The organism is Embleya sp. NPDC059213 (genome assembly GCF_042754445.1).
Classification (GTDB): domain Bacteria; phylum Actinomycetota; class Actinomycetes; order Streptomycetales; family Streptomycetaceae; genus Embleya.
In genome coordinates, this window is record NZ_JBHZAV010000082.1 from 1 (window position 1) to 41,907 (window position 41,907).

Below are 41,907 nucleotides of genomic sequence, written 5' to 3' on the forward strand. Positions count from 1 at the left end.
TCCGCGCCGACCACCACACCACGATGCTCGAAAACACTCCGGGTCGACACCAACGACCAACCCACATCCGCAGCCGTCAACCCCGGCCGAGCCGACACAAACGAGGCCAACCGCCCCGCCTGCGCCCGCAACGCCTCCACCGACCGCCCCGACAACACCCACGGCACCACACCCACGACGGACCCCGCCGCCGCGTCACCCGACACCACCCCCGACACCGACCCGCCATCCGGCGACGCCTGCTCGACGATCACATGCGCGTTCGTCCCCGAAATCCCGAACGACGACACCCCCGCCCGCCGCGGCAAACCACCCACCGTCGACCACGACCGAGCCTCCGCCAACAACCGCACCCCACCCGACGACCAATCCACCTCCGACGTCGGCTCGTCCACGTACAACGTCCGCGGCAACACACCGGCACGCATCGCCAGGACCATCTTGATCACGCTTGCCATGCCGGCGGCAGCCTGGGCGTGGCCGATATTGGATTTAACGGACCCCAGCCACAATGGCCGATCGGCCGGCCGCCCCTGCCCGTAGGTCGCCAACAGCGCCTCGGCCTCGATCGGATCGCCCAGCGTCGTCCCGGTCCCGTGCGCCTCCACCACGTCCACATCCGACGGGGCAAGCCGCGCGTTCGCCAACGCCGCCCGGATCACCCGCTGTTGCGACGGACCGTGCGGTGCCGTCAACCCGTTCGACGCGCCGTCCTGATTCAGCGCCGAACCCCGCACCACGGCCAGCACCTCGTGGCCGTTTCGCCGAGCGTCCGACAACCGCTCCAGCACCAACACACCGACGCCCTCGCCGAAACCCATGCCGTCGGCCGAGGCCGAGAACGCCTTGGAGCGCCCGTCCGGCGCCACGCCCCGCTGCCGGGAGAAGGCGACCGGCAGTTGCGGCGTCGACATCACCGTGACGGCGCCGGCCAGGGCCAGTTCGCACTCCCCCGCCCGCAACGCCCGCGCGGCCAGATGAATCGCCACCAACGACGACGAACACGCGGTGTTGACGCTGATCGCGGGCCCTTCCAGGCCCAGTGCGTAGGACACCCGGCCGGACAGCACGCTGCCGGAGGCACCGGTGGCGAGGTAACTCTGCGACCGTTCGTCGGCCCGCAGCAGCAGGGTGTTGTAGTCCTGCCAGTTGGTGCCCGCGAACACGCCGGTCCGGCTGCCCTGTAGCGACCGAGGGTCGATCCGGGCCCGCTCGATCGCCTCCCACGAACACTCCAGCAACAACCGCTGCTGCGGATCCATCGCCAACGCCTCACGCGGCGAGATCCCGAAGAAGCCCGCGTCGAACTCCCCCGCGTCGTAGAGGAATCCGCCCTCGCGGACATACGACTTGCCGGGGGCGTCCGGGTCCGCGTCGAACAGGTTCGGCAGGTCCCAGCCTCGATCGGTGGGAAATTCCGACACCGCGTCCACGCCCGCGTCGAGCAGTTCCCAGAACTCCTCCGGCGAGCGCACGCCGCCGGGCAGCCGGCAGCCCATGCCCACGATCGCGATCGGCTCGCGATCGCCGTCCTCCAATTCACGCACCCGCTGCCGTGTCTCGTCCAACTCGGCACTGACACGTTTGAGGAAGTATCGAAGCTTGTCTTCGTGTGCCATGGGAAACCCACCTTCGGTGTCTGCATGACCGGGGAAAGCTCAGGAGATGCCGAAGCGTTCGCCGATGAGGGCGAACATCTCCTCATCGCCCGCCGATGCGAAACGGTCGGCGACCGTGTCCCCGGCATCGCCGCGATTCGCCCGCCTCAGCCGCTCCAGCAGGGCTTCCACACGTTGCTCGATCTGCTTCGTGGCAGCACCGGCGGCCAGCAGCGGCGCCAATGCCGCATCGGCCTGCTCGATGACGGCGAGTACTCCGGCGTCCGGGCCGGCATCGGATCCGAACAGCACGCCGTACAGATGACGGGCCAGCGCGGCCGGCGTGGGGTGGTCGAAGGCAACCGCGGCGGGCAGGTACCGGCCCGTGACCTCGTTGAGCCGATTGCGCAACCGAACGGCCGCCAACGAACCGAGGCCGACATCCTTGAACGCCACCTCGGCCTGGATCGCGTCCGCCGAGCCCTGTTCCAGCACCTCGGCGGCCGTGCCGCACACCAGGTCGACCAGGGCGTCCATCCGCTCGGTGGCCGAGCGCGTCGCGATCTCGTCCGCCCAGGATCGTTCGGCGTCGTCGGTGAAGTCCACGAATTTCGGGAGATCGACGTGCCGGGCGCGCGTTCCGGCGAAGGCCGGCGACCAGTCGACGTCGACGCCTCGGACAAACGCCTCGGCCACCGAGGTCAGCACCCGGCGGGTACCGCCCTGCTCCCGTCGCAGCGTGCCCAGTACGGCCACGTCCCGGATGCCCAGTTCGGCCGCGGTGTCCTCGATGGACATCGCGAGCAGCGGATGCGGGCTCACCTCGACGAACGCCCGGTGCCCGGCTTCGAGCAGGGAACGAATGGCTTGATGGAACCGCACCGGGCTGCGGGTGTTGAGGTACCAGTAGTCGGTGTCCAGTGTCGCGGTGTCCCGCTGTTCGCCGTCCACGGTGGAGTGGAACGGGATGGCGGAGGTCACCGGCGAGACCGGACGCAGCGCCTGGAGCAGGTCTTCGCGCAGCACGTCGACCTGGGAACAGTGGCCGACGGTGTCCACACCGGGAATGCGCTTGGCGTACACGTCCTGGGCGGTGAGCTCGGCGACCAGTTCGTCCAACACGTCCTGCGGACCGGACAACGCCACCGAACGCGGCCCGTTGACCGCGGCCAGTTCCACCGTGTCCGGCCACGACGCCAGTCGGCGCCCGATCTCCTCGGCGGAGGTGCCGACCGAGATCACCGTGCCCTTGCCGACCAGGCGTAGCCAGGCCCGGCTGCGGCGGGCCAACAACCGCGCGGCGTCGCGCAGGCTCAGCCCGCCGGCGACCTGCGCGGCGGCGATCTCGCCGTAGCAGTGCCCCACCACGGCGGCCGGCTGCACACCGTAGGAGCGCCAGACCTCGGCGAGCGAGACCATCGTCGCCCACAGCGTGGGTTGCAGCACGTCGACGCGGCGAAGCGGTGGTGCGCCGGGCGCCTCGCGCAGCACGTCGAGCAGCGACCAGTCGACGAACTCGGCGAGCGCGTCCGCGCAGGCGGCGACGCTGTCGCGGAACACCGGTGAGGTGTCCAGCAGTTCGGCGGCCATTCCGCTCCACTGGGAGCCCTGTCCGGGGAAGACGAACACCGGGCGCTGGGCCGTCGTGGCCGTGCCACGCACCAGGTTGGGCGCGCTGCCACCGGCGGCGAGGGCCGCCAGTCCGCGCTGCAACTCGGCCCGGTCGCCGCCCAGGACGACTGCGCGCCGACCGGCGGACGGTGTGCCGAGCAGGGTGTGGCCGACGTCGGCGGGTGAGCCGGCGCCGGTGTCCGGGTGGGCGGCCAGAGCGATCGCCTTCGCCCGTAGGGCCTGTGAGCTCTGGGCGGTCACCACCCAGGGCAGTTCGGCCCGGGTGCTCGCGCCCGTCGGGTCTTCCAGCACGACGTGCACGGTGGTCCCGTCGGCGCCGGACTCGGTCACGCCTGTGGCCTGCGTCGGCCCGGTCCGCTCGGCGAGCACTGCGGCGAGCACGCCGGCGATACCCGTCGTCGGCTGGGCGGCGACGTCGTCGGACGTCCGGCCCGCGGTCGCCCGCGCCGTGCCGATCACCTGCTCCCGGTGGTCGGGCGAACCGCCGTGGCCGACGGCCGAGCCGCGCACGATGGCGAGCACCGGGCCGCTGCCGGGCGGTACCGCGCTCTCCCGTGCGATCAGCAACGCGCTTACATCGTCGTCGAGTTGGGCGCCGACCAGGGCGAATGTGCAGTCCCCCGCCCGCAGTGCCTGGGCGGCGAGGTGCAGCGCGAGCAGCGCGGGTGAACCGGCGCTCAGCGATATCGATGGTCCGGTCAGACCGAGATGGTTCGCGACCTGTCCTGCGGCCCCTGCTCCGTCGGCCATGCCCGTGACCACACCGGTCCGGCTTTCCCGCAGCGCCGCCGGGTCGATTCCCGCCTGTTCGACGGCTGCCCGGGCGGCTTCCCGGAGGTGCCCCGCCGCATCTTCCGCATCATTCGCGGGAGCGCGGGCACCGTCGGTAGATCGGCTTCCGATGCCCAGAATGACAATCGGTTCGGAATTGTTCCACGCGCGGAATATCGGTAACTCACTATTTCCAGGGAAGGCTAACGAGCCTTCCGAGGCTAAATCGTCCGCGACCCGCGTCTCGAACCCGGCCGCCGTCAACTCGACCCACAAATACGACACTGAAGGCACATCCCCCGTGATCCCCTTCTTCAGATCGAGCCGGGATTAAAAGTTGACATCCCCATGCACGACCGAGCAAGTTTCCGACCGATTCAGGCTTGACCCGCAGCGGCCTCGGTCAAACAGGGCCGGCAGTGTGACGTGGGTCATATGCTCACCGCCGGAGCGATCAATGCCCCCACCAGCAAGGGGAGTCCGGCATCGTGTCCGGCGCGTGAAGAACACGGAAACCTAAAATTAACGTAAGCATTGACAGCGACAAGATCTTGTGGGAGTCGCGCGTACGAGCCGTCGTTAAACTCCACCATTGGCTTCCCCGGGCCCCGGTGATACGGTCGCCGGGAGGTGCCACCGGATATCGATATCGGGTCGGGAAAACCGTTCGCGGATGTTCCCTCGACCGTCGAGCAGAATCCGGTGATTCGATATCCCGCGAAGGTTGATTCGGCGCCCGTGATCATGACCCGGGCACGCGTTGCAGGGGGGACCTTGAGTGAATGGCGCGGGGCCGCTGGCCGGCATCACCGTGGTTACGGCGGGCCATGCCGGCGCGGCCGCACTGCTGGGCAGGCTGCTCGCCGATCTCGGGGCCCGAACCATGCCGGTCGGCGAACTCCCGGCGCCGGTGGGCGGGTTCGAGCGGTGGCTGCGTGTCGGTGCCGGGCCCGACGCGGGCTGGGTCGATACGGGCCGGCTGCTGGATCGGGCCGACATCCTGGTCTGCGACCGACCCGGTGGTGAACAACTCACCGCACTCGGCCTGGGCCCGCACGAGCTGCTCGCGGCCTATCCGGAGCTGATCACGGTACGGCTCAGCGAGTTCGGGCTCACCGGGCCGTTGCGCGACACCCCGGCCACCGAACTGACCCTGCAGGCGCTGGCCGGTGTGACCGCGGCGACCGGTTCGAGCCAGGACCCGCCGATCACCACCACCGTGGGACTCGCCGCCCGCACCGCCGCGTTGTCCGGGCTGATCGCCGTCACGGCGGGCCTGATCGGTCGGGCCCGCGGCGCCGGGGGCGACTACCTGGACATCGCCGAGTTCGACAGCCTGCTCACCCACGTCGGCACCCTCCTGCCGAGCGTCGCGCTCACCGGCCGACCGCCGCAGCGCGCCGGCAACCGACACGGGATGGTCGCCCCGTGGAACTGCTACCCGTGCCGCGACGCACCCATCGTCATCTGCACCATGACCGAGGCGATGTGGCAACGGCTCGCGACGGCGATCGACCGCACGGAACTGATCGCCGACCCACGCTTCGCCGACACCACCGCCCGGGTCCGGCACGCCGACGAACTCGACCGCGTCATCGCCGCCTGGACCGGTCGGCACGATGCGGACGACGTGGTGGCCCGGCTGCGTTCCCAGGGCATTCCGGCCGCCCCGGTGGCCACACCCGAGGACGTCCGCAACGGCCCGGCCGCTCGGCGCCGAGGCTTGGTGACCGGACCGGATCGCGCACCGCAGAGCCCGCTGCGCTCACTGGTGCCCACCGCGCGCACCACCGGCTCGTTACCCCGGCAGGGCCGCCTGTGGGAACCGATTCCGCGCGGCAGCCCTCCCCTGCACGGGATCCGGTTATTGGAGTGCGGCTCGTACACGGCCGGGCCGCACGCGACCAGGCTGCTGGCGCAACTGGGCGCCGACGTACTGAAAGTCGAACCGCCGCACGGTGAGGGCTCCCGGCGCCTGGCCCGGCGCGTCGGCTCGGTCGGCTACCTGTACTTCGTCAACAACGCGGGGAAGCGCTCCTGTCGGCTCGACCTGAACGACCCCGCGGACCGGACGAGATTCGACGAACTGCTCGGCACCGCCGACATCGTGCTCACCAACCTGGCGGCCGACACCCTCGCCGCCGCCGGCATCGCCCCCGAACAGGTGCTGGACCGGTACGACATCGTGCACTGCGCGGTGACCGGCCACGGCCTGGCCGCCGCCGATCGCAGCATGGACACGGTGATCCAGGCCGAGTCCGGGACCATGCACCTGGTCGGCGGCGGCACCGGCACCCCGCTGCGTACACCGGTGTCCAGTGCCGACGTGCTGGGGGCGTTCCTGGCCGCCGCGGCCGCCACGGTGTCGACCTACGTCCGGCTGCGCACCGGCGCCGGCGTCGGCGCCGACGTGGCGTTGTTCGACGCGGCGGTGTGGGCGACCCAGGACAGTTGGTTCGTCGACGGCCCCATACCCACCCCACGACTGGTCGAGGCCCGGGACGGGTCGGTGCTCGTCGATACCGCGCAACCGCTGCCCGAGGTCGAGGGCCCGGTGACCGCGATCCTGGCGGCCGCGACCGCCGCGGGCCTGCCCGCCGCCCCGCTGCACGACCTGACGCAGGTGGTGCGGCATCCCCAGGTCCTGGCCCGGCGGATGATCCTCGCGCAGTCGTACGCGGACACCCCGGTGCTGATCACCGGCAACCACCTGCGCTCGCTGTCGCGGGGCGCACCGGCACCGGACCTCGCGCCGGTGGACCGGAACGACCCCGCCTGGCTCACACCCACCACGACGAAAGGGCAACGATGAAGGTCTACCAGGCGCTGGCGGACGCGCTGGCCCGGCACGGCGTGGACACCGTCTTCGGTCTCATGGGCAACGCGAACCTGCTCTACCTGCCCGCGTTCGCCGACGCGGGAGGGCGGTTCGTGGCGGTGACCCACGAGGCGGGTGCGGTCGCCATGGCCGACGGCCACGCGCGGATGTCCGGCGGCATCGGCGTGGCCTCGGTGACGCACGGTCCGGCGTTCACCAACACGCTCACCTCGCTGGTCGAGGCCGCCCGCAGCCGCAGTCGGGTCCTGTTGATCACCGGCGATCCGCCGCCGGTGCCCAGCCACTTCCACCACTTCGACATCGCGACGGTCACCGCCGCGGCGGGCGCGGGCTACGAGCGGGTCTACGAACCGGCGTCGCTGGTCCGGGATCTCAACCGCGCACTCCAGCGGATCGTCGCCGAGCGGCGGCCGGTCGTACTGAACATCCCGATCGCCTTCATGCAGGCCGAGGCGAGTGAACAGGCGCCGGTGGTGCCCCCGGTGCCCCCGCCGACCGCGGCCGCACCGCAGCCGGACACGCTCGATCGGGCGCTGGGGCTGCTCACCTCGGCGAAACGGCCACTGGTGCTCGCCGGGCATGGCGCGGCCACCTCCGGAGCCCGCGAGAGCCTGATCGCCCTCGCCGACCGCATCGGTGCGGCGCTGGCCACCACCGTGCTGGCCAAGGAGATGTTCGCCGGCCATCCGCGCGACATCGGCATCTTCGGCAGCCTGTCGCACGGCGTCGCGAGCGAGGTCATCGCCGACTGCGACTGCGTGATCGCCTTCGGCGCCGGCCTGAACATGTGGACCGCGCTCAACGGCGACCTGCTGCGCGGCAAGCGCATCGTGCACGTGGACATCGACCCGGCCAGGTTCGGCTCGTACACACCCGTCGACGAGGCGGTGGCCGGGGACGCCCGCCTGACCGCGGCGGCGATGGACTCGCTGCTCCGGGAGGCGGATCACGCCGGGAATCGGCGCTGGGCCGAGAAGATCGAGCAGGCGATGGCCCGCCACATCCCGCAGGCCGACTTCGTGGACCGTTCCGGGACGGACACCGTGGACATCCGGTCGGCGATGATCCGGCTGGACCGGATCCTTCCCGCGCGACGCACGGTGGTCAGTGACATCGGCCGGTTCAATGTGGGCGTCTGGCCCTACCTGCGCGTCGCCGACCCGCTGCACTTCACCACCATGGGCGGGTTCGGCTCGATCGGACTCGGCCTGGCCGGCGCGATCGGCGCGGCACTCGCGGGCAACGACCGGCCGGTGATCGCCACCGTCGGCGACGGCGGCTTCATGATGCACCTGTCCGAATTCACCACCGCGGTGCGCGAGAAGTTGCCGATCGTCGTGCTGGTGCTCAACGACGGGGCCTACGGCGCCGAGCACTACAAGCTGAGGAACCACGGCTACGACCCCGCCCACTCGGCCTACGCCTGGCCGGACCTGGCCGCCCTGGCCACGACCATGGGCGCGCGGGCGCTGACCGTCCGCAAGATCGAGGAACTCGACGCGGTCGGCGAGTTCGTGCCGACCCTCGACGGCCCGCTCCTGGTGGACGTCCGGCTCGACCCGGACGTCAACATCGTCCGGTACTGAGGAGGGGACATGGCCGGCACCGGCACCCTGATCGCCGACGACGGACTCGCGCTCGCGTTGCACCGGTGGACGACGCCCGACTCCGTCGCGGCGCTGTTCTACATCCACGGCATCCAGAGCCACGCGGGGTGGTTGTACGAGACCGGACCCGAGTTGACCGCACGCGGCATCGACGTCTACGCGCTCGATCGCCGGGGTTCCGGTCGCAGCCCGGGAGAACGCGGGCATCTCCCCTCGGCCGAACAGGTCTTGGACGACTACACGCGGGCCGTCGACGCGGTGGCCGACGAGGTGGGTGATCGGCCGCTGGTCGCCCTGGGTCAGAGCCTGGGCGGCAGCGTGCTGGCGGCGCTGTGGTGCAGCCGGGCGTTGCCGGTGCGCAAGCTGATCCTGTGCGCGCCCGCGCTGGGACAACAGCGCTCACGCCACGATCCGGCGGCGCTGGCGGAGCGCCGCGACCGGTCCGGATCCGCGCCGCAGGAGGTCGGGCTGGCCGACCACGCCTACACGGACCTGCCCGAGTACCTGGCCTTCCTGGCCGCCGATCCGCTGATGTTGCGGCGGATCACCGCCGCCACGCAGGCGACGCTCGTGCACCTGGAGGATCGCTACGTCCACGGATCCCCCCACGGCGAGATACCGGTCGAGGTGGCGATGCCCGCCGAGGATCCGATCATCGATCTGAGCGCCGCGCGGGCGCAGTTGCGGCGGCTGGCGCCCGCGGCCGAGGAGCGGGTCTTCGATACCGGTGTGCACTACCTGGAGTTCAGCCGGGCCAGGACCGCGTATTGGGACTGGCTGGCCGACCGGGTCCGGGAGGGTTGGTGATCAGCCGGGTACGCCTGCATGTCGCCACCGTGCCGATGGCCACCACGTTCGACCACGCGGGTGCCTCGCGCCGCCGATCGGAGTCCGTGCTGGTCGAGTTGCACCTGGGCGACGTGTGCGGCTGGGGGGAGGGAGCCCCGCGCGACTATGTCACCGGCGAGACGACGGCCGGCGCGATCGAGGCCCTGCGGCGTTGTGACCCGGCGGCGCTCGCCGAACGCATCGACTGGCGTTCGTTCGACGCCACCATCGCCTCGATCGCCGCCCTCGACCTGCCGAGCCTCGTCGCGGGTCCGTCGGCCGCCGCCGCGGTGGAGATCGCGCTGCTCGACGCGGCGTGCAGACACTTCGAACGGCCACTGGCCGAGGTGTTGGACGTCGCGGCCGCCTGGGACGGGGCGAACCTGCCCGCCGGGCTGCGCCGCAGCGGTCCGGCGGCGGTCAGCCTGGTCATCCCGCTCTCTCGTGACGTCGCCTCGACGTTGGACGACCTGACGCCGCAGGCCAGGGCGTCGCTGCGGCATGTCAAGATCAAGGTGGCGGACCCGGGAGCCGCCGTGCAGCGCCTGTCCCGGGCCCGCGACCGGCTGGGCGCGGACACCGGGATCTCGTTGGACGTCAACGGCGGTTGGTCACCGGAGCAGGCCGAGCGGATCGCGCCGGAACTCACCGACGTGGCCTGGGTCGAGGAACCCCTGCGGGCCCGGTCGTGGCCGAAGTTGGCCCGGCTTCGACGGCGCACCGGCCTGCCGATCATGCTCGACGAGTCGTGCACCGACCTGGCGGACCTGCGCACCGCCGCCGAAGCCGACGCGGCCACCCACATCAACGTGCGGCTGTCCAAGTGCGGCGGGTTGTTCGCCTCGGCCCGCCTGGCGTTGCGGGCCCGACAGCTCGGCTTGGGCTGTCAGTTGGGCGTGCATGTCGCGGAGGTCGGCCCGTTGTGGGCGGCGAGCCGGGTGCTGGCCACCGGTTGGGGGCTGTGGCAGACGGTGGAGGCGGGTCGAGGCGACGAGTGGTTCCCCGAGCCGCTGACCGAGCCCGCGTTCACGGTCGACCGGACCGCGCATCGCGTGGCGGCGTTGGCCGGGCCCGGCACCGGCATCGAGCCCACCGAGAACCTGCTGCGGCACACCCGGTGTCCGGCGACGTGGCAACCCGACAGCGGCTGGCGGAGGACATGATGGTGGCGGCACAACGGCGAGTGGCGCTGGTCGCGGGAGCAGGCAACGGCATCTGCGCCGAGGTCGCGCGTGGCCTGGCCGCCCGGGACATGCGACTGGTGCTGTTGGACCGGGACGCGGAGGCCGTGCACCGCGTCGCGGCGGAGCTCGGTGGGCGATTGGCCTGCGATCCGCTGGTGGTCGACGTGACCGACGCGCGGGCGCTGGAATCCGCGGTGGCCGCGCTCCCGAAGGATTGCCGGCCCGGTGTCCTGGTCAACGGCGTCGGCGGTGACACCCGACCGCGACCGCTCACCGAGTTGACCGAAGCCGATCTCGAATACGCCGTCGCGCACAACCTGACCGGCGTGTTCACCCTGACCAGGCTGTGCGCCCCGGCGATGATCGCCGCCGGTTGGGGGCGCATCGTCAACCTCGCGTCGGTGGCGGGCCGCACCTACACGCGGTTCAGCAACGCCGCGTACGTCGCGGCCAAGGCGGGCGTCATCGGGTTCACCAAGCAGTGCGCCTTCGAGCTGGCCCCGCACGGCATCACGGTGAACGCCGTCGCGCACGGGGTCATCGGCACCGATCGTATTCGCCGGGCCTGGCAGGACAAGCCCGCGCAGTGGACCGCCGACCGGGTCAGCCATATCCCGGCCGGTCGATTCGGCACCGTGGCCGAGGCCGCGAGCATGGTCTGCCATCTGTGCGGTGAACACTCCGGCTACACCACCGGCACGGTCATCGACGTCAACGGCGGACTGCACATCTGATGATCATCGAACGGAGTGGCCAACCGATGAGCCTGGAACTGAACGACCGCGTAGTGCTGATCACCGGGGCGGGCAGCGGGATCGGCCGGGCGGCGGCCCGGCTGTTCGCCCGGCTCGGCGCGCGGGTCGTACTGGTCGGACGCAATGCGGACGCGCTGCACGAGACCGCCGACGGCCTGCCCGCCGCCGATCACCTGGTGGCCGAGTGTGACGTCGCCGACGAGAGCGGCATGGATGCGTGTGTGGCCGAGACGATCGCCCGATTCGGCCGACTGGACGGGGCGTTCAACAACGCGGGCACCTTCGGCGCGTTCGGCCCGCTGCACCTGGACACCGTCGACAACTTCGACAGCGTGGTGGCGACCAACCTGCGCGGGGTGTGGGCCTGCATGCGCAGCCAGATCGGGGCCATGCTGCCCAACGGTGGCGGCGCGATCGTCAACTGCGCGTCGGTGGCCGCGCACATCGGCCATGGACAGAGTCCGATCTACTCGGCGACCAAGCACGCGGTGATCGGGCTGAGCAAGTCCGCGGCGCTGCAGTACGCGGGGGACGGCATCCGGATCAACGTGGTCAGCCCCGGCTCCACCGACACGCCGTTGTTGCGCGATCTCTACCCCGAGGCCGACGCCCTCGCCCAGCGTGCCCGCCGGGCCCCGCTGGGCCGGCTCGGCTCCTGCGACGACGCGGCCAACGCGGCGGCCTGGCTGCTCAGTCCGTTGTCCGGCTACGTCACCGGGCAGACCGTCGTGGTCGACGGCGGTGTCACCGCGGGCGCGGCCGTGGTCCGTGACGAACACGCGAATCGCGGATGACCGCGCCCGAAGGGCCGGGTTCCGACATGGCCGACTACGTGATCGTGATCACCACCGTGGACGAGGAGGCGACCGCCGCCCGGTTGTCGCGGTCCGCCGTCGAGGCCGGTCTGGCCGCTTCCGGCCAGGTGACCGGCCCCGTGGCCACCACGTACCGCCACCTCGGGGCGGTCTGCGACGGGGTCGAGTGGCAGGTGATGTTCCGTACCACCGCGCGGAGAGCGACCGAATTGGCCGCCCACCTCATCGAGGAACACCCGTACGCCGGGCCCGAAGTGATCGCGCTGCCCATCGAGTTCGGGCCGCGACCGTACCTGGACTGGATCGCCCGGGCGACCCGGCCCGCCGGTTAGCGGCGTCTCACGCCCGGGCGGTCGGCCGGAGTGCGGAGGCGAAGTCGCGCAGTTGCCGGCTCGACGCGGGCAATCCGACGCCGTCCAGGAAGCGGGCCTGTTCCCGCGCGGCGAAGTCATAGATGTCGACCAGGTGTTCGTCGATCAGCGCCCGCGCCCGGTCCGTCGACTCGATGCCTTGTTCGCGCCAATCGACGCACGCTGCGACCAGTTCGGCTCCGGGGTGTCGGGCCGCCGTGTAGTACCGGGCTGCGGCCCGGTTTCCGGAGAGCACTCCCCGCTCCAGTGTGTACAGGATCCGGACCGGGAACATCACCGCCTTGGTGACCGCGCGTCGACCCGAGTCGACCAGTCGTTCCCCGTCGAGCAGCGTCTCGATGTAGGCGCGCCGGTGGAACTTGGCGACGAAGAACGTGGCTCCGCAGGCGACCAGATCGAGCGTGGACGGCGGTGTGCACACCGATCGACGGTCCGTGCCGAAGAGCAGTCGACCCGATTCGATCAGGTCGGCCCGGTCGATCGCCGGGAACCGGCCCGATTCCTGATTCCGCTCCAGACACTCCCAGGTGTCCCAGAACAGCGAGAGTCGGTCGGCCAGGGCTTCGAGTTCGGTTCCCGAGCACCGGTCCCGGACGTCCTCCTTGACCTGCGCCATGACCGAGGTCGCATCGTGCGCGTCGTCCCGCAGGACGAAGGCGACGTCCACGTCGCTGACCGCCGCCACGAATCCCCCGTGCGCCAGGCTGCCGATCGCGAAGCCCGACTCCACGGCGGAGCCCAGGCGTTGCCGGGCAGCGTTCACGGCCAGTATCGCGACTCTTTCGCCGAGGTCGGCTTCGGCACGTTCAAGCATCCTGGCTCTCCCTGGTCTGTGCACCCGACGGGACGACTCCACAACCACCGGCGGCCGATAGCGCGCTGCCCGGCACCATGATCAGCACAAGATCGTTCCGGCCGCGGCGGCAGGTGGGCGGTATTGACCGCCTCCGACGGCCGGGCTAGCTTGTTTGGGATCAAATGATGAGCCGCGGCGCGTGTCGCCTCCGCCCCGCCGCCTTCATCGGCCCGTCATCGCTCCGGCACCGCCCCGGCACCACTCCGGCACGAAACAGAAGGAGAGGATCATGGATCTGCGCCACTGGCTCGAGGCCGCCGTGACATCGAACGAGCACTGGTCCGAAGGATTCGGCCCCTACCCGGGCCATCCCGCATTGGCCGTGGACGACGCGCGGTTCGCCGCCGCCTTCGCGACGTTCACCGAACGCCTGGCGGACAACTACCCCTTCTTTCACCCGCGTTACGCCGGACAGATGCTCAAGCCACCCCATCCGGCGGCGATCGTGGGCTACCTGACCGCAATGCTGATCAACCCCAACAACCACGCCCTGGACGGGGGGCCCGCCACCGCCGAGATGGAACGTGAGGTCGTCGCGCAGCTCGCCGGCATGTTCGGCTACGACACCCACCTCGGGCACCTCACCACCAGCGGCACCATCGCCAACCTCGAAGCCCTCTTCGTGGCCCGCGAACTGCACCCCGGAAAGGGCATCGCCTACAGCACCGAGGCCCACTACACGCACGGACGCATGTGTGGCGTCCTGGGCGTGGACGGCCACCCCGTCGCGGTCGACGATCGCGGGCGCATGGACGTCGACGCGCTGGAGCGGTTGTTGCGGACGGGGCGGGTCGGCACCGTGGTCCTCACCGCGGGCACCACCGCGCTCGGCGCCGTCGAACCGATCGACCGGGTGCAGGCGTTGCGCGAGCGATACGACGTGCGGATCCACGTCGACGCCGCCTATGGCGGGTTCTTCACCCTGCTGGCGGGCGCCGACGGCCCCGAGGGACTGCCCGCGGCCCCGTGGCACGCCATCGCCCGGTGCGACTCGATCGTGATAGATCCGCACAAGCACGGCCTACAGCCCTACGGATGCGGCGCCGTCATGTTTCGCGACCCCTCGGTCGGCCGTTTCTACCTGCACGACTCGCCCTACACCTACTTCACCTCCGAGGAACTGCACCTGGGCGAGATCAGCCTGGAGTGTTCGCGCGCCGGCGCCGCAGCCGCCGGCCTGTGGCTCACCTTCCAGGTATTGCCGCCCACCCGCGAAGGACTCGGGCAGGCCCTGGCGGCCGGCCGCCGCGCGGCACTGCGGTGGGCCGACCTGATCGAGCAGTCGGACTGCCTGGAGCTCTACCAGCCCCCGGAGTTGGACATCGTCGGCTACTTCCCGGTCACCTCCCCCAACACCCTCTCCCGGATCGACACGGCCGCCGCCCGCATCCTGCACGAGGGCATGACCGACACCGAGGACCCGGTCTTCCTGAGCACCCTGCGCATCGACGCCGAGCGGCTGATCGCCCGCCACCCCAAGATCACCGCCGACGCCGACGGTGCGCGCATCCTGCGCAGCGTGCTGATGAAGCCCGAATCCGAGGACTACGTGCACCACCTCCACCACCGCCTGGAACGCCTCGCCCGTTCGTGAGCACCCCCACCCACCCGAACCGGCTCCCGGTATCGACGTGCCCGGCATCGCACTCGGCATCCCACTCGACATCGAAGTGGTTATGCGCATAACGTTATCCGCATAACCTTTCCATCGAGGAGAGCCCGTGGACTTCGAGTACGCCGACACCCTCAACCAGGCCATCCGCCTGCTCAGCCTGCGCCATCGAGCCAGGGCCTCGGCCCTGCTGGCCCCCCTGGGCCTGCACCCCGGTCAGGAGGCGCTCCTGCTCGAACTCGCCCGCACCGGCCCGATGATCCAGGCCCAGCTCGGCGAGGCACTCGGTTGCGAACCACCCAGCATCACGCTCATGGCTCGCAAGCTGGAGGCGGCCGGCTACATCCGGCGCACGCCCGACCCCGCCGACAAGCGCGCCGGCATCGTCGAACTCACGGACGCCGGCCGGGCCTTGGCCGAAGAGGTCAAGCAACTGTGGTGCACACTCGCGGCGGAGTCCGTGGCCGGCCTGCCCGCTCGGACCGTGGCGGAACTGCCCGACATCCTCGCGGCGGTGACCGCCAACGTGGACACCAGGCGCCCCCGTCACCCGCACGGCCGCCACGCCGGCGCGACCGCGGAATCGGGGCCGGCCGGCCGGGTCGAGCAGAGCGTGGCGTCGGCCGGCGACTACGAGCCGAGCGGGTCGGCGTGGGTCCGCGAGCACGTCGAGCAGATCGTCCGCACCGGCACCACCGACGGGGTCACCATCAAGGGCCTGCCCACCGTGCTGCTCACCTATCGCGGCGCCAAGACCGGCAAGGTCCGCAAGACGCCCGTGATGCGCGTCGAGCACGACGGGCACTACGCGGCCGTCGCGTCCAAGGGCGGCGAGCCGACCAACCCCCAGTGGTACGCCGGCCTGGTCGCCGAACCGGCCGTCGAACTCCAGGACGGCACGGCGATCCGTGCGTACCGGGCGCGCGAGGTGTTCGAGGCCGAAAAGGACCTGTGGTGGCGCCGGGCGGTGCAGGCGTACCCGGACTTCGACACCTACCAGCGCGGCACCGACCGCCGCATCCCGGTCTTCGTCCTCGAACCGACGGACGCGGACGTACCGGCCGACGACGGTATCGAAGCCTAGCCGCGCCGCCACCGCCGAAACGCAATTCGCCGGAAAATCCGCCGACTCATCGGTTGTTGACTTGTTCCGGGTCGGGCGAAACGATGCGGGGTCGACTCGGACGACGAAAGGTGAGTGCACATGCGATCCCACGTGTATCGCGTGATCGGCAGTGTCGGACTTGCGCTGGGTTTAATCCTCGGCACCACCGGGCCGGTATCGGCGGATCCACTCGCGGCGCCGGACGGCTTCATGCAGATTGCCGCCCATCCCGATGACGACCTGTTCTTCATGAACCCCGAGCTGGTGGAGGGCATCCGGGCGGGCGCGCCGTCCACGACGATCTATCTCACCGACGGCTACCAGCAGGACAGCCCGCATGTCCGGCAGCGGGGCGCCATGGCCGCCTATGCGGCGATGGCCGAGAAATGGGGCTCGACGTGGACCGGTTCCTCGATCGCCGTGGCGGATGCGCTGGCCGAGGTGTACACCCTGGACGAGCGCGACGATATTCGGCTGATTTTCCTCAACCTACGTGACGGCGAATGTCTCCTCCCACTGCAAAACGGTGATGTCTCGGATTGTGTCACCAGCAATCCGGCATCACCCGAAACCGGTGTCGACGACCGTTTCACCTATCACCGCGACGATATCGCCACCGCTGTCTACCAGTTGATCCGCGAATACCGGCCGGCATCCCTGCGGACGATGGACGCCTTGCCGGACAATCGATATCGAACCGGCGACGCCCTGCACGATCATCCCGACCACGTCGCCTCCGCACGCTATGCGAACGAAGCGGTGGCCCGTTACAGCGCGTCCGAGAGCGCCCGGCTGTTCGTCACGTCCTATCGGGGCTACAACGTCGAGGCGGGTCCGAACAACCTCGCCGCCGACGACCTGTACAACAAGCGGGCGGCCATCACCGCCTACACGGACATCGCGACCGGGGCACGAGGCAACGATGACTGGCGCGATCCCGCCCACGAACGATGGTCCAGGGGCTCGGATTGGGTCGGTCGCAACGCGGACGGCACACTTCAGGCATTCGCCGTGATCGGCGAGAAGGTCGTCACCTGGCGACAGTCCACCAACGGCTCGTGGGGCTCCGCACAGGAGTTGCCGTGGCCCGGTGGTCCGCTCGCCCCGGGCCTTTCGGTCGCCCCCAATTACGACGGGCGGCTGCAACTACTCGGCCGGCGGCTCGACGATCACCACATCGTGACGATCCATCAGACCTCGGTCAACGGGAACTTCGCGGCGTCGTGGAGCGACTTCGGCAACCCGAACGACTACCTGGGCGTGGTCAATCGGCCTCAGGTCGGCACCCCGATCATGGTCCGCAACGCGGACGGCCTACTGCAAATCTTCGTCAAGAACGGCGGGGGTGGCGTCAGCACCGTCTACCAGAGCGACCCGACGAACGGGTGGTGGGATCTCGATTGGAAGGACATCGGCGGGACCGGGGTGCAGGACGGGCTCAGCGCGGTCCTGAACGACGTCGGCCACATCGAACTCTTCGCCGCCACCCTCGGCGCCGGGAGCAGCCGGGAAGGGCGGCTGGCCACGTGGTACCAGACCGACTCCAAGGGCACGTTCGCTCACAACCCGTACCTGGTGGCCGACAACGTGGCAAGCGCTCCCAGCGCGATCGTCGGCGGCAGCGGCCAGATCCGGGTCTTCTACCGGGCGGCCGACACCGGTGACGTCGGGGTGGTGACCCAACTCAATGTCGCCGGCGCCTGGCAGCAGACGACGGGCAACCTGGGCAACACCGGCGGAACCCGCAAGCCACTCGTCGCGTCGGGCTCGGACCGCCGGATCCTGCTGTACACGCGCAACGACGAGTCGGGCATCACCGTGAACTGGCAGACCGGTTCCGCGTCCGGATCCGGTTTCGGCGGTTGGCAGCGGATCCCCGCCACGGTCATCGACTCGCCCGCAGTGGTGGCCCGCGCCGACGGACGTCCGGCCATGTTCCACATCGGCACCGACGGCATGTTGTACTTCGCCCACCAGGACGCCGGATCCCCCGACGCGCCCTTCTCCGCGTGGAGCCTGATCGGCTGAACGAGCGCCGCGACCGACGAGGGAACTCGGCGCGGCAGGCCGAAACTTCGCGCACCGCCGTCGAGAAATGCCAAGCTGGGCACACACGGTCCGAACCCGGTGACCGATGGTGCGGCAAGGGGAGTGCGATGAGCGCGGATACGGACGACTGGCTCGATCTGGCGGACGCCATCGAGCTGTTGCGGGTCCAGGTCGCCGAGGCCCAGCGCCGCAGCGCCGGGGCCGACGTGCGATTTCGTCTCGGCGAGATCACCGTCGAGTTCGGGATGGAGTTGACCCGGACCAAGGGTGCCGGCGGCGGCCTGCGGTTCGGGGTGGCGAGCCTGGAGGGGCGCGGCGAACGGGCGGCGAAGGCGACACATCACGTGACGGTTCGGCTGGATCCGCGACGCGCGGACGGCTCGCCGGTGGACACCGGCGCCGGCGAGTCGGCGGGGTATCCGGACTCCGCCGATTTCTGACCGCCGGTGATCGCGGATCCGGGCATCGGTTCGTTCCGAGGGTGGAGGCCGAGTGTTCGGCGATGACGACGAACGGCTGATCGCGGCTCGGCTCGACGATGCGATCGTCGGCGAACTGGTGCGCATCCGCATCCGGGACACCTATCTCGGGACCGGGTTCCTGATCGCCGGGGACACCGTGCTCACGTGTGCGCACGTGGTGCACGGGCACTCGACGGGGCTGTCCGTCGCGCTCGCGGGCACCTGGATCGAGGTCGACGTGGTGCGCTCGATCCCGCCCGAAACCCCGGGCGGGATCCACCCGTTCCCCGACCTCGCCGAGCTGCGGCTGCATACCCCCGTCGAGAGCATCGGGGTGTGGCTCGGTGAGCGGCCACCGTTGCGCGGCGACGAGGTGGCCGCCTACGGGTACAGCCGGGAGAGCCTGGAGGGTTTGAGCCTGCCGGAGACCCTCGATCTGGAGGTCGCGGGTCCCAGCGGCCGCTTCACCCGGGTCAAGAGCGATCAGGTGCTGCGCGGGTTGAGCGGCTCCCCGGTGCTCGATCCGCGCACCGGCCGGGTCTGCGGCGTGCTCAAGTCGTCCCGGGACGTCGACGACGAGCGCGGCGGCTGGTTGATCCCGATCGGCGCCGTGGCCGCGCACCTGCCCGAGTCGGTCCGCCGCAACGCGGACGCGCACCGGCCGGGCACCCGGTGGCGCGACATCGCGGTGCTGCTCGACGCCCGGCAACAACGACTGTTCCGGCGCTCCCGGGAACGGGGTACGACGGGCGAACGGCCCGCGACCCCGGCCCGGTTGCTGGCCGGCGACGTGATGCCCTTCGTGCCTCGGCCGGAGGTCGACGCGCTGTACGCGTGGTGCACGGGCGAACCGGAACTGGCTCTGCGGTTGTTGCACGCGCCCGGCGGCGCCGGTAAGACCAGACTCGCGGCGCAGCTCGGTCTCCGGCTTCGGAACGAGGGCTGGAACGCCGGGTTCGTGGCGCCGGGTGCGCCCGCCGATCCGGCCTGGCAGGCCGAACTCGTCGCCGCGTTGGCGGTGCGGATTCCGGTACTGGTCGTGCTCGACTACGCCGAGGGCCAAGTGCCCGACATCGCCGCGTTCTTGGCCTACCTGGACGACCACCTCCCGGATGGTTCGCGGCTGCGGATCCTGTTGCTGGCCCGATCCGTCGAACCGCTGTGGCAGGCACTGAGCACGTCGACCGGGATGCCCGCCGACGCGGACGAGAAGGCGCTCACCGGCCGACTCGACCCGGGCGGCTCCACCTCGCTGGCGACGTTGGCCTTCGACACGTTCGCCGCGCACCTGGATTGTCCGTGGTTGCGGGCACCGCGCACCCTGGACGCCCGGGCCGCCGCGGCGGATTCGCCGTTGAGCGTGCTGGCGCTCGCGCTGGACGCGGTGTTGACCATGCGGCAGGGCGACACCTGGATCGAGACCGACGATCCGCTGACCCGCATCTGCACGCACGAGTTGCACGCGTGGTCGAGTGTGCTCAAGGGCCAACTCCCCGTGGGCTCGGTGCTCACCGGGACGCTCGGCACGCTGGTCTCGGAGGGGCTGTTGCTGGTGCCCACCCTGGCTCCGGGGCGGGACCCGGACGCCTTGACCGAGTTGTTGCTCCGGGTGTGCCGGGCGGCGTTCGCGCGCACCCCGGAGCCGGACGTCGCCGCGGTGTACACGTGTCTGCGGACGCTCTATCCCGGCGAGGACGAGGGTGTCGCCCCGATGGAGCCGGATCGCATCGGCGAGATCCTGATGCGTCGGGTGTTCACCTCGACGGTCAGTTCCGGCAATGTCGTCGGGTATCTGGCCGCGATCCTGGAGACCCCCGATGCGGCGCCGATCGGCGCTCGGGTGGCCACCGCCGCGCGCACGATCGAGGTGTTCGCGCGGGCCCGGGGTTGTACCGGGACCGGGCGGATCGAGGTGCACCACGCCTACCGTCGAATGGACGCCGCCCTCGGCGCCGCCGCGGCCGACAACCCGGCCGTGGTGTTGCCCGCGCTCGTGGTCGCCGGCGAGGCGTTGCCGCACGTGGAGCCGCTGGTCGCGCTGATGACCCCGCTGCTGGAAACCTGCGACCCGGCGGTCCTGGCCGCGGTCGAGGAGCGGCTGCCGGAGTATCCGTCGGGCCTGTCCGCCGCCGCCGCGGTGACGTTTCGCCGCCTGCTGGGTCCCGGGAGCGCGACGCTCACCGTGCCCGCCCAGGCGGAACGGCTGCGGCTGCTCTCGCGATTCGCCCTTCGGCTGGGCGATCTGGACACCCCGGGCAGCGGCGAGGACGCGTTGGACGCGGCCCGTGAGGCCGCGGCGCTGGCCGACGACCTGTATCGGCGCACCGGGCGATACGCCGGCGAATACGCGGCGGTGCTCAACAACCTGGCGCTGCTGCTGCATCGCGGCGGCGACCTCGGCACCGCCTTGGCGCACGCCGCGGACGCGGTCGAACGGTATCGAGGACTGCTCGCCGAAGCGGAGGCGACCGGCGACGACGTGCTGTGCTCCCGGCGCCGACTGGACGAGGCCGCGGCGCTGAGCACCCTCGTGTCGTTGCGGCTCGCGGACGGTCAGGTCGCCGCCGCGGTCGAGGAGGCGTCGCGTGCGGTGACACTGTGCATGCGGGCGCGGCCCGGGGCCCGGCACGACGACACGTTCGTGACGTGTCTGGAGGTGCTGATCGAGGCCAGATTCGCGACCGGGGAGGGCGCGGTCACCGCGGCGACCCGGCTCGTCGAGGTCCTGCGGATCCTGGCCGAACGGCAGCCCGGTCGGCATGCGGCCCGGCTGCCCGAGGGGTTGCACACCCTGGCCCGCGCCCTGGTCCGGGCGGACCGGGAGCGCGATGCCTACCCGGTCATGCGGGAGGCCGTCGCGTTGCGTACCGCGTTGCCGACCGAGGCGTCGCAGCGGGTGATGACCCAGCGCGCCGACCGACAGTACGCGCTGCTGCGAGCGTTGGCCCAATTGGCGGGTCGCCACCGGGAGTTCGAATCCGAGCAACGGATCTGGTTGGCACGGCTGCCGGCGGAGCACGATCATGACGCGTGATACGTGATGCGTGGCTCGTGAACCGAGTACCCGCGGACCTCGGATGGGAAGGGTGAGGGCGACATGCCGATCGACCAGGAGACTCCGGGGTCCCCGGCCCCGATCCGAAGGCAACGGGCGGTCGAGGTGTTCGGCAACCGCTACGGTCGGCTCTACAACGACGACGTGTTGTCGCCGGGCGGCCGGGCGGGCAAGTACCTGCGCTGGCAGTGGTCGCATACCGGCGTGGTGGTGGTCGCGCGCGGCCCGGCCGGTATCGCGCTCGTGCCCACCTACCGATATCCGCTCGGCGCGGCCTCGTTGGAGTTCCCGCGGGGCGGTTGCGAGGCGGGTGAAAGCCCTGCGGACGCCGGCGCGCGCGAACTGCGCGAGGAGGCCGGGCTGATCGCGGCGACGACCCGCGACATCGGCCTCCTGCACGCGGAGACGGGGCTGATCGAGAGTGCCGTGCATGTCGTGTCGGCGACCGTGCTCGGCGGGCCGGCCGAGGTGGCCCGGCCCGAGACGATGGAGTCGGTGGCCGAACCGGTGTGGGTGTCCCACGAGGGCATGTTGGACCTGTTGGGGCAGGGCAGAGTCACGTGCGGGGTCACGCTCGCGGCGTTCGCGCTCGTGTTGGCCGCCGACCGGTCGCCGAGCGATCCGTCATGACTGCGCCCCCTCCTCCCGTTACACCTGTTGCGCCTCGTCCGCCCTGATCAGACCATCACGCGTTCTCGCGGGTCGAGCTGCGACACCGGCAGCCGAGCCGGCTGTTCGGGCTGTTCCTCGTCGGTGCCGGTGACCACGGTCATCGACAGGTTCGGGGAGCCTTCCGCCGCCGGCATCGGCTCCGGTGTGCTCCGGACGGACAACTCCGCGCCGAAGCGGGCGCTTTCCCGGTCCTCGTGCAGGTGCAGTTCCATCTCCCGGCGTTCGGCGCGCAGCCGGGCACCGGCGAGGTCGTCGGAATGGGCGAACAACCGGGTGAATGCCGACGACATCCAGGCCGCGAACTCGCCGGCGGCATCGCCCAGCAGCGCGGTGTCGGGCGCGAGGCCACGACGCAGCGCGCCCAACTCGCCGACCAGGGCGGTGCGCGCGGGCTGGTCGAGAGCTTCCAGGAGCACGTCCACCGGGAGCCGGGCGAGCAGGGTCTCGTCCAACATGGCCGAGGGCAGGCCGCTCAGCCGCAACACGCGGTGGCTGCGCGACTGCGGCAGCAGGTCCGGCAGATCGCGCGGACTGGCCAGGCCGGCGTCGAGCACCTCGGGCAGGGCGTGTCGATAGGACTCCCCCGCCCACTTGTCGACCTGGGTCAGTGCCGACACCACGTCCGCGCTCGCCTCGGGGAACCCCGCGCGGACCGTGGCCAGTCGGTCCCTGAGCGCCTTGTAGTCCAGGGGCCGCTGCTCCTGGGCCCACGCCCGCAGGTCGCCCAGGACCGCCCGTGCGTCCCCCGTCCGCGCCTCCGCGCCGGCCTCGACCCGCAGCAGCACCCCGGCCTTGAACGCGGCCGAGACCATGACGCCGTCGTAGTCGACCGCGTGCTCCCGGGTGAGATCGTCGAGGAAGGCGGCATAGCCCGGTTCGGCCGCGTTCTCGACCCCCTTCGCGGCCAGTACGTCGCGTAGTTCGCGCAGCGTGCTGCCCAGCCGCCGGGCGACCCGGATGTGCCCCCGGTCGAGCAGCGGGGTCAGGTCGGACAGCGGAGCGGACGCGGCCGGCGGGAGCGGGTCGGCCAGCGGGGCCACGTCCCGGAACGGGCGTTCCCCTCGGACCCGTTCGGCCTCCTCGGCCGAGAGCAGGGAGCGAAAGTACTTGTTGTTCAGGCTCTGCGAGTCGCCGATCAGGAGCGTGTCGGCGAACAGGACGTGCAGGACCACTCGTGCGCGCAGATCATCGATCTTCTCGACGGGTGAGGACGCGTGCGGATCGACATCGGACAGGTAGATCCGGTCGTCGAGCGTGGAATCGTCCGGCATGGTTGCCACCTCCGCGTGATACGGGATGTGCAGAGAGCAAACGTAGCAACGATTTTCGGCCGCCACAGTGAATTCCCGTGCGATGACACACCGTTGCCGAGGGCTGCGGCGGCACCCGCCGGAAGGGCGGGACGATCGGCCCGGACGTGCCGGCGGCCGGGGTGCGGGACGGTACGACGTCCTGCACCCCGGCCGCGGCACGTGCTGCGACGGATCAGCGTTTCATGCCGCGCTCGATGGCTTCGATGATCCTCGGGCGCAGTTCGGCGGCGCCGATGATGGCATCCACCGAACCGACCTCGACCGCGCGGCGGATGTCGTGGGCGCCGTCGAACTCGGCGGCCACCTCGCCGAGCTTCTCGGTGCGGACCGCGGACTGTACCTCGGCGAGGCGGGCGCTCAACGCGGCGCGCTCGGCGCCCACGGTGGTGGAGATCTGCGTCTGCAGGTCGGTCACCCTGGGGTCGGTGGCGGTGCGGTTGTTGACCTCGCCGGAGAAGACGACGGCCGCCGCCGGGGCGCCGCCCAGGACCGAGGCGAAGGAGCCTTCCAGGGCCAGCACGGTCATGTTCGGGTTGAGCGCCTTGGAGAAGACCACGAACGCGCCGCCGTGGTAGCGCGAGATGACGCAGAAGACGATCGGGCCGTCGAAGTTGACGACGGCTCGGCCGATTTCGGCGCCGTACTCCAGTTGCAGCTTGCGCATCGACTCGGGCGAGCCGTCGAACCCGGACAGGTTGGCCAGCACCACCAGCGGCCGGTTGCCCGAGGCCGCGTTGATCGCCCGCGCGGTCTTCTTCGACGACTGCGGGAACAGGGTGCCGGCGGTGTAGGTGTCCGGGCCGTCGGTGGGCGGGAAGCCGCGCCGCGGTACCGCGCGGGATTCGATGCCGATCAGGCAGACCGGCCAACCGCCGATGTGCACGTCCTGGACCGCGGAGGTGTCCGCGTCGGCCATCCCCGCCCAGCGCTCCAGCACCGGGTGGTCCTGGTCGGACAGCGCGCGCATCACGGTGCGGATGTCGAACGGCTTCTTGCGGTCCGGGTTGTGCTCCGCCGAGAAGATCCGACCCACGGTGGTGAAGTCGCTGTCGACGGCCGCGTGCGGGAAGTCGCAGACGTCACGGTCGATCGGGTCGCTCGTGTCCGCCTTGCGCGGCGCGTCCTCGCCGGGTGCGACGTAGGTGTGGTCGTAGTGCGCCATCAACACGTCGCGCGCGGCCGGGAGGTCGGGCGCCCAGTACTGGGCCTGGCCGTTGGGCCCCATCACCCGGTCGTAGCCGCCGATGCCGAAGTTGTCCTCGGCCGAGACACCCCCGGAGAAGTCCAGGGCCTGCTTGCCGGTGAGCACCATCGCCGAGTCCGGCGTCATCACCAGGATGCCCTTGGTGTGCATCAGCATGGTCGCCTCGGCGTTCCAGTACGGCTGGGCGCCCACGGTGATCCCGGCGACCACGATGTTGATCTCGCCGCCGTCCTGGGTGAACGTGACGATGCGCTTGAGCGCCGCCGCCACCCAGTCCATGTTCTCGGTGCCCGAGGTCATCGAGATCCGCGCGCCGGAGGACAGCGCGAACCACTCCACCGGCACCCGCAGGCGCTCGGCCAGGTCGAGCGCGGCGATCACCCGGCGGCACTCCGGCTCGGACAACGCGCCGAGCGACTTGGTCGGGTCGCCGAGCAGCAGGACGCGGGTGACGCCCTCGGGGTGGCGCTCGGTGGGGGTGGCGACGACACCGGTCACGATCGCCGCGGTGTTGCGCCCCTTGGCCCGGTCCACCGGTACCAGCGCGCCGGCCTCGTCGAGGTCGTGCTCGACGAAGGTGCCGTGCCCGCCGGTGAGCATGCCGGTCAGTTCGTACGGGTAGACGTTGCCGCGGCGGGCCGCGCGCAGCACCTTCTGCCGGTAGCCGTCCAGCGGGCGTACCAATTCGGTCGACGGTTCGCCGACGTGCAGGCTCGCGCCGTGGCCCGGGTCCAGGGTGATGGTCGCGGCGATCTCGGTCAGTTCGCCGCTGCCGGTGCGCCGGCGGGCCACGAACTGGACCTCTTCGAGTCCGGCGCCGGCGGTGGTCGGCAGGATGCGCTGGACCAGCGCGTTGAGTTCGTCGGCGGTCAGTTCGGTCGACGGCCAGACGTACATCATGATGCGGTTGGTGTCGAAGCGCTTGTTCTGCGGCCGTTGCGCCTGGATGTTGCGAATCGCGTCCAGGCCCGCGGTGATCGCGTCCTCGACCGCCGGCAGCGCGACCAGTCGGCCGTCGGTCTCGCGCAGCGGCGTCAGGTCGCGGACCTGCCCCATCGCGATCAGCCGCTCGTCCGCCGGGTTGCTCTTGGCAACGGCCTTGAACAGGTAGATCTCCTCGTCGGCCGAGGGCAGCCGGGTGAGGTCGAACTCGCGCAGCCGCTGGAGTTGCAGCCGCCGGGCGATCTGCGGGTGCAGCCCGCGGATCAGCCGGTCCTCGGCGAGGCCGGACCCGTCCGGGCGGAAGGTGAAGTGGTGGTGCATCACCGCGCCGCTGGTGCCGGCCACGGTGGTGGTGATCCGGCGCACGCCCGCCGGCAGCGGTTGCTCGGCCAGCAGTCGGCCCAGCCGCACCGCCATCTCCTCGGCGTCCGGCTGGTCCTCCCAGGTGAGGTAGAGGTCGGCCACCAGGGCGTGTTCGGCCACGTCGGCGGCGAACGCGTTGACCGCGCCGATCGCGTCGGGCAGGGCGGCGATGTCCACGGCGGTGGTGACCACCAGGGTCGGGCCGGCCGCGCCGCTGTGCTGGGCGGTGACGAACCGGCAACCCGCCTGCTCGCGCACGGTGACCTCGGCGAGCCCGCGATTGCCGTAGTAGCGGCGGGTCAACACCTCCAGGAGCGGCGCGTGGTCGCGGCCGGGCCGGCCGATCCGCTGGCCGATCAGCCGGACCAGTGGCTCGGAACCGGCCACCATGGTCTGGATGCGCTCCGCCCGGTCCGGCGCGTCCGGGTGCTGGTCCAGGTGCCGCAGTTCGTTGCGGACGCCGGCGTAGACCTTGGCCCGGTTGCGGCGCAGCAGCGGCTGGGCGAACCAGCGGAAGACCACGCCGCGGGCCAGGTCCGACACCGCGGGGAAGCGCACCTGGGTGGCCTCGATCAGGTGTTCCAGGGTGAGTCCGGCGCGTTCGCTGAGCGATTCCACCGGGGGTGCGCCGGCCAGCCACTGGCGCAGCAGTTCGGACACCAGCGCGACGTCGGTCGACATCCGCTGCTGGGCCAGGAAGATCCGGAAGATCGCGGCTTCCAGCTCGGGCGTGCGGTCCAGGTCGGTGATCCCGTAGTGGCCCAGCACCCGCTCCAGCTTGATCCGGAACGCCTCGGTGAGACCGGCGCGTTCGGGGTCCAGGCAGCGCAGGTAGCTGTGGAAGTACTCGCGGGGGCTGTGCACCGGGCTGTCCGGTTCGACGTCGAGTTCGCCGCCCGGCTTGTTGCGGCTCAGCTCCGACAGGTCGGCGAAGACCTTGAGCAGGTCCACCTCGCCCGGCAGCGGCCGGCCGCCGAGGTCGGCCCGGGCGGCCAGGTACTCGGACAACACCCGCTTGTGGTCCTGCGGGTCGACGTCGAAGCCCAGGAGCAGGCTGCGCAGGTCCTGCAGGCCGCGGTCGACCCGCTCGGCGGCGGAGGCGGGGATCGCCTCGGTGGGCAGGTCGACCTCGATGCTCTCGCCGGCGCCCGGGCCTTCCTCGGCGGCGCCCTCGCTGCCTTCCTCGGCGAGCGGCTCAAGCCGCATCAGCGGTGCGCCGGTCTCGACCTGGCTGCCCACCGACACCGGGCATTCGCGGACCCGGGCGCGGAACGGCGCGCGCAGCACCGTCTCCATCTTCATGCTCTCCAGCACCAGGATCGGCGCGCCCGAGGCGACCTCGTCGCCGACCGAGATCGGCGTCGCGACCACCAGCGCGGGTGCGGGCGAGCGGACGACGCCGCCCTCGTCGCGGCTGATCCGGTGGGTGACCCCGTCGACCTCGACCAGGTGGGTCGGGCCGTGCGTGGCCGAGACCAGCCGGAAGCGGTGTCCGTTGACCACGATCCGGCCGCTGTGCGTGTCGAACCGCTCGACCTCGACGTCGGCCGGGTGCGCGGCACCGCCGCCGCCGAAGATCGCGACGCGGAATCGCCGGTCGCCCACCCGGGCCACGCTCACCCGGTAGCCGACCCCGCGGAGCTTGAGATCCAGCGGCCGGCCGCTCTCGTGCTGCACCTGCGGGCGGCCGCCGTGCGCGGTGGAGATCAACCGCTGCCGGCTGATCTCCTCCTCGTCCTGGTATGCCTCGATCGCGGCCGCGGCCAGCGCGATCGCGGAGTGCCGGTGGGTGACCAGCCGGCCCTCGGCGCGGACCCGGTCGATCCAGCCGGTGTCGGCGCTCGCGTCGATCACCTCGGGCTGGTCGAGCAGGTCGAGCACGAAGCTCTTGTTGGTCGCGCCGCCCTCGATGATCACGGTGGTCTCGGCCATCGCCCGGCGCAGCCGGGCCAGGGCCTGGTCGCGGTCGCGGCCGTAGGCGATGATCTTGGCGATCATCGAGTCGAAGTCGGCCGGGATCCGGTCGCCCTCGCTGACCCCGGTGTCCACCCGGATGCCGGGGCCGGCGGGCAGCGCCAGGCGCGTGATGCGGCCGGGCGAGGGGGCGAAGTCGCGGTCCGGGTCCTCGGCGTTGAGCCGGGCCTCGACGGCGTGGCCGAGTTCGGCCGGCTGCGGGCCGGTCAGCCTGCCGCCGCCGGCCACGTGCAGTTGCAGGCGGACCAGGTCGGTGCCGGTGGTGATCTCGGTGATCGGGTGCTCGACCTGGAGTCGGGTGTTGACCTCCAGGAAGGCGAACAACTTCTCGCCGGGGTGGTAGAGGAACTCGACGGTGGCCGCGCCGCGGTAGTCGACGGCGACGGCGAGCCGCTCGGCGGACGCCTTGAGCTGTGCGGTCTGTTCCGGGTCCAGGACCGGCGAGGCGGACTCCTCGATGATCTTCTGGTTGCGCCGCTGTACCGAGCAGTCGCGGACGCCCAGTGCCCACGCGGTGCCCTGGCCGTCGGCGATCACCTGGACCTCGACGTGTCGGGCGCCGGTGACCAGGCGCTCCAGGAAGAGCACGCCGGAGCCGAACGCGCGTAGCGCCTCCTGGCTGGTGCGCAGGTAGGCGTCGGTCAGGTCCGCGGCCGAGGCGACCATCCGGATTCCGCGCCCGCCGCCGCCCGCGGTGGCCTTGAGCATCAGCGGGTAGCCGATCTCGTCGCCGGCGCGCAGCGCGTCCTCCAGGGTGGCGACCGCACCGCGGCTCCACGGCGCGACCGGGACGCCGACCTCCTCGGCGAGCAGCTTGGCGCCGATCTTGTCGCCGAGCCTGCGCATCGCCTCGGCGCTGGGCCCGACGAAGGTGACGCCGATGCGCTCGCACAGTTCGGCGAACGCCGGGTCCTCGGCGACGAAGCCCCAACCGACCCAGGCGGCGTCGGCGCCGGTCTCCAGGAGCGCGCGCTCCAGGACGGCGTGGTCGAGGTAGGGGCGGGCCGAGGCGGGGCCGAGCGGGTAGGCGAGGTCGGCCTCCCGGACGAAGGTCGCGTCGCGGTCGGAGTCGGTGAAGAGGGCGACCGTCTCCACTCTCGTCCCGGTTTCCGCCGAAAGATCCCGGACGGCGTGGATGAGCCGCATTGCGGCCTCTCCACGGTTGACGATCGCGACACGACTGAACACCGGCTGAGCCTCCCAAGTACCCACGTGCAGAAGGCGACGCCCGGGAACCGGAGCGTCGCCTGCACCTATCTATACCCTGCTTGGTTACCGACGAGTACACCCATGTCCTGGATCGAGCATGCCGGCGCCGATGCGTTGTAGGTTTCCCACAAAAAGCGACCCGAGCCACACCGCACAGCCGCCCTTTCGGGCATGGTCTGCGACAACCGGACTCGGCACCCTTGCTGTTCACCCCGGTGAGGCCGGAAACTCACCGGGCGGCGGACGCCTGGTCGATCACCACCACCCTGGCCCACTCGGGGGGCGTGTCCGGCACATAGTCGGGATCGTTCTCGATCCACGACCGGGGCACCTGCCGGGGAAACAGGCCGACCACCGTGCGGCACGACGGTCGCGAGCTCGGCCAGCTGGTCTGGCCGTCGGTCAGCACCACGACCACGTCCGGTCGGGGCTGCGTGCGCAGCGCCTTGGCGAAGCCGGTGCGCAGATCCGTGCCCCCGCCGCCCACCAGCGGGATGCCCTCGTCGCGGCACAGCGTATGCGCGATCGTGGCGGCCGCATCGCAGGGCACCACCGTGATCAGGTCGCGACGCCCGCCCACGGCCCGGCAGATCGCGGCGACCTCCAGGAGCGCGCTGCCCAGTTCGGCGTCGCTGACCGACCCGGAGGTGTCGATGATCACGGTGACCCGAGGCGGTTTGCGCCGCAGGCTGGGCAGCACGACGCCGGGCAGGCCGGCCGAGCGCCGGGACGGCCGTCCGTAGGTGTAGTCGTCGCCCGCACCGGCCCCGGAGGTCGCCGAGCGCACCGCCCCGCCCAACAACTCCCGCCACGGCTGTGGCGGATGGAACGCCTCCTCCGCCCAGCGCCGCCACCCCATGGGCACGCTCCCCGGACGGGCGGTGATGCCCTCGGCCACCCGGAACCGCACGGCGTCGCGCTCCTGGACGCTGAGGCCGTGCGCGCCGTCCGGCCCCCATTCCCATTCGCGTTCCAGCCCGTCGGCACCACTGCCGCAGTCCAGCCAGGCCAGGTCCTGGGTACACGGCCCGAGCCGAAATTGGCGCAGATAGTCCTCCATCGGTTCGCCGTCGCGCAGACTCAGCATCTCCGGCACGACGGCGCCCTCGGGTCGGACCAGCCCGTCGCCGAAGGCGTCGTCGTTGATCTCGCAGTCCGCGGCGATGTTCATCCGCAACCGCTCCCCCGGGCCGGCCGCGTCGTGCTCGCGGGCGAACCGGTCGCTGCGCCCGTGGTGGTCGCGCAGCAGATGCGACACCTCGTGCACCCAGACCGCGGCCAGTTCCTCCTCCGGCGTGCGGTCCACGAACCCCGGCGACACATAGCACCTCCAGTGCCGGTCGACCGCCATCGTCGGTACGCTCCGCGACTCGACGGTGTGCAGCGCGAACAGGGCGGTCGCCAGGTAGGGGCGGGCCCGGGCCGCGTACAGCCGGGCGGCGAAGAGCTTGTCGAGGTCCAGCGGTCGGCGCGGGCGTACCACCGGTGCGTTCGCGGTGTTCGCCGTCGCCGGTGCGTCTGCGGTCATCGGGCCGCCTTCGCCTCGTGCGCCCCCGTCCGGGCGGCCGTGCGGTCCGCTCGCCGGGAAAGGGACACCACGCCGGCGAGCCGCTCGATCGAGGCCGGGACCTCCCAGTCCTGGTGACGCAGCGACGCGAGCGTGGTCGCCGGGACGACCACCAGGTCCGGGGCGCCGGTCTCCATCGCCCGGACCAGGAGCGACCAGGCCGCGTCCCAGCGGGCCTTCTCCGGCCGGTTGCGAACCGCGTCCACCACCCCGTCGAGCACCGCTTGGCGCAGATCTCCGCGCTCGGGAAGCACCGCGCCGGCCGGGTCGGCGAGCAGGTCCTCGGGATCCGGAAGGTCCATCCGGTCCAGGCCGGCCAGCAACTCCAGCCCGGGACCGTCCCCCACCGTGCCCCGGACCAGCATGGAGAGCACCTCGCGGGAGGAGCCGGCCGCGGTCGCGAAGGCGATCAGGCACAACGCCATCTCCCAACTGCGCGGCGACGGCCAGGCCCCGCCCCGGCGGGACTCGCCGGTCGGCAGCCGGTGCACGAGCGTGGGACGCGCGGCGAGCAGCCCGCACACGGCCCGGCGGGCGAAGGCCACCGCCGCCGGCAGGTCGGTCGGGTCCAGGTGCGGCAGGGTCGCCAGCGGCCAGGTGCCGCCGAGCCCGCGGACCACGACCTCGTGATCGTGCGTCCACTGCAGGTGTACGAATCGATTGGCCAGCGGTGGGCTCAGTTCCCAACCGTCGGCCGCCGAGGAGCGCGGATTGGCGGCCGCCACGATCCGCACCCCGGGCGGCAACTGCAGGGCGCCGATCCGCCGTTCCAGGACCAGGCGGAGCAGGGCGGCCTGTACGGCGGGTGTCGCGGTGGACAGTTCGTCCAGGAACAGCAGCCCTCGACCGGCCCGTACCAGGCGCACCGCCCAGTCCGGCGGGGCCATCGGCACACCCTGCTCGGCGGGGTCGTCGCCGACGATGGGCAACCCCGAGAAGTCGGACGGCTCGTGCACGCTCGCGATCACCGTGGTCAGCGGCAGGTCCAGGGACGCGGCGAGTTGGGTCAGCGCCGCGGTCTTGCCGATGCCCGGCTCGCCCCACAGGAGCACGGGCAGGTCGGCGGCCACGGCCAGGGTCAGGGCCTCCAGTTGGGTGTCCGGACGCGGTTCGGTGTCGGCCTCGCGCAGAAGGGCCGACAGGCGGGCGGCGACGTCGAGTTGGGGGGCGACGGGGGGCGGGCCGGGTGTGGGACGGGGTGTACCGGCTTCGGTGGGGCGGGTGTTCGGGGCGGGCGGGCGGTACGGGGTGTATGTGGACATGCGTGGGATCACCTTCGGGTTCGGGTGCGGGCAGCCGGGATCGCGACAGCGCACGCGCGGCCGCGGACCGACGTCCCGGGGTGGGCGGCGGTCGTCCTGCGAGGTATGTGGGGAGTACGGGTGTGCGCGTCGAGGTCTCGGGTCAACGCGGCTTCGAATGGCACGGACAGGTGCGGTGGCCGCGCGAGTGGCGATGGTTCACCGGGACCCGGCGGGCTCCGGCGTCCATCAGGCCGGCCCTGAAGAGTCCGTAGGTGACCCGGCGCAGCGCGGCCGATTCGAGTTCGTCGCGCAGCGGGCCGCTGCGCAGCACCGCGTCGCGACCCAGCAGGCCCTCGACGATGGCCAGGGCCCCGGCGGTGTCGCCGTGGTCCAGGCGTTCGCGGACGCCGGCGAGGGCGTGTGGACGGCGATGCGCCTCGTCGATGACCTGTAGGCACGGCAGCGGCGTGCCGGTCAGCGCGGCGAGCAGTTCCTCGCGGCGGATCTCGGCCGGGTCGTGGTCCAGCGGCGCCAGTACTCCGTCGACCAGACCGATCCGATGCCGGGCGCCCCGGCAGTCCACCACGTGCGGTCGGGCCGCCCGGTCCGCGACGCGCGCCGGGCCGGCCGCCGCCCGTTCCGGTGCCAGCGCCGCGGCGACCAGTGGGTGCAGCCGATCGACGTCGATCGAACCGGCGCGCAGCAGCGCCAGATCCGGCGCCACCCAGGTCGCCGCGTCCGGCAGGATCGGCATCCCGGGGGCGTCGCCGGCCGTCGTCGAACCGAGCCACAGCGGGCGCGGCCCGAGGTCGTCACCGTCGGCGGCCGGATCCAGCAACAGCCGATGTCGGCCGTCGAGCCGTATCCGGACGCTGCCGGCGGACCGCCCCTCGGCCCGGAGCACGATCCGCGCCTCGGCCGCCCAGCGGTCCACGGCGCAGCGGTGCGCGTAGGGCAGCGTGGCGAGCGGGTCCGAATCCGGATCCGGGTCACGGCCCGGGGCGCAACGGCCTTCGGTGGGCGGGCAGTCGGCTCCGGAGCGGACCCGCAGTTCGGCGCTCCTGCGGGCATCCCACAGGTGGCGGTGCAGGTCGAGCCGGAACCGCCGGTTGGGATGCGGGTGGGGGTAGGAGCGAGGCGGGGCCTCGGCCCGGTCGGGCGATCCGTCCCACAGTGCGAGGCTGATCCGCTGACCGGCGTCCGCCCACGCGGGCGGGGTCCTGACCACCAGGTACACCGGACTTCGGCCGGCCCGGCTCTCGTCCTCGACGTCGTACCGGGCCAGGGCGATGGTCAGCCCCGGTCGCAGCAATCCGTCGGGGGCGACCCTGGGCATGTGCCAACGCAGCAGATCCGGAGCCAAGTGCCGCAGGTCGTCGCGCAGTCGGGCCGCGAGGTCCCGGCCGTGCGTGCGTGCCACCGAACGTGGCCGTACGTCGATATCGATGCCTGCGGCGGCGCATGCCCCGGCCCAGTCGCCGGCATCTCGGCGGGCGGTCGCAGTCTCGATCATGGAGGGCGGCACGGCGAACTCGCGCACGCGCAGCCAGAAGGAAGGTTTGGAATCCCTGTTCGCGATCCGAGTGAGCATCAGCACTCACCTTGCGCGGACGGGACCCCCATTTCGAAACGAGGAAGAGTGATCATCGCCGGAAAGCCTAGCGCCCGCGCCTGCGTTGCGCCAGGCACCCCCGGTGCGTCCGGGGTTCACCTCGCCCACCGCAGGGCGGTGTCGTAGTCGGCCGCGGCCAGGACGCGGTGGCGCAGGCGTTCGTGGAGGGTGTTGCGCAGGGTGAGGATGCGGGGGGCCGTGGAGCCGGGCAAGAGTGGGCCCCGATAGCGGTCGAGGAGGGTGTCGATGGGGGTGCCGGGGCTGGACAGCGCCCGGTCCAGGTCGAGGAAGTCGGCTTCGACGGGGCCGATCAGGCGATAGGGGTCGGAGGCCAGGCGGTGGCCCAGGATCGAGCGCAGTCGGGCGAGTTCGGCGCGGCTGGTGGCCGGGCGGCCGGTGGGGCCGTATACCGCGTCGGCGATGGCCCGGGCCGTCATCCCGCCCGGTTCGCTGAGCAGGGTGATGACGATCTCGGCGTGGCGCGGGGTGAGTTCGTGCGTGGTGCCGGCGATCTCCAGGCGGGCCCGACGCAGGCCCAGCGCGTGGAACCGCAGCGGGGCGGTGGTCAGGGCGCCGGCGCCGGCGTCCTCGGCGATCAGCAGGAACAGGCCGCCCGCGGCGAGGCGTTCGACCAGCACGGGCTGCCCGTCGGGGAGCAACATGCGACCCTCGGTCGGCGGTCCGGGCAGGTGCTGCGGGAGCCAACCGGGGGGATCCGAGCGCACGATGCGGCCCCGGGGGTCGGCGATCGCGCTGCGGGTGCCGAGTCGGCGGGCGATCCGCTCGGTGTAGCGGCTGCCGACCCGCACTTCCTCGCGCAGCCGGATGGACTCCAGTTCGGCCTGGGCCAGTCGGCGGGCGGTGTCCAGGAGGGGTATCGCCAGTGGTTGCCAGTGCTGTGCGGGGCAGGTGAAGTCGAGGGTGCCGAGGAGTTCGCCACTGGCCGGGTCGTGGATGGGCGTGGCGGTGCAGGTGTACGCGGTGGCCGCGGACAGGAAGTGCTCCGCGCCGAACACCTGGAACGGCCGGCCGGTCGCGAGCGTGGTGCCGACTCCGCTCGTGCCCGCCGCGTCCTCGCTCCACAGCGCCCCGGGCAGAAGGTGTACGCGCTCGGCCGAGCGCAGGGTGGCGCTGTCGCCCTGGACCCACAGCAGGTGCCCTCGCGCGTCGCTGAGGAACAGCAGTCGGCCGGGGTCGGCGGTGAGGCCGCCCAGCGAGCGGCGCAGCAGCGGCCAGATCGGGCGCAGCGGGTGTTCCTGGCGATACCGGGCCAGTTCGTCGTCGTCGAGGGTGACCGGCGGGAGATAGGCGTCCGGCGGCAGGCCGTGTCGGCGCGCGCGTGACCAGGAGGCCCGGATCGGGTCTCGTACGCCCCGCGCCGATCCACCGCCCAGGGCTCGATCGCGCACCTTCGGTCGTAACGCCATGTGGCCATCATGCCGGCGCCGGGTGAGCTTGCCCGGGCCGGCCGGGTAAGCGGAATCTGCAACGTTGTTGCAACCCCCCTCGGCGCTCTGGTGGAAGTGGTGCGCGCTCGCCCAGACTGCGGTGGCGCGGGTCGGCGACTCGGCGGCCGAGAGTGAAGGAGAGACGGTGCCCTATCTGGAGTTGTCCGACGCCGTTCCGCTGTACTACGAGGAGTACGGCGCGGGCCGGCCGGTGGTGTTGCTGCACGGCTGGACCATGAACGGCACCTTCTGGGCGGGCAATATCGCCGCCCTGGCGGCGGAGCACCGGGTGATCGCCGTCGACTTTCGCGGGCACGGGCGGTCGGGGAAGACGCCCGAGGGGCACTCGTTGGCGCAATATGCCCGTGATGTGCGGGAGTTGATGCGGGCGTTGGATCTGTCCGAGTCGACGCTGGTGGGCTGGTCCATGGGCACCTCGGTGATCCTGTCCTATATCCGGCAGTTCGGCTGCGACGGACTGCGCGGCGCGGTGTTCGTCGATCAGTCGCCGCGCTTCATGGACGCTCCGGGCTGGGAGTTCGCGTTGCAGGGTGGCTATTCGGCCGCGGATCTGGCGGTGTTCGCGCAGACGGTCCGATACGCCCGGCCGCTGGCGATCAAGCCGTTCATCCAGGCGTGCTTCGCCGAAGCGCCGGCGGCGGAGGCGGTGGACGCGGCGTATGCGGAGACCACCCAGACGCACACCTCCTCCGCGTTGGAGGTGTGGATGGACATGGCGCATTCCGATTGGCGGTCCGTGCTGCCCGAGGTGAAGGTGCCGACCCTGCTCGTCTACGGTGAGCGCAGTCGGATCTTCCCCGGAGACCTGGCGGGATGGCTGGCCGGGGTTTTGCCCGACGCACGGGTGGCGAGGTTCTCTGCGAGCGGGCATGTGCCCTTCGTTGAGGAACGCGAGCAATTCGACGCCGTCGTCACGGATTTCCTCCGCCACTGACCTCCCGGGGCAGTGCGGAGGAAGCTGCGGGACCGCCCGGCGGGTATCCCCGCCTCGCCCGATTCGGGCGGCCCGCGACCCGCGATTTCGCGCGTCGACAGTCGGGAAGGCCGATGATTGTGATGCCTGACCAGACACCGGGTGGCAGTCCTCACGGCGGCTGCCCGGCGGACGCGCGAGCGGCGGTCGTACGGACATCGGAGACGCGGACGTCAGGCACACGGGGGCCGGACGTACGGGGACCGAGCGTGCGACCGCCGGCGTGGGTGCCTGCGGCCAGGGCGCCGGTGCCGACGGAGGCGACTCCGCCGGCGCCGGCGCCCCGGTCCCGGTTTTCCGCGTTGCGGACCGATCTGCCGCATCCCGCGCGGATGTACGACCACTACCTCAACGGCAAGAACAACCTCCCGATCGACCGCGCCGCCGCGGCGGACGTGCTCGCCCTGGCGCCGGAGGTCCGGCAGATGGCGTTCGCGAATCGGGCGTTCCTGCGCCGCGCGGTGTCGTTCGCGGCCGGGTGTGGGATCCGTCAGTTCCTCGACATCGGGGTGGGGCTGCCGGCCGCCGGCGACACCTACGAGTGCGCGGTGCTCGCGACCGAGGAGGCGCGGGCGGTGTACGTCGACAACGATCCGCTGGTGCTCGCGCACGCCCGCGCGTTATCCACGCGGCCCGGGCGGGTGCGCGTGGTGGAGGCCGATCTTCGTGATCCCGGCGCGCTGTTGCAGCGGGCGGGCGGTCGGTCCGGGTTGGACTTTCGCCGGCCGGTGGCGGTGGTGCTGGCCGCGGTCCTGCACTATCTGTCGGACGCGGACGATCCGCGGTCCGTGGTGGGCGAGTTGATGGCGGCCATGGTGCCCGGGAGCGCGCTGCTGCTCTCGCACCTGGCCGCCGATCTGCGTCCGGAGGCGGCCCGGGCCACCGCCGAGACGTATCGGCATTCGGCCGCCCCGCTGTTCCCGCGCCCCCTCCCGGAGGTATGCGCGCTGTTCACGGGGTTGAGCCTGGTGAACCCCGGGGTGGTCCCGGTCGCCTCCTGGCGGGCCGACCGCCTGCCGCGTCCGCACGCGGACCGCCAGTGGATGTACGCGGGGGTCGGCCGCAAGTAGGCGGACGACCCGGCGGTGGCGGACGCGAACTCCCCCTTGGCGGTGGCGGGTGTTCAGGGGTGGCGGTGCGGGCGTTCGTGCTGCGCCCGCCAGGCGGGCGTGGCCACTCCGGACATGACGATCATCACGATGTCCTCGGCGAGGCTGTCGGTGATCGGGAGGTGGCCGAAGAGCGCTCGATAGTAGGTGGTCGAGGCCAGGAGGTCGAGGAGCAGGTCGAGGTCGGTGTCGGCGCGGATGTCGCCGCGGTCGATGCCGCGGCGCAGCGCGGCGGCGGTGGCGGCGCGGCGGGGCTCGAACAGGCGGGTGAAGAAGGTCTCGGCCAGGGCCGGGTCGGCGGCGATGTCGGCGACCAGGGCGGGCCACACCCGGCGGGTGCCGGGGCCCGCGAACGCGGTGGTGAGCGTGGCGATGCCGGCGATGAGGTCGCAGTGGGTGCAGCCGGTATCCGGGGTGGGGGCTTCGCCCATGGCGGCCACGAGGGCGTCGACGACGAGGTGGCGACGTGACGCCCAGCGGCGGCGGATGGCCGGTTTGGTGGTGCCGGCGCGTGCGGCGACGGCCTCCATCGTGAAGTCGGCGTAGCCGCCTTCCTCGAGCAGTCGCATGGTCGCGGCCAGCACCGCCTCGTCGATGCGGTGGTCGCGGGGACGGCCCCGACCGGTGGGGATCAGTCGCGTATCGGAGCTGGCCATGGTCACGAGTATAGATCGGGTCTAATATCGTTCCGTTCCGGAACGGAACATAAAACGACGAAGACCTGGGAGCCGACCTTGCCAGCCGAACGGCAGCGCGAACTCGAACCGACCGTCGACGCGACGAAGGCCGACGGCACGCCTCGGCCGGATCCGATGGGCGCTCCGCCCGCCCCGTCGGGAACCGATACCGCCGCGCCGGCATCCGCCGGTGCCGTCGGGCCGGTGGACGGCGCCGATGCGACCGACCGTGCGGGGGTGTGGGACCACGGGCATCGGGCGCTCTCGGCGGGACTGTTGATCTCGGTGGGGCTCGTGGCGTTCGAGGCCATGGGGGTGGTCGCGATCATGCCGCGCATCGCACGGCGGCTCGGCGGGCTGGAATCGTACGGCTGGGGTCTGTCCGCGCTGATGCTCGCGAGCATCCTGGGCGCGGTCGCGGCCGGTACGGCCGGTGACCGGATCGGGCCGCGTCGACCGCTCGCGGTGGCCCTGGGGTTGTTGGCGGCGGGGTGTGTGCTCGCCGGCGTGGCGCCCACGTGGTGGGTGTTCGTGGCCGGGCGGTTCGTCCAGGGGCTGGGCGTCGGGGCGATCATGGGGTTGGCGTATCTGGTGATCGGTCGGGCCTACCCGGCACATCTGCAAGCCCGCATGGTCGCGCTCACCTCGTCGGCGTGGACGCTGCCGGCGCTGATCGGGCCGGTCGTGGCGGGCACCCTCGCCGATCGACTGTCGTGGCGTTGGTTGTTCCTGCTGTTGCCGATTCCGATCGTGCTCGCGGGCCTGCTGACGCTGCCCGCGCTCCGTACGCTCGCCGGTTCGGGCGCTTCGGGTGCTTCGGGCGGCTCCGGTGCTTCGCGCCGCTCCCGTGCTTCGGGTGCGAGGGGCCTGCGGCGGCTTCCGGATCCGGTGTCGAGTCTCGTGCTCGCGCTGGGGACCGGGTTGATGATCGTGGCGTTCGAGTTCGGGTCGGCGGTGTCGATGGTGCTGCTCGCGTCGGTCGGCGCGGTCGTCGCCGTGCTCGCCTATGCGGCCCTGACCCCCGCCGGCACCACCCGTGCCCGACGCGGGCTGCCGGCCGGGGTCGCGATGCGCTGGCTGCTCGCGGGGGCCTACTTCGGCGCGGACACCTTCCTGCCGCTGGGGCTGACCGAGCTGCGCGGGTTGAGCACCGTCGAGGCGGGACTGGGACTCTCGGCGGGCGCGCTGACCTGGGTGGCGGGCTCCGCGCTCCAGGCACGCTGGGACGATCGCCACGGCGCGCGGCTTCGCCCGACGCACGGCGCGCTCGGCAGCGCCGTGTTGTTCCTCGGCATCGCGATCCTGGCCGGCACCGTACTGATCGACGCCGTGCCCCCGTCGGTGGCGGTGGCGGGCTGGGCGATCGGCGGACTCGGGATGGGCATCGCGTACAACGCCGCCTCCGCGGCGGTCCTCGCCCAGGCGCCGCCCGAGGAACAGGGCCGTACCGGCGCGGCGCTCCAGTTGTCCCAGACCTTCGCCGTCGCCGTGCTCAGCGGCCTCGGTGGTGGCGCGCTCGCCCTGACGCACGACCACGGCGCGGGGATGGGAACCGCGCTGGGCGTGACCTTCGGGCTGACCGCGTTGCTTGCCTTGGTGGCCGCGCTGGTGTCGGGCCGGATCAAGGCGCCGGCCGGCGGATGAGGGGAGGCGGATCGGGGCTGCCGCCGCGCCGAACCGGGTTGCCGTTCGGGCGACTTCGTCATCGACCGGCCGACCCGGTCCGACGCGGCGGCGGGGCTCAGCGGGCCGGGAGGTCGAAGCTCCAGCCCTTGGCGTGGTACTCGGTGATCAGGCGGTCCACCGCGTCCACCGTCTGTTGGCGGTCGCCGCCCGCGTCGTGCAGGGTGACCACGCCGGTCGGGGTGATGCCGTCGCGGAGGCGTTGCAGGAGCACGTCCACGCCGGGCAGTTCCCAGTCGCCGGGCATCAGCGTCCAACTCAGCGGGCGCAGGCCCAGGTTCGCGGCGACGGCGGGCGACTGGCCCCAATTGCCGTACGGCGCACGGAAGTAGGGGATCTCGACGCCCGGAACGGCGGTCCGGATCCGGGCGTTGGTCTGCTGGATGTCCGCGTCGATGTCCGCCGGGGAAACGGTGGTCAGGTCGCGATGACGGTAGGTGTGGTTGCACAGGGTGTGGCCGTCGGCGACGATCGCGCGGACCGTCGCCTCCTGCCATTCGACCTGCTCGCCGACGACGCAGAACACCGCCTTGACCTGGTGCTTCTTGAGCACCTGCAGCAATTGCGGGGTGAATTGCGGACTCGGCCCGTCGTCGAAGGTGAGCGCGACCCGGTTGCCGGGCCGGGCGGTGGTGGTGATCAGGGCCGGGCTCACCGGGCCGGCGACGGGAGCGGTGGCCGCCGCGGCCAACCCGGTGGTCGGCGTCGGCGCGGCCGTGGCGGCGGGCGACGCGCTCCAGGCCGTGGCGACGCAGACCAGGGCGGCGACCAGGGCGACCGGACGGCGGCGGCGCGGGCGGGACCGAAGGCGGGTGGTGCGAGTGGGTGTCATCGGGGTGGTTCCTTTCGGCGGAGCGTTGGTCGTGGTGCCGTGGAACAACCGGGGTCGTGGCGCGGCGGACTCCGGGGCCGGGAAGGGCTTCGCCGTCGGCGTTCGGTCATACCGGGGAGGCATTCGATATCGGCCGTACATCTTTTGGACTTTCGGCCGACACGTATTGCACCATCACCCGAGGCAGGTCGAATGGTTTATCGCCTGCAGGTACTGCCGCCTCGCCCACGATTGCGCGCGGAACATCGACTCGGCGCTGCGGACCTCGATCCGAGAATGAACCGTTCGTAAACGGAACCTCGCCGGAATGCGCACACAGCGGAGCCTTTCGGTTCTGTCGCCACCGGTCTAGACCTATGTTAGCCATCCGTGATTCAAGGATGACCGTGTGGAATCACACCAGCTCACACGCTTGACCGGATGATCCGATCTCGATCATAATCGTGCACGACCACAACCAATCGATCAGCGAAGCGGTGAAGCAGGAACGTTTCCTCGCCTGTCCGACGCAAGCCTCGGCGCCTGGGGAATCGGTGGACCCTCGCAGATCCCACGGAAATCAAGCCATGCCTTGAATGTCGAGCCAAGGCATCATCGACCACGGCACACCCGACAAGTCCGCGGCGGGGAATCGGCCCGGGAAAAGGCCCCGCCTCCCGACCACGAAGTGGCCGGGAGGCGAGGCCGCGGGAATACGTATTACCGGGCGCGGGCAAACCGCGCCGGCTCCCCCGTCCTGCCGTGGGTCAGATGCCGAAGGGGGCCGCGTAGTGCACGGTGCCGCCGGGCAGCGGGTGGTCGGCGTCGAAGGCGAGGGCCATCAGGGACTCGTCCGGGACCTCGATGGTGAGGCCGATGCCGTGGGCCGAGGCGCGGGTGAAACCGAACCTCGGGTAGTACGCCGGGTGCCCCAGGACGACGACGTGGTGCTCGCCCAGGTCCTCGGCCGCCCGCAGGGCGGCCCGAACGGCGGTCGAGCCGACGCCGGTGCCCTGGTACTCGGGCAGCACCGCGACGGGTGCCAGGGCCAGGGCCGGCACATCGTCGATGTGACAACGCGTCAGCAACGCGTGCCCGATGGGCCGGTCGTTCGCGTCGGTGGCGACGATGGACAGGCCCGGGATCCAGGACGGGTCCACGCGCAACGCGTCGACGAGATCGGCCTCGGCGGGCGTCTCGAAGGCGCGGGCGTGGATGGTGTGCACGGTCGGAATATCGGCGTCGGTCTCGACGCGCGTGAACCGGGTGTCGCTCATGATGGATGGTCGTCCGTTTCGATGGGTTCGGATCGGCGGCCGCCCTGCGAGCTCACGCTCAGGCGAGGGCGGGAATCACAACGAGGTCAGGCCACGGCCCGGGACGTGAGGGTGATCCGGGCACTGCACACGGCAGTGGCCTTGCGCGCGGTCATCAACCCCACCTCCTCGTATGTCTCGATCCGAACCGAACACGAACAGGGACGAGTCTAGCGGGCCTGGTCCGCCGCCGGGGGGGGGGGCGGGAGCGGGGGGGGGGGGGGGGGGCCC

General features: G+C 71.6%; 28 protein-coding genes. 16 read left to right on the forward strand and 12 right to left on the reverse strand.

Annotation, left to right across the window (positions count from 1 at the left end):
* On the reverse strand, positions 1-1,619 hold a 1,619-nt coding region (locus ACFXMF_RS27155; protein ID WP_380020817.1), incomplete at its 3' end, for a type I polyketide synthase.
* Positions 1,620-1,658: 39 nt separating this feature from the next.
* Positions 1,659-3,980, reverse strand: a complete 2,322-nt coding sequence (locus ACFXMF_RS27160; protein ID WP_379990027.1) for an acyltransferase domain-containing protein — start codon at positions 3,978-3,980, stop codon at positions 1,659-1,661.
* Positions 3,981-4,779: 799 nt separating this feature from the next.
* Between ACFXMF_RS27160 and ACFXMF_RS27165 the strand changes: the two genes are divergently transcribed.
* From ACFXMF_RS27165 to cutA, 7 genes are read left to right on the forward strand one after another with little or no spacing between them, the layout of a single operon-like run.
* Positions 4,780-6,813 (forward strand): CoA transferase, encoded by a 2,034-nt coding sequence (locus ACFXMF_RS27165; RefSeq protein WP_379990028.1) that lies wholly within the window; start codon positions 4,780-4,782, stop codon positions 6,811-6,813.
* Positions 6,810-8,426: a thiamine pyrophosphate-binding protein gene (locus ACFXMF_RS27170; protein ID WP_379990029.1), complete on the forward strand. Its 1,617-nt coding sequence runs from the start codon at positions 6,810-6,812 to the stop codon at positions 8,424-8,426. The genes ACFXMF_RS27165 and ACFXMF_RS27170 overlap by 4 nt, the downstream gene beginning before the upstream one ends.
* Before the next feature lie 9 nt (positions 8,427-8,435).
* Entirely contained in the window at positions 8,436-9,254 is an 819-nt protein-coding gene (locus ACFXMF_RS27175; RefSeq protein ID WP_379990030.1) for an alpha/beta fold hydrolase, read from the forward strand.
* Positions 9,251-10,438, forward strand: a complete 1,188-nt coding sequence (locus tag ACFXMF_RS27180; RefSeq protein ID WP_379990031.1) for an enolase C-terminal domain-like protein — start codon at positions 9,251-9,253, stop codon at positions 10,436-10,438. The genes ACFXMF_RS27175 and ACFXMF_RS27180 overlap by 4 nt, the downstream gene beginning before the upstream one ends.
* On the forward strand, positions 10,405-11,193 hold the full coding sequence (locus ACFXMF_RS27185; protein ID WP_360315270.1) for an SDR family NAD(P)-dependent oxidoreductase: 789 nt from the start codon (positions 10,405-10,407) through the stop codon (positions 11,191-11,193). Before ACFXMF_RS27180 ends, ACFXMF_RS27185 begins: the two co-directional genes overlap by 34 nt.
* A gap of 26 nt (positions 11,194-11,219) precedes the next feature.
* Entirely contained in the window at positions 11,220-12,008 is a 789-nt protein-coding gene (locus ACFXMF_RS27190; protein WP_379990032.1) for an SDR family NAD(P)-dependent oxidoreductase, read from the forward strand.
* Positions 12,005-12,361, forward strand: coding sequence for a divalent-cation tolerance protein CutA (gene cutA, locus ACFXMF_RS27195; protein WP_360315266.1), 357 nt, complete (start codon positions 12,005-12,007; stop codon positions 12,359-12,361). The genes ACFXMF_RS27190 and cutA overlap by 4 nt, the downstream gene beginning before the upstream one ends.
* Before the next feature lie 7 nt (positions 12,362-12,368).
* Here cutA and ACFXMF_RS27200 read toward each other — a convergent pair whose 3' ends face one another.
* Positions 12,369-13,214, reverse strand: coding sequence for a hypothetical protein (locus ACFXMF_RS27200; protein WP_360315264.1), 846 nt, complete (start codon positions 13,212-13,214; stop codon positions 12,369-12,371).
* A 271-nt stretch (positions 13,215-13,485) separates the two neighbouring features.
* Between ACFXMF_RS27200 and ACFXMF_RS27205 the strand changes: the two genes are divergently transcribed.
* The 6 genes from ACFXMF_RS27205 to ACFXMF_RS27230 all read left to right on the forward strand — a co-directional run bounded on the left by ACFXMF_RS27205 (position 13,486) and on the right by ACFXMF_RS27230 (position 22,168).
* Positions 13,486-14,850 carry an aminotransferase class I/II-fold pyridoxal phosphate-dependent enzyme gene (locus tag ACFXMF_RS27205; protein ID WP_360315262.1) on the forward strand — a complete coding sequence of 455 codons (1,365 nt, stop codon included), beginning with the start codon at positions 13,486-13,488 and terminating at the stop codon, positions 14,848-14,850.
* 127 nt (positions 14,851-14,977) lie between these two features.
* Entirely contained in the window at positions 14,978-15,952 is a 975-nt protein-coding gene (locus tag ACFXMF_RS27210) for a nitroreductase/quinone reductase family protein (RefSeq protein ID WP_360315260.1), read from the forward strand.
* Positions 15,953-16,072: 120 nt separating this feature from the next.
* On the forward strand, positions 16,073-18,001 hold the full coding sequence (locus ACFXMF_RS27215; RefSeq protein WP_379990033.1) for a PIG-L family deacetylase: 1,929 nt from the start codon (positions 16,073-16,075) through the stop codon (positions 17,999-18,001).
* Positions 18,002-18,129: 128 nt separating this feature from the next.
* Positions 18,130-18,462, forward strand: a complete 333-nt coding sequence (locus ACFXMF_RS27220; protein ID WP_360315256.1) for a trypco2 family protein — start codon at positions 18,130-18,132, stop codon at positions 18,460-18,462.
* Positions 18,463-18,514: 52 nt separating this feature from the next.
* Positions 18,515-21,517 carry a trypsin-like peptidase domain-containing protein gene (locus ACFXMF_RS27225; RefSeq protein ID WP_379990034.1) on the forward strand — a complete coding sequence of 1,001 codons (3,003 nt, stop codon included), beginning with the start codon at positions 18,515-18,517 and terminating at the stop codon, positions 21,515-21,517.
* A 63-nt stretch (positions 21,518-21,580) separates the two neighbouring features.
* Positions 21,581-22,168: an NUDIX hydrolase gene (locus ACFXMF_RS27230; RefSeq protein ID WP_360315252.1), complete on the forward strand. Its 588-nt coding sequence runs from the start codon at positions 21,581-21,583 to the stop codon at positions 22,166-22,168.
* Positions 22,169-22,215: 47 nt separating this feature from the next.
* Here ACFXMF_RS27230 and ACFXMF_RS27235 read toward each other — a convergent pair whose 3' ends face one another.
* From ACFXMF_RS27235 to ACFXMF_RS27260, 6 genes are all read right to left on the reverse strand, one after another.
* Positions 22,216-23,481, reverse strand: a complete 1,266-nt coding sequence (locus ACFXMF_RS27235) for a hypothetical protein (RefSeq protein WP_360315250.1) — start codon at positions 23,479-23,481, stop codon at positions 22,216-22,218.
* A gap of 214 nt (positions 23,482-23,695) precedes the next feature.
* Positions 23,696-29,152, reverse strand: a complete 5,457-nt coding sequence (locus tag ACFXMF_RS27240) for a carboxyl transferase domain-containing protein (RefSeq protein WP_379991621.1) — start codon at positions 29,150-29,152, stop codon at positions 23,696-23,698.
* A 292-nt stretch (positions 29,153-29,444) separates the two neighbouring features.
* Positions 29,445-30,743 (reverse strand): VWA-like domain-containing protein, encoded by a 1,299-nt coding sequence (locus ACFXMF_RS27245; RefSeq protein ID WP_360315246.1) that lies wholly within the window; start codon positions 30,741-30,743, stop codon positions 29,445-29,447.
* Positions 30,740-32,044, reverse strand: a complete 1,305-nt coding sequence (locus tag ACFXMF_RS27250; RefSeq protein ID WP_379991620.1) for an AAA family ATPase — start codon at positions 32,042-32,044, stop codon at positions 30,740-30,742. Before ACFXMF_RS27250 ends, ACFXMF_RS27245 begins: the two co-directional genes overlap by 4 nt.
* A gap of 142 nt (positions 32,045-32,186) precedes the next feature.
* Positions 32,187-33,617, reverse strand: a complete 1,431-nt coding sequence (locus tag ACFXMF_RS27255; RefSeq protein ID WP_379991619.1) for a hypothetical protein — start codon at positions 33,615-33,617, stop codon at positions 32,187-32,189.
* 116 nt (positions 33,618-33,733) lie between these two features.
* Positions 33,734-35,065: a GAF domain-containing protein gene (locus ACFXMF_RS27260; protein ID WP_360315240.1), complete on the reverse strand. Its 1,332-nt coding sequence runs from the start codon at positions 35,063-35,065 to the stop codon at positions 33,734-33,736.
* Positions 35,066-35,129: 64 nt separating this feature from the next.
* Between ACFXMF_RS27260 and ACFXMF_RS27265 the strand changes: the two genes are divergently transcribed.
* Positions 35,130-36,041: an alpha/beta fold hydrolase gene (locus tag ACFXMF_RS27265; RefSeq protein WP_379991618.1), complete on the forward strand. Its 912-nt coding sequence runs from the start codon at positions 35,130-35,132 to the stop codon at positions 36,039-36,041.
* A 341-nt stretch (positions 36,042-36,382) separates the two neighbouring features.
* A complete protein-coding gene (locus ACFXMF_RS27270; RefSeq protein WP_360315236.1) occupies positions 36,383-37,150 on the forward strand; it encodes an SAM-dependent methyltransferase in 768 nt (255 codons plus the stop codon).
* Between the two features lie 53 nt (positions 37,151-37,203).
* Here ACFXMF_RS27270 and ACFXMF_RS27275 read toward each other — a convergent pair whose 3' ends face one another.
* Positions 37,204-37,845, reverse strand: a complete 642-nt coding sequence (locus ACFXMF_RS27275; RefSeq protein ID WP_379992543.1) for a TetR/AcrR family transcriptional regulator — start codon at positions 37,843-37,845, stop codon at positions 37,204-37,206.
* Between the two features lie 78 nt (positions 37,846-37,923).
* On the opposite strand from ACFXMF_RS27275, the gene ACFXMF_RS27280 reads away from it, so the two are divergent.
* A complete protein-coding gene (locus ACFXMF_RS27280; RefSeq protein WP_379992544.1) occupies positions 37,924-39,510 on the forward strand; it encodes an MFS transporter in 1,587 nt (528 codons plus the stop codon).
* A gap of 97 nt (positions 39,511-39,607) precedes the next feature.
* On the opposite strand, the gene ACFXMF_RS27285 is transcribed toward ACFXMF_RS27280, so the two are convergent.
* Both ACFXMF_RS27285 and ACFXMF_RS27290 read right to left on the reverse strand, forming a co-directional pair.
* Complete coding sequence (locus ACFXMF_RS27285; RefSeq protein WP_360315230.1) at positions 39,608-40,381, reverse strand: polysaccharide deacetylase family protein; 774 nt, start codon at positions 40,379-40,381, stop codon at positions 39,608-39,610.
* 746 nt (positions 40,382-41,127) lie between these two features.
* The gene (locus ACFXMF_RS27290; protein ID WP_360315228.1) at positions 41,128-41,637 is read right to left on the reverse strand and encodes an N-acetyltransferase; all 510 of its coding nucleotides are present in this window, start codon (positions 41,635-41,637) and stop codon (positions 41,128-41,130) included.
* Between the last annotated feature and the right edge of the window lie 270 nt (positions 41,638-41,907).

Coding starts and splice junctions, on each gene's coding strand:
- ACFXMF_RS27160 (WP_379990027.1), bottom strand. CDS start 3,980: ATGGCCGACGGAGCAGGGGCCGCAGGACAGGTCGCGAACCATCTCGGT.
- ACFXMF_RS27170 (WP_379990029.1), top strand. CDS start 6,810: ATGAAGGTCTACCAGGCGCTGGCGGACGCGCTGGCCCGGCACGGCGTG.
- ACFXMF_RS27175 (WP_379990030.1), top strand. CDS start 8,436: ATGGCCGGCACCGGCACCCTGATCGCCGACGACGGACTCGCGCTCGCG.
- ACFXMF_RS27190 (WP_379990032.1), top strand. CDS start 11,220: ATGAGCCTGGAACTGAACGACCGCGTAGTGCTGATCACCGGGGCGGGC.
- cutA (WP_360315266.1), top strand. CDS start 12,005: ATGACCGCGCCCGAAGGGCCGGGTTCCGACATGGCCGACTACGTGATC.
- ACFXMF_RS27200 (WP_360315264.1), bottom strand. CDS start 13,214: ATGCTTGAACGTGCCGAAGCCGACCTCGGCGAAAGAGTCGCGATACTG.
- ACFXMF_RS27205 (WP_360315262.1), top strand. CDS start 13,486: ATGGATCTGCGCCACTGGCTCGAGGCCGCCGTGACATCGAACGAGCAC.
- ACFXMF_RS27215 (WP_379990033.1), top strand. CDS start 16,073: ATGCGATCCCACGTGTATCGCGTGATCGGCAGTGTCGGACTTGCGCTG.
- ACFXMF_RS27220 (WP_360315256.1), top strand. CDS start 18,130: ATGAGCGCGGATACGGACGACTGGCTCGATCTGGCGGACGCCATCGAG.
- ACFXMF_RS27230 (WP_360315252.1), top strand. CDS start 21,581: ATGCCGATCGACCAGGAGACTCCGGGGTCCCCGGCCCCGATCCGAAGG.
- ACFXMF_RS27235 (WP_360315250.1), bottom strand. CDS start 23,481: ATGCCGGACGATTCCACGCTCGACGACCGGATCTACCTGTCCGATGTC.
- ACFXMF_RS27240 (WP_379991621.1), bottom strand. CDS start 29,152: ATGCGGCTCATCCACGCCGTCCGGGATCTTTCGGCGGAAACCGGGACG.
- ACFXMF_RS27245 (WP_360315246.1), bottom strand. CDS start 30,743: ATGACCGCAGACGCACCGGCGACGGCGAACACCGCGAACGCACCGGTG.
- ACFXMF_RS27250 (WP_379991620.1), bottom strand. CDS start 32,044: ATGTCCACATACACCCCGTACCGCCCGCCCGCCCCGAACACCCGCCCC.
- ACFXMF_RS27255 (WP_379991619.1), bottom strand. CDS start 33,617: ATGCTCACTCGGATCGCGAACAGGGATTCCAAACCTTCCTTCTGGCTG.
- ACFXMF_RS27260 (WP_360315240.1), bottom strand. CDS start 35,065: ATGGCGTTACGACCGAAGGTGCGCGATCGAGCCCTGGGCGGTGGATCG.
- ACFXMF_RS27275 (WP_379992543.1), bottom strand. CDS start 37,845: ATGGCCAGCTCCGATACGCGACTGATCCCCACCGGTCGGGGCCGTCCC.
- ACFXMF_RS27285 (WP_360315230.1), bottom strand. CDS start 40,381: ATGACACCCACTCGCACCACCCGCCTTCGGTCCCGCCCGCGCCGCCGC.
- ACFXMF_RS27290 (WP_360315228.1), bottom strand. CDS start 41,637: ATGAGCGACACCCGGTTCACGCGCGTCGAGACCGACGCCGATATTCCG.